The organism is Amphibacillus sediminis NBRC 103570 (genome assembly GCF_001552275.1).
GTDB classification, from domain to species: domain Bacteria; phylum Bacillota; class Bacilli; order Bacillales; family Amphibacillaceae; genus Amphibacillus_B; species Amphibacillus_B sediminis.
In genome coordinates this window covers 57,672-114,360 of record NZ_BCQW01000010.1, presented here as the reverse complement: position 1 = coordinate 114,360, position 56,689 = coordinate 57,672, and the positions used below count along the sequence as shown (strand labels likewise).

The 56,689-nt window shown below is 38.0% G+C and carries 49 protein-coding genes, 1 pseudogene and 1 riboswitch (1 of these 51 running past the window's edge); of the genes and pseudogenes, 33 read left to right on the top strand and 17 right to left on the bottom strand.

From position 1 onward, the window contains the following. Together ASE01S_RS08415 and ASE01S_RS08410 are read right to left on the bottom strand one after the other, a co-directional pair. Positions 1-639 (bottom strand): Gfo/Idh/MocA family protein (locus tag ASE01S_RS08415; protein ID WP_169793099.1); only part of this gene is annotated, 639 nt, incomplete at its 3' end. Further along, positions 636-1,739, bottom strand: a complete 1,104-nt coding sequence (locus ASE01S_RS08410) for a DegT/DnrJ/EryC1/StrS family aminotransferase (RefSeq protein ID WP_067840956.1) — start codon at positions 1,737-1,739, stop codon at positions 636-638. The genes ASE01S_RS08410 and ASE01S_RS08415, both read right to left, overlap by 4 nt. Positions 1,740-1,953: 214 nt before the next feature. Between ASE01S_RS08410 and ASE01S_RS08405 the strand changes: the two genes are divergently transcribed. From ASE01S_RS08405 to ASE01S_RS08385, 5 genes are all read left to right on the top strand, one after another. After that, entirely contained in the window at positions 1,954-3,258 is a 1,305-nt protein-coding gene (locus ASE01S_RS08405; RefSeq protein WP_067840954.1) for a nucleotide sugar dehydrogenase, read from the top strand. 545 nt (positions 3,259-3,803) lie between these two features. Then, positions 3,804-5,276 carry a glutamate--cysteine ligase gene (gene gshA / locus ASE01S_RS08400; protein ID WP_067840953.1) on the top strand — a complete coding sequence of 491 codons (1,473 nt, stop codon included), beginning with the start codon at positions 3,804-3,806 and terminating at the stop codon, positions 5,274-5,276. Positions 5,277-5,678: 402 nt separating this feature from the next. Then, a complete protein-coding gene (locus ASE01S_RS08395) occupies positions 5,679-6,089 on the top strand; it encodes a hypothetical protein (RefSeq protein ID WP_067840952.1) in 411 nt (136 codons plus the stop codon). A 52-nt stretch (positions 6,090-6,141) separates the two neighbouring features. Further along, positions 6,142-6,579, top strand: a complete 438-nt coding sequence (locus ASE01S_RS08390) for a hypothetical protein (RefSeq protein ID WP_067840951.1) — start codon at positions 6,142-6,144, stop codon at positions 6,577-6,579. 444 nt (positions 6,580-7,023) lie between these two features. Continuing rightward, entirely contained in the window at positions 7,024-7,596 is a 573-nt protein-coding gene (locus ASE01S_RS08385) for a TetR family transcriptional regulator (protein WP_067840950.1), read from the top strand. Positions 7,597-7,744: 148 nt separating this feature from the next. Here the strand turns inward: ASE01S_RS08385 and ASE01S_RS08380 are convergent, their stop codons facing one another. Both ASE01S_RS08380 and ASE01S_RS08375 read right to left on the bottom strand, forming a co-directional pair. Further along, entirely contained in the window at positions 7,745-8,641 is an 897-nt protein-coding gene (locus tag ASE01S_RS08380) for a manganese catalase family protein (protein ID WP_067840947.1), read from the bottom strand. Next, on the bottom strand, positions 8,634-8,870 hold the full coding sequence (locus ASE01S_RS08375; protein WP_067840945.1) for a YuzF family protein: 237 nt from the start codon (positions 8,868-8,870) through the stop codon (positions 8,634-8,636). Before ASE01S_RS08375 ends, ASE01S_RS08380 begins: the two co-directional genes overlap by 8 nt. A 588-nt stretch (positions 8,871-9,458) precedes the next feature. Here ASE01S_RS08375 and ASE01S_RS08370 point away from each other — a divergent pair. From ASE01S_RS08370 to ASE01S_RS08360, 3 genes and pseudogenes are all read left to right on the top strand, one after another. Continuing rightward, positions 9,459-10,358: a patatin-like phospholipase family protein gene (locus tag ASE01S_RS08370; RefSeq protein ID WP_067840941.1), complete on the top strand. Its 900-nt coding sequence runs from the start codon at positions 9,459-9,461 to the stop codon at positions 10,356-10,358. A gap of 291 nt (positions 10,359-10,649) precedes the next feature. Further along, positions 10,650-11,075 (top strand): annotated as a pseudogene (locus ASE01S_RS16490) (AraC family transcriptional regulator). 93 nt (positions 11,076-11,168) lie between these two features. Beyond that, on the top strand, positions 11,169-11,522 hold the full coding sequence (locus ASE01S_RS08360; protein ID WP_067840936.1) for a DUF4183 domain-containing protein: 354 nt from the start codon (positions 11,169-11,171) through the stop codon (positions 11,520-11,522). A gap of 392 nt (positions 11,523-11,914) precedes the next feature. On the opposite strand, the gene ASE01S_RS08355 is transcribed toward ASE01S_RS08360, so the two are convergent. Then, complete coding sequence (locus ASE01S_RS08355) at positions 11,915-12,298, bottom strand: DUF4183 domain-containing protein (RefSeq protein WP_067840934.1); 384 nt, start codon at positions 12,296-12,298, stop codon at positions 11,915-11,917. A gap of 576 nt (positions 12,299-12,874) precedes the next feature. On the opposite strand from ASE01S_RS08355, the gene ASE01S_RS08350 reads away from it, so the two are divergent. The 5 genes from ASE01S_RS08350 (at position 12,875) to ASE01S_RS08330 (ending at position 19,431) form a co-directional block, all read left to right on the top strand. Beyond that, on the top strand, positions 12,875-13,957 hold the full coding sequence (locus ASE01S_RS08350) for a M50 family metallopeptidase (protein ID WP_067840931.1): 1,083 nt from the start codon (positions 12,875-12,877) through the stop codon (positions 13,955-13,957). Between the two features lie 29 nt (positions 13,958-13,986). Then, on the top strand, positions 13,987-14,853 hold the full coding sequence (locus ASE01S_RS08345) for a S66 peptidase family protein (RefSeq protein WP_067840929.1): 867 nt from the start codon (positions 13,987-13,989) through the stop codon (positions 14,851-14,853). A 455-nt stretch (positions 14,854-15,308) separates the two neighbouring features. Then, the gene (locus ASE01S_RS08340; protein WP_067840927.1) at positions 15,309-15,755 is read left to right on the top strand and encodes a MarR family winged helix-turn-helix transcriptional regulator; all 447 of its coding nucleotides are present in this window, start codon (positions 15,309-15,311) and stop codon (positions 15,753-15,755) included. 21 nt (positions 15,756-15,776) lie between these two features. Continuing rightward, positions 15,777-17,516, top strand: a complete 1,740-nt coding sequence (locus ASE01S_RS08335) for an ABC transporter ATP-binding protein (RefSeq protein ID WP_067840925.1) — start codon at positions 15,777-15,779, stop codon at positions 17,514-17,516. After that, positions 17,509-19,431, top strand: coding sequence for an ABC transporter ATP-binding protein (locus ASE01S_RS08330; protein ID WP_083512063.1), 1,923 nt, complete (start codon positions 17,509-17,511; stop codon positions 19,429-19,431). The genes ASE01S_RS08335 and ASE01S_RS08330 overlap by 8 nt, the downstream gene beginning before the upstream one ends. Positions 19,432-19,909: 478 nt before the next feature. On the opposite strand, the gene ASE01S_RS08325 is transcribed toward ASE01S_RS08330, so the two are convergent. From ASE01S_RS08325 to ASE01S_RS08310, 4 genes are all read right to left on the bottom strand, one after another. Then, positions 19,910-21,160, bottom strand: a complete 1,251-nt coding sequence (locus tag ASE01S_RS08325; RefSeq protein ID WP_067840924.1) for an L-lactate MFS transporter — start codon at positions 21,158-21,160, stop codon at positions 19,910-19,912. Positions 21,161-21,385: 225 nt separating this feature from the next. Then, positions 21,386-21,901 carry a DUF3221 domain-containing protein gene (locus ASE01S_RS08320; RefSeq protein ID WP_067840921.1) on the bottom strand — a complete coding sequence of 172 codons (516 nt, stop codon included), beginning with the start codon at positions 21,899-21,901 and terminating at the stop codon, positions 21,386-21,388. Positions 21,902-22,240: 339 nt separating this feature from the next. Then, complete coding sequence (locus ASE01S_RS08315; RefSeq protein ID WP_067840919.1) at positions 22,241-23,602, bottom strand: PFL family protein; 1,362 nt, start codon at positions 23,600-23,602, stop codon at positions 22,241-22,243. A 14-nt stretch (positions 23,603-23,616) separates the two neighbouring features. Beyond that, positions 23,617-23,889 carry an ACT domain-containing protein gene (locus tag ASE01S_RS08310; RefSeq protein ID WP_067840917.1) on the bottom strand — a complete coding sequence of 91 codons (273 nt, stop codon included), beginning with the start codon at positions 23,887-23,889 and terminating at the stop codon, positions 23,617-23,619. 151 nt (positions 23,890-24,040) lie between these two features. After that, positions 24,041-24,116: riboswitch (glycine riboswitch) on the bottom strand. Between the two features lie 920 nt (positions 24,117-25,036). Between ASE01S_RS08310 and ASE01S_RS16485 the strand changes: the two genes are divergently transcribed. From ASE01S_RS16485 to gnd, 3 genes are all read left to right on the top strand, one after another. After that, positions 25,037-25,345, top strand: a complete 309-nt coding sequence (locus tag ASE01S_RS16485) for a zinc ribbon domain-containing protein (protein ID WP_373277942.1) — start codon at positions 25,037-25,039, stop codon at positions 25,343-25,345. Positions 25,346-25,561: 216 nt separating this feature from the next. Continuing rightward, positions 25,562-26,299: an HAD family hydrolase gene (locus tag ASE01S_RS08305; RefSeq protein ID WP_067840914.1), complete on the top strand. Its 738-nt coding sequence runs from the start codon at positions 25,562-25,564 to the stop codon at positions 26,297-26,299. A gap of 174 nt (positions 26,300-26,473) precedes the next feature. After that, positions 26,474-27,892 (top strand): NADP-dependent phosphogluconate dehydrogenase, encoded by a 1,419-nt coding sequence (gene gnd / locus ASE01S_RS08300; protein WP_067840911.1) that lies wholly within the window; start codon positions 26,474-26,476, stop codon positions 27,890-27,892. Positions 27,893-28,033: 141 nt separating this feature from the next. Here the strand turns inward: gnd and zwf are convergent, their stop codons facing one another. Next, positions 28,034-29,503 (bottom strand): glucose-6-phosphate dehydrogenase, encoded by a 1,470-nt coding sequence (gene zwf / locus ASE01S_RS08295; protein ID WP_067840908.1) that lies wholly within the window; start codon positions 29,501-29,503, stop codon positions 28,034-28,036. 314 nt (positions 29,504-29,817) lie between these two features. Between zwf and ASE01S_RS08290 the strand changes: the two genes are divergently transcribed. From ASE01S_RS08290 to tnpB, 5 genes are all read left to right on the top strand, one after another. Continuing rightward, positions 29,818-30,585: a TIGR01457 family HAD-type hydrolase gene (locus ASE01S_RS08290; protein WP_067840906.1), complete on the top strand. Its 768-nt coding sequence runs from the start codon at positions 29,818-29,820 to the stop codon at positions 30,583-30,585. Positions 30,586-30,598: 13 nt separating this feature from the next. Next, positions 30,599-30,826, top strand: a complete 228-nt coding sequence (locus ASE01S_RS08285; protein WP_067840904.1) for a YdbC family protein — start codon at positions 30,599-30,601, stop codon at positions 30,824-30,826. Between the two features lie 70 nt (positions 30,827-30,896). Then, complete coding sequence (locus tag ASE01S_RS08280) at positions 30,897-31,382, top strand: PTS sugar transporter subunit IIA (RefSeq protein WP_067840901.1); 486 nt, start codon at positions 30,897-30,899, stop codon at positions 31,380-31,382. Positions 31,383-31,678: 296 nt separating this feature from the next. Then, positions 31,679-32,431: a helix-turn-helix domain-containing protein gene (locus ASE01S_RS08275; protein WP_067840899.1), complete on the top strand. Its 753-nt coding sequence runs from the start codon at positions 31,679-31,681 to the stop codon at positions 32,429-32,431. Positions 32,432-32,533: 102 nt separating this feature from the next. Beyond that, on the top strand, positions 32,534-33,667 hold the full coding sequence (gene tnpB / locus ASE01S_RS08270) for an IS200/IS605 family element RNA-guided endonuclease TnpB (protein WP_067840896.1): 1,134 nt from the start codon (positions 32,534-32,536) through the stop codon (positions 33,665-33,667). 710 nt (positions 33,668-34,377) lie between these two features. Here tnpB and mreBH read toward each other — a convergent pair. After that, positions 34,378-35,382: a rod-share determining protein MreBH gene (gene mreBH, locus ASE01S_RS08265; protein ID WP_067840894.1), complete on the bottom strand. Its 1,005-nt coding sequence runs from the start codon at positions 35,380-35,382 to the stop codon at positions 34,378-34,380. 503 nt (positions 35,383-35,885) lie between these two features. Here mreBH and ASE01S_RS08260 point away from each other — a divergent pair. From ASE01S_RS08260 to ASE01S_RS08240, 5 genes are all read left to right on the top strand, one after another. Beyond that, positions 35,886-36,608: a lysophospholipid acyltransferase family protein gene (locus ASE01S_RS08260; protein WP_067840891.1), complete on the top strand. Its 723-nt coding sequence runs from the start codon at positions 35,886-35,888 to the stop codon at positions 36,606-36,608. 212 nt (positions 36,609-36,820) lie between these two features. After that, complete coding sequence (locus ASE01S_RS08255) at positions 36,821-38,965, top strand: sensor domain-containing protein (protein WP_245630344.1); 2,145 nt, start codon at positions 36,821-36,823, stop codon at positions 38,963-38,965. A gap of 263 nt (positions 38,966-39,228) precedes the next feature. Next, entirely contained in the window at positions 39,229-39,705 is a 477-nt protein-coding gene (locus ASE01S_RS08250; RefSeq protein ID WP_067840887.1) for a low molecular weight protein-tyrosine-phosphatase, read from the top strand. Between the two features lie 24 nt (positions 39,706-39,729). Continuing rightward, a complete protein-coding gene (locus ASE01S_RS08245) occupies positions 39,730-40,014 on the top strand; it encodes a hypothetical protein (protein ID WP_067840884.1) in 285 nt (94 codons plus the stop codon). Between the two features lie 14 nt (positions 40,015-40,028). Then, positions 40,029-40,955, top strand: coding sequence for a YihY/virulence factor BrkB family protein (locus ASE01S_RS08240; protein ID WP_083512061.1), 927 nt, complete (start codon positions 40,029-40,031; stop codon positions 40,953-40,955). Between the two features lie 411 nt (positions 40,956-41,366). Here the strand turns inward: ASE01S_RS08240 and ASE01S_RS08235 are convergent, their stop codons facing one another. Beyond that, on the bottom strand, positions 41,367-43,289 hold the full coding sequence (locus ASE01S_RS08235; protein ID WP_083512060.1) for a heavy metal translocating P-type ATPase: 1,923 nt from the start codon (positions 43,287-43,289) through the stop codon (positions 41,367-41,369). A 416-nt stretch (positions 43,290-43,705) separates the two neighbouring features. Between ASE01S_RS08235 and ASE01S_RS08230 the strand changes: the two genes are divergently transcribed. Further along, positions 43,706-44,572, top strand: a complete 867-nt coding sequence (locus tag ASE01S_RS08230) for a transporter substrate-binding domain-containing protein (RefSeq protein WP_067840968.1) — start codon at positions 43,706-43,708, stop codon at positions 44,570-44,572. Between the two features lie 31 nt (positions 44,573-44,603). Beyond that, a complete protein-coding gene (locus tag ASE01S_RS08225) occupies positions 44,604-45,266 on the top strand; it encodes an amino acid ABC transporter permease (protein WP_067840965.1) in 663 nt (220 codons plus the stop codon). Between the two features lie 152 nt (positions 45,267-45,418). On the opposite strand, the gene ASE01S_RS08220 is transcribed toward ASE01S_RS08225, so the two are convergent. Beyond that, the gene (locus ASE01S_RS08220) at positions 45,419-46,579 is read right to left on the bottom strand and encodes an MFS transporter (RefSeq protein WP_067840882.1); all 1,161 of its coding nucleotides are present in this window, start codon (positions 46,577-46,579) and stop codon (positions 45,419-45,421) included. 140 nt (positions 46,580-46,719) lie between these two features. Here ASE01S_RS08220 and ASE01S_RS08215 point away from each other — a divergent pair, with 140 nt between their 5' ends. Together ASE01S_RS08215 and ASE01S_RS08210 are read left to right on the top strand one after the other, a co-directional pair. Beyond that, the gene (locus tag ASE01S_RS08215; protein WP_067840880.1) at positions 46,720-47,106 is read left to right on the top strand and encodes an OsmC family protein; all 387 of its coding nucleotides are present in this window, start codon (positions 46,720-46,722) and stop codon (positions 47,104-47,106) included. 279 nt (positions 47,107-47,385) lie between these two features. After that, positions 47,386-48,144 (top strand): YfkD family protein, encoded by a 759-nt coding sequence (locus ASE01S_RS08210; RefSeq protein ID WP_067840963.1) that lies wholly within the window; start codon positions 47,386-47,388, stop codon positions 48,142-48,144. A gap of 65 nt (positions 48,145-48,209) precedes the next feature. Here ASE01S_RS08210 and ASE01S_RS08205 read toward each other — a convergent pair whose 3' ends face one another. Further along, a complete protein-coding gene (locus ASE01S_RS08205) occupies positions 48,210-49,073 on the bottom strand; it encodes a mechanosensitive ion channel family protein (protein ID WP_067840878.1) in 864 nt (287 codons plus the stop codon). Positions 49,074-49,182: 109 nt separating this feature from the next. On the opposite strand from ASE01S_RS08205, the gene ASE01S_RS15780 reads away from it, so the two are divergent. Together ASE01S_RS15780 and pdaA are read left to right on the top strand one after the other, a co-directional pair. Next, positions 49,183-49,332, top strand: coding sequence for an SE1561 family protein (locus tag ASE01S_RS15780; RefSeq protein WP_169793097.1), 150 nt, complete (start codon positions 49,183-49,185; stop codon positions 49,330-49,332). 170 nt (positions 49,333-49,502) lie between these two features. After that, positions 49,503-50,285: a delta-lactam-biosynthetic de-N-acetylase gene (gene pdaA / locus ASE01S_RS08200; protein WP_067840876.1), complete on the top strand. Its 783-nt coding sequence runs from the start codon at positions 49,503-49,505 to the stop codon at positions 50,283-50,285. Positions 50,286-50,397: 112 nt separating this feature from the next. On the opposite strand, the gene ppk1 is transcribed toward pdaA, so the two are convergent. From ppk1 to ASE01S_RS08185, 3 genes are all read right to left on the bottom strand, one after another. Continuing rightward, on the bottom strand, positions 50,398-52,539 hold the full coding sequence (gene ppk1, locus ASE01S_RS08195) for a polyphosphate kinase 1 (protein ID WP_083512058.1): 2,142 nt from the start codon (positions 52,537-52,539) through the stop codon (positions 50,398-50,400). Between the two features lie 120 nt (positions 52,540-52,659). Beyond that, positions 52,660-54,198, bottom strand: a complete 1,539-nt coding sequence (locus tag ASE01S_RS08190) for a Ppx/GppA family phosphatase (protein WP_067840874.1) — start codon at positions 54,196-54,198, stop codon at positions 52,660-52,662. Positions 54,199-54,273: 75 nt separating this feature from the next. Continuing rightward, positions 54,274-55,635: a tetratricopeptide repeat protein gene (locus ASE01S_RS08185; RefSeq protein ID WP_067840872.1), complete on the bottom strand. Its 1,362-nt coding sequence runs from the start codon at positions 55,633-55,635 to the stop codon at positions 54,274-54,276. A gap of 502 nt (positions 55,636-56,137) precedes the next feature. On the opposite strand from ASE01S_RS08185, the gene ASE01S_RS08180 reads away from it, so the two are divergent. Continuing rightward, on the top strand, positions 56,138-56,689 hold the beginning of the coding sequence (locus ASE01S_RS08180) for an ATP-dependent Clp protease ATP-binding subunit (RefSeq protein WP_067840870.1). Its footprint extends 1,566 nt past the window's final position; the window shows 552 of its 2,118 coding nt (coding positions 1-552); its start codon is at positions 56,138-56,140; its stop codon lies off the right edge, out of view.

The following is a 56,689-nucleotide window of genomic DNA, read 5'->3' as shown; positions in this document are numbered from 1 at the left end:
AGGTACATAATTGTGAGTTACTCCATATATCCAATCAACATCCCCTAAATACCATAACAACAAATCGGCAACGTGTAGACCTTGATTTAATACCATCCCTCCATCAAATGTCCAGGTACCTCGCCAATCTGCTTCTAAGTAGTAGTCTTTTGATCGATTAACCATAATTGAGGCAGAAGCTAAATAAGGCTGCCCAAACTGTTCCTTATCAACTAATGTTTTTATTTTTTGAAACATTGGGCGGTAACGCATTTGGTGACAGACAAGAACTTGCTTGTTTGCTGCTTCAGCCAATTCGATGATTTGATCAACTTCTTTCAATGAAAGAGATAAGGGTTTTTCTACAATGACGTGCTTACTGTGTTGGAGCGCTTCAAGTACAAATTTTCCATGTAACCATGAGGGAACTGTAATAATGACAACATCAATATCTTGTCTTTGTAATAGATCACTATAACTGTGATAAAGTGTTACATCATTTGATTCTGTATGGATAAGTGACTTAAGTTTAGTCATGTGATCAGGGTTAATATCAACTAATGCCCTAACGGTAAATAGATCAGATAAACGATTTAATGTTTTAATATGTTTTTCTGCAATAAAGCCACACCCAACTAAACCAACATTTAACTTACTCATGTTCGTGCCACTTCTTTAATACAGTCAATTACGGACTGTTGTTCTTCAGTGGTTAAAAAAGGGTGCATCGGAATTGAAAAAATAGTTTCCGATAATTGTTCAGCATTTGGAAAATCACCATGTTTATAGTTTAGTGAGTGATAAACTTTTTGTAAATGGAGACAGCACGGGTAATAGATAGCTGTACCTATATCCTTCATTTTCAATGCACGCATTATTTTTTCACGTTCTACGCTCTTTAAACAAAATAAATGATACACCGCTTCATTATCTCTAACTTCTTTTAGCGTCGTTACTTTAACTAGCGCCTCCAGTTCATCGTTGTATTTTTTGGCGATCTTCCTGCGCTTGGTATTCCAGTCATCAACATGTTCCAAACATATTAATAAAATGGCAGCCTGAATGGCATCAAGTCGACTATTGTAGCCGATTTGGTCATGGAAGTATTTCTGAGAGCTACCGTGCACACGTAGCTGCCTAATTTTTGCTGCAATTGTGTCATCATTGGTTGCAACAATCCCTCCATCACCAAGCCCACCTAAGTTCTTTGTTGGAAAAAAAGAAAAACATGCGGCATCACCTAAGCTACCAGCAGGTTTGCCCTTATATTTAGCTCCAAAGGCTTGACACGCATCCTCAATTACAACAAGCTGATGCTGCTGGGCAAGTGTATTAATCTTATCCATGTCGGCGGTTTGACCAAATATATGAACAGGAATAATAGCTCGAGTTCGTGTGGTTATTTTAGCCTCAATTTGATCTGGATCAATAAGTCCAGTTGCCAAATCAACATCGGCAAACACAGGTTTAGCGCCAACACGTGAAATGGCCTCTGCCGTGGCAATAAAGGTAAAAGGCGTAGTAATGACCTCATCACCTTCACCGATATTGTATGCCTTTAAGGTCAGAATCAAAGCATCAGTCCCATTGGCCACGCCAACCGCCTCTTTAACACCAAGTTGAGCAGCAAATTGATTTTCCAACTGGCTAACTGTAGGACCTAAAATGTACTGTCCACTTCTTAATACATGTTTTAAAGCATCAGTAATTTCTGATTCAATGGATAAATATTGTTTTTTTAAATCTAACAAGGGAATCATTCTTGTACTCCTTTCATTAAACCTATTTCTCTAGTTAAACTATGACAATTGAACGGATAGGGAACGGCATATACAACAAGGTTTAATTTTGTCTTGGCTTGGGAGAATGCCTTAACATAGTGGTTTTGGCCTTTTTTTTTCTTTTTAAGAACACGTTATCTAACAATCACATATAAAATAATAGATTTAATTATAGTGAAAGGGACGTTGTAGAATGAAAAAAAATAAGGAGAGGTCACCTATTAATCAAGATAAAGTAATAGGTGTAGTCGGCTTAGGATACGTAGGTCTACCCGTTGCGATTGCTTTTGCAGAAAAGTATCCTGTCATTGGCTATGACATAGATAAAGAAAAAATCCTAGCATTAAAAGAAGGGAAGGATGAAACAGGTGAAGTAGCTCAAGAACAACTTAGCCGAACGACCTGTGTTTTTACATTCCATGATCAAGCACTTTCGATTTGTGATTATATTATCATAGCTGTGCCTACTCCGTTGGATCATGAACTAAATCCAGATTTATCATTTGTAGAAGATGCCTCTAAACGTGTGGGTCAGCAGCTAAAAGAAGGTGCTATTGTTATTTATGAATCAACCGTGTATCCCGGAGCAACAGAAGAAGTATGTTTACCTATTCTAGAGAAGTATTCTGGTAAAAAGGTAGGCAAAGACTTTTCTATTGGGTACTCCCCAGAGCGAATTAATCCAGGTGACAAAGTTCACACGTTTAAAACAATCGGTAAAGTTATAGCAGGCTATGATAAACAAACGCTAGTCGCTATTGAACAATTGTATGCGAGTGTATTAACTGCTCCAGTTTATTGTGCATCATCGATCAAAGTAGCTGAGGCAGCCAAAATTGTAGAGAATACACAGCGTGATTTGAATATAGCCTATATGAATGAGTTAGCTAGACTGTTTCATCAAATGGATATTCCTATCTATGATGTATTAGAAGTAGCAAAAACAAAATGGAATTTCACCCCATTTGTTCCAGGGTTAGTCGGAGGGCATTGTATTGGCGTTGATCCGTATTATCTAATTAAGAAAGCAGAACAAATAGGTTATGTACCACATTTGTTAAAGGAAGCTAGAAAAGTAAATGAATCAATGGTTCAGTTTATTGTTAACCGTGTCGAGCAATTTGCCATCGAACATCATATGACGATAGATAAGTTACAGATTAATATTTTAGGTATTACGTTTAAAGAGGATGTACCAGATTTAAGGAATGCTAAAGCGATTGAAATTGTCAATCAATTAAGAAGGAAGGGGGCAACCATTAACATCTGTGATCCATGGGCAGATGCTAATGAGGTTGAAGTGTTATGTGGAGAGTCATTAACGCCTTTGGAAAAATTACCTCGAGCGAATGTATCGATGATTTTAGTCCCTCATCAAAATTTCTGCCAGCAACTAAATCCGTTAACGATTACTAAACGTGATGGATTGTTCATTGATTTAAAGGCTACTTTTGCAGATGATTTAGCTGATAAAAAGCTAGAATATTGGACGCTATAGCTGAATATTCAATATTATATCGCCTTGGCATATGCGCACTCGGATATACTAACTTCGTTCAATACATTTCCGCTGACGGTATCTGGGCGAGTCTTTACTTGATTCAGTCGGGATTTGAACTCTACTGAATGAAATACACATAGACATATAGCTTACCCCTTATGTGGGAGATGACTGATGAATGAATTTTTATAAATGTGTATTGCCTTATAAGAAAAATAATCTTATGAGTTTTTTTTTGCTCTAGATAGGGTAAACAATCAATTAAAGTAGGTGTAACGATTAATTGAACTGCATACATTAATATGTAGTCATTAGCATTGTATAAAAAATAAATTCATAATTCGAGTAAAAAAACGAGATGACGCTATTTCAATTAGGAGAAAAACGAAGGCGTGCCACCAATGGTCAGATCAACGTATTCCTAAATAAGGAGCAATAAATGAGCCCTTTCAATCCTGTTCTATGGATTGAAAAACATAATACGTTAAAGAAAATTTACGCAATGCTTATTATATGTCGTGTGAACAAAGGAGCGTGATAAGATGGTGAAATACAATACGCTATGGTCTCCTTTCTTCAATAACAAAGAAAAACGTAAAGCATTACTTGACATTAAATGTGGAATTGAGCGCGAAACACAACGCATAGATCAAAATGGACAGATTGCTTTAACTGATCATCCTAAGATATTTGGAGACAAGATAGAAAATAGTCAAATTACCGTTGACTTTGCAGAGAATCAATTAGAATTTGTAACGAAGGTCCATACAAAAACAGACTCACTTTTAGATGAACTCGATAGGATACATAATTTGGCTAATGAAGGAATTGGTTCTGAATTAATGTGGCCGTTAAGTATGCCCCCTCGATTGCCTGACGAAAAGATGATCCGAATCGCTCAATTTGATCAATCCGAAACAGGTAACGAAAAAGAGATTTATCGTAGGGGATTAGCCCTTCGATATGGGAAGCCGATTCAAATGATTTCGGGTATTCATTATAATTTCTCATTAGGAACGTCCCTTACTAAAATTTTGTCTGGAAATCTCAGTGAGGGCCTTAGTGGTCAGAATGCAATAAATGCCCTTTATATGCGCTTGGCTCGTAATTTTATGAAGCATCGCTGGCTCTTGATTTATTTGTTTGGTGCTTCGCCTATTGCTGATTCTAGCTATGACGAGGTGCTCAAAAAAGAGTTAAGCAAGATCGGGGCTAATATGGAGCAGTTTAATGAAGAGAAAAGCATGTTTCATGATTACGCTACTTCTTTAAGGGTGAGTCGCTTTGGCTATTCAACTGAAATTACTGAGCAATTTCCTATTTCTTATCATGATTTATCAAGCTATGTTAAGGGAATGGAACAATTATTAACAACAAAGCATGATCGCTATGTTAAATTAGGAACTCACATTAACGATCACCAAGTACAATTGAATACTAATGTCATACAGAATGAAAGCGAATTTTATGCACCAATTCGATTAAAACGAATGGGGTTGAATCATGAAACACAGACAGAAGCGTTGAAAAGGGCAGGTATTCAATATGTTGAGGTTCGTTTACTTGATATAAATCCGTTTGAGAAATTAGGGATCAATAAACAACAGCTTGATTTTATGCACCTGTTTATGCTGTATTGTTTATTAGAAGATGATCAGCCATTATCAAATCAGGCATTACAACTTGCCAAGATCAATCACCATCTTGTTGCTATATTAGGACGCTTATCTAGATTAAAACTGTATGATAGCCATGGTAAACGGATATTACTTCAGAATTTGGCTAACCAAATATTTAATAAACTAGCTGATCTCGCTAGATTAATTGATAATGATCGACATGGCTACTACTGCCAAGTTGTCATGAATGAAAAAGCCAAACTGTACGATCAATCGTTGCTTTATTCAGAGCTTAGTATCAAGGAAATGAATGCTAGACATGAATCATTCCTAGATTTTGGGTTGCGTTATGCGCATGAGTATAAATATGATGATCTGTGTTCTAAGGAAGCTTAAGCGTTTGTTTTTTTAGAGGAGCTGAACGTTAATCAGAATGAGCGTTCAGTTCTTTTTACTGTCTAAATTAAATGGATGTGTTTCTTCTTGCCTTTATAAAGTGAAACTTCGTTAAGTGGGGGTATTTTCCATCTCCCCCTGAACGTTAGTTGAGCCTATCGGGCCGTTACGCTGTTGGAACTCCCACTTAGACATGACGTGTTCCCTTATTTCTTGAAGTGGGAGCCTTACAAAAGCCCTTCGATGGGGCGAGTAATCGCAGCCCCAGCCAGTTACACTGCGATAAATTTTGTTCAATGGCTTACTTGAAGAGCTAATCAATTTTCATTCATAGCATGGAGACGCTATTTATGTTGCTTTTAAAGAATCATGCTATAATATGATTTTAAGGGAGGCGTTTGTGTGGAACGATTAAAGCAAAAATTGCAATATTTTATGCAAGGACGTTATGGCATTGACCAGCTATATATCGCTATCTTAGTGACCTATTTTATCCTGCTTTTTTTAAGTCGATACTTTGAATCTATAGCCCTGGTAATCTCGCTTTGGTTGCTCATTTTTTGGGCAATTTTTCGCGTTTTTTCCAAAAATATTGCTAAACGATATGCTGAAAATCAATTTTTACTGAAAGTAATCAAACAAGTAAAGTCATACTTTAGCTTGCAAATCAAGCGAATAAAAGATAGTCGAACCCATCGCTATCGTAAATGTTCGAATTGTGGCACAACCTTAAGATTGCCGCGTAAGCGAGGCAAGCATACAGCGAAATGCCCTCGTTGTCAGCATCGTTTTCAGGTAACCGTATGGTTATAATATTAACATTAACAGATTATGATCATCTGATCGTTGATCAAGAAGAAAGTAGGTGATTCCAATTCAAGAAAAGTTTAAGAAGAAGCTTCATAGGTTAACCAATCGAGTTGGGGCAACTATTATGGCAATTGAAGTATTTTTAGCTACGTTAATTATAATTGCGGTGTTGATTAGTGGCATAGCTCTAGTTATATCCGTGGTGCAACAAGACACACTAACGCATTTACTTGATTATGATAATTTCCAAAGTTTGCTTTCCTATTTACTTATGCTAATTATAGGCCTTGAGCTTGCTTTAATGCTGATTAAGCATAAGCCTAGTAATGTGATTGATGTTATGATTTATGCAATTGCTAGAAAAATGCTTATTTATTCAACGGCAACGATTGAAATGTTAATTGGCGTCATTGCCTTGGGTATTTTATTTATCATAAAGGTTTCATTAAGGAGAGTTAAGTTAGAAGAAGATCAGGAAATAACAAATAGTTAGTCAATCCCTAATTATTTTAAAGTTAAATCATTTTGGTCTTTTATTAAAGAGTATAGGGTTGATCAATCGTATCGTCTGATTGTAACCTTAATGTTCTGAATTTTATCTTTTCATAAATGGTTATTATGAATTGTCATTATCTATAAATAATAAAGCAATTTTTTGCTTCACTGTTTTATCCTTTTCCACGTTTTACGACTCTAATGCATGGCTCCGATGCTCAAAAGTTTGCCCCCCATAGCTAGCAACTTTTGAAAATGGACTAGAAACAAAGCATTTCCCTTCAGTAATTTGTCGAATTTTGAACAAATATTTTTCTAAAAGATGCAATTATTGTATAATTTACGTATATGAATATTTTTAATTCGAGATAATCGGAAAAAATAGTAAATGTTTGGAGTAAATGGATAGGGAAATGTTGAATGATGTAGGGGGGAGAAGCAAGTGAAGTCAGACTTAGATCCACGTGTAATTCGAACACGCAAGCTTATCATGAAAGCATTTAATAAATTATCCACACAAAAAGAAATTAATGCTATTACAGTAAAGGATATTACAAAGGAAGCGGCTGTGAATCGAGCTACCTTCTATTACCACTTTAAAGATAAAATGGACTTAATCGATACCATTTTGGCAGAGGACCTGAAGGTTCATGTTATAAATCGCTTAAATGCATATCAGATCATTACAAAAGAAGCTATTGAAGATGTCTTTGTTTCATTGCTGCACTTTCAAAGGGATATTGTTACACGTTACCAAAAAAATAATCCATTTTGTCTGTCTTCTATTGAGGAAACAGTTAAATTCGAATTAACTCAACAATTTTATCAGCGATTTGCCGAATCATACCCTTATTTTAGTGAACAAAGACTAAAACTCTCAGCAACTATGGTAAGCTGGGCTCTATATGGGGCTGTAGAAGACCTGAAAAATGATCCAGCTGTTAGCTCAAAGGAGCTTGTTGAAACAATAGCCTCGATTATCATAAAGGGAATGAATGCTAACCATCGAGAATAGTCTTTAGCTTTTTGCTTTTTACGTTTTCCAATGTTCTCGAAAATAGTCTTAAAAAAAGAAGTGCGCTTGGGCATGTGGAAAGACATGACTTAACTCGCTTGTTCCAATGCCCAAGAAGTAAACAGTCATGCTGGTGGGGAAATCAAGCCTATATATTCTCCATCAGTCGCTTGGCAATCCGTTCATAGTCATCTCGACTTATCCCTGGTGCAAACTCTTCAGGTAATTCTTCAAGATTAGGTATTTGAGCTCCTTCTGGTGCGCCTTCCTTAACGACTAGTTTATCACCGCTTTCTGGATTTTCACCTTTCCATATTTGCTTAATATCGAGATAGTGCCCGACATCATTCCAAGTGTAAAGGATGTTACTCAGACCTTGATCTTCAAACTTGCGCGCATGATCAAATTTACGGTTTGACAAGTCAGGAATGGGAACCATTTTCTTTACATCAACACCAGTTGCGATTTCGAGCGCCTTGGCATAGGCCAGAATATGTGTACCACCGCGTACAAGCAGATAACCGATCATTTCTCGCGCTGTTTCATGCTCAGTCATTTCGTAAACCCTCATCTTATGCGTTCGCGCCCCGATCTCAAGAAAAAAGTTATGCAACAGATCGAGTACAAGGTTACCACTATTAAACACATAATCTCCACGCCATGCATTGCCCATGGAATCTCCAGCTAGAGCCGTTTGCGCTGTTGCAATAAAATGATAAGTACTGCGACTATCCTTTCCTTCACGAAGTGGTGTTACATCAGGGTCTCCAGTATAAAAAGTATTCCCCTTAGATAATAAGTTGATCGTATTCGCCACAAGCTCAACATGACCAAATTCTTCTGCCGTTATACTTGCTACTAGATCATAGAATGGCTTTAATTTATCCTTACTTCTGAAATTGAATGATTGGTACATATAATTATTCAACGTAGACATTTCACCAAACTTACCACCTAATAACTCTTGCACTGCAGCTGCGGCATTTGGATCACCATGCTCAGGTATTGGCAATGGAATCAACAAACGATTTTCTCGTTTAAACATCTCTTTTACCCCCGTTTTTTGGAATTACCCAGACAATTTGCTGTATACGAATAAAAAATCGGGAGCCACCGGATTCAACAATTATATGATCAGGCATCACTGTAGTTAATAATCCTGTTACTGTTCCCATTGTTGTCTGGACAACAATGGTTGACTGTTCGATACCTTGTAAGCTTTGATAAACATAGGTATCAATAGAGCTCACAAAAGAGGGGATTTGCTTATTCATTGTCATCACGCTCCTTTACAGGTTAAGCTAACATTATATCTATGAACGGTAGAAGGAAAATATGTCCAACAATATGACGATCATATAGATTATAAGTTATCTATAAGGTGATTTGAGGACCAGCTTTGAACGTTTCAAAAGGTAAGATTCAGTTTATTAGCAACAACCATTAAACGGTGCCTTATTTTAATAGTATGATTTTCTATTTTTCTGACTGATTAGCTACTAAAAGGGAAAAAAAGATCTGAGCTGACAAGGCATTTATCGCAGTGTAACTGGCTGGGACTGTGATTACTCGCCCCATCGAAGGGCTTTTTGTAAGACTCCCACTACAAGAAATAAGTGAGGTCATGTCTAAGTGGGGATCAACAGCCAGTAACGGCCCGATTGGTTCAACTAACGTTCAGTGGGGGAGAGAGGAAGCTGACTAAGTTCGCGACGGCGTGTCGTAACGTCTGCACGAGCACATCCAATGCGTCGAAACCCCGCTGAACGAAGTATCACTTTATCTTTTACAAGAGCTTTAGATTCACAAAAAATAATGTATTTGCTATAATTGGTAATTAAGTCGCAAAGGAGGGAGTCAAAATGGAAGCAAATACAGGGTTAGTATTAGAAGGTGGCGGCATGCGAGGTGTTTATACCTCTGGTGTTTTGGATTATTTCATGGAGCATCAGCTCTATTTTCCTTATGTGATCGGTGTTTCAGCGGGAGCCTGTAACGCACTGTCTTATTTATCAAGACAAAAAGATCGAAGCAGGCACATTAATGTGACTTATGCCAAAGATCCGCGTTACATAAACTACCGGAATCTCCTTAAAGGACAAGGCGTTTTTAATATGGACTTTCTTTTTAATGATATTGCTAATGAGCTTGCCCCTTTTGACTATGATACTTTTGATAAAATTTCTGAGCGCTTCGTTATTCCAACAACGGATTGTATAACTGGACAACCTCACTACTTTGATAATAGCAATCCAGAGATTGTCATGTCTGCCGTGCGTGCCTCAAGCAGTTTGCCTCTTGTGGGGAAGCCAGTTGAGTTAGCTGGGCGTATTTTATTGGATGGGGGTATTGTTGATCCAATTCCGATTAGGAAGTCAATAGCAGACGGCAATCAGAAACACGTAATCATATTAACTAGACCAAAGGGCTATCGTAAAAAGCCTTTTCGAGCACGTATGACTGCCAGAGTCATTTATCCTAAGTATAAAAAGCTTGTCCAAGCTTTGGAAGAACGACATCATGTCTATAATGAGACCCTGGATTATGTTGAACAGTTAGAGCAGAATGGAGATGTATTCGTTATTCGACCAAACGAGGCAGAACAGGTCAAACGCACTGAAAAAGATCCAGACAAACTCAATCAACTACATCTAGCAGGCTATCGTGCTGCTGAAAGGGAATTTGCAGCATTGACTCAGTGGTTAGCAAGAAAAGCTGATAACAGTATAGAACAAAATTTAGCAACGGCATCAAAAAGTTAGACTATTACCTTACTAGGGTGTGAACTCGATATTTATCGGTTCATACTTATTTTTTTATAATTTTTAGGAGTATGTACCCGGTTATCGCAGTGTAACTGGCTGGGGCTGCGATTACTCGCCCATCGAAGGGCTTTTGTAGGGCTCTCACTTCAAGAAATAAGGGAGGACGTCATGTCTAAGCGGGAGATCCAACAACTAGTAACGGTCCGATTGGTTCATGGTATTCTTTTTAATATTGTCTTGATAAACCTTTTAAATAGCATTACTTTACTAAGTAAGGAGGAAGGAAAAATGAATATGACTATTGAAGAATTACCTGAAACAAGGATTGCCTTATTTTCGGAATGTCGGAGAATATGGAGAAAAGCAAAACAAAGCCTTAACGGAAGCCTTTAAAGAATGGATACAGTTAAAAGGTTTAGTATGTCATGAACATTCTACATATTGGCTGTACCACAAGATAACCCTGAGACAACGCCTAAAGAGGAGTGTCGTTATGATATTTGTGTACCCATAAATAGAGATTTTAAGATAACAGCTCCTGCAAAAAGTACTTTGCTTGATCATACCAACGAAGCAATCAGTAGTTTAGGGACAATATCTTTTCTGTCATAACAAAAAATGGTCTATCAGTAAGGGGAACAACCAATTGTAGAAAGGTATAATTTAGAAATGATTAATCATCATACCTGTGAAATACTAGTACCTATTCAGTAACGAAGTTAGGCGGACAATATGACACATCTGTTATAAGGGATACTGTCAACTCAATTTCTTCGATCATATACTATTAAAAAAGGCAGGTGTGTCATGAAAAGACAGATGATTACAGGACAGCATGTCTATGATTCAATAAAGAGCAACCAACAGATACAGGTAAGAATTCCAGTGCAAGCCTCGAAAAAAGCCAAGGTTGAGACGTATCAATATAATACTTTGTCTGATGGGAAAAAGTTGATTTATACAAATGCGGATGAGTTAACTGAGTATGGTAATAAAGGGATTTTAGATCCAAGTGATGTTTCCTTAGTCAATTTATTTATTAACGGGGTGCTCCAGCCTGACAATACGTACCAAGTTAGGAAAGGTCAGCTGATTCTAAATGTCAAGCAACCACCAGAAAAACGCGCACCAATCATTTTACAATTTATTACGATTTATTAAACTTCACACTCAGCAGAAGCCCCCATTTCTACAATTGGTAATACCTGTTTGTAAGGGGGGGCAACCCACAGGCCGAGTAAAGTTAAAGCCTTGCGGCGGATGCCGCAGATTTTTAACAGATTGAACGAAGCTCGATAATCTGGGCGTAAATACACCAAGACGCTTTTGATTTTAATAGACTTTGAGGTGATTTCGTATGAACAAAAGTAAATAATCACCGTCATGCTCGTGTATAATATTTTCTAGTCAGAGAAATAGGCACGTGCCTTTTGTGGTCACGCGCCTCTGTTAAATCTTAACATTGATTTCTGGTTAGCAGAGCATTAATTAAAGTAGGGGAATTTGCGCTATTTTGTTTTAGTTGTTTTCTAGATTTGGATGGTATGCTGATATTAACTATTAATCTCTGCTTCGGTATTCGGAGTGTACGTGATCACTTCCAAAACAATTGGTGTGTTGAGTAGTATCGATTCATTTCCCTCTGGTACACTGACTGTAAGTGAGCCAACCGCTGTTTCTCCAGGGGTATATGTGGTTATGCCTTGCATCTGGAGTACACCGTTAATATAGACACGATAATAGCTATTGTCAGTAGCGAGCTCAGGTAATTCACTAACAGATACACCAGCATCATCAAAGAAATCAGTGGGATCAATCGTTAATGTTTCTCCTGCAGGCGTAACCTCCGTCGTTACATAAAAGTATTTGGTTGTTGAGGGATTAAGAGTGGTGGTGACAGTTGCATCGAGTGCTAGCTTCATAAGCTGAAGTGCCATAAATTTCACCTCCCAAGCGCATTGATACTCTAGTATACGGTTTAAAATGTGACCAGTTAAATACAAATATCTTGAGTATTGCAATATTTTTTATTGCGGTGTAACTGGCTGGGGCTGCGATTACTCGCCCCATCGAAGGGCTTTTGTAAGCCTCCCACTTCAAGAAATAAGGGAACACGTCATGTCTAAGGTGGGAGATGCAACAGCCAGTAACGGCCCGATTGATTCAACTAACGTTCAGTGGGGGAGAGAGGAAGCTGACTAAGCTCGTGACGTCGTGTCGAAACGTCTGCACGAGCGCATCCTATGCGTCGATCCCCCCACTGAACGAAGTTTCACTTTATTAGTTATTATGACATTTGGTGGGGGATAGCAGGTAATCTACAGATTTCGTCGGAGAAAAGTGAATTTTTTATCTTCACTGACTCAATCTCCTTGGAGTGGAAGTCTTCTTACCTATTGAAATTAAAGAATATCACATCACTTATATAAAAAGGAAAAGGTGATAGTTCTAATTAAGCTATTAGAAGGCTGTGTGTAGGCAAATCATATATTCTAAAATTGGAGGAAGTTCGAGTGAATCATAAAGTTAAGCGATTATTGTTTGTTGTGATGTTTATTGTAATATTTTTTCTTATTGGTTTTTTTATGGCAATCTATTTTGATACAAATGACATGACCTTTAATATAAGTATATCTAATATTGTTGTTAGTTATTTGCTTTTTCTAGTTGTAGGTTTTGTCGTGATTAATCTTCATGAACTAGGTCATTTTTTATTTGGCCGCTTGCTAGGTTATCAATTAATTACATATCGAATTGGGATGCTATCTCTTACTAAGGAGAATGGGAAGCTAAAGCTTGAGTGGATCAAAAATAAAGGCTATGGAGGTTTATGTGCGATGATACCGCCTAAAGACAGTAATCCATATGATAAAAAACATCTGTATTTTTATGCTGGTGGGATCTTGCTGAACCTATTAACAGGACTGATAGCGATACCTGCTCTTCGTTTCGTATCCGGATATGGACAAACGTTCTTATTTATTTTCATCTTTTGGAGTATCATCATGGGATTACTCAATTTGATTCCACTTAAAACATCTGGGAATATACATTCAGATGGAAAGATTATTTGGGGTATCCTACTAAACGATCCGATTGTAGCCGGCTTATTAGCCGCTATGGCAGTCAATGTTCAAATGGCTGGTGGAGTTAGACCAAAAGCACTTCATTTACCAGATAATAGCATGACTAACCATGAGCCATCCTTGCTTTTATTTAACTATTATGCTGCTTTAGATGAAGGCGACCTTGAACGATTGCCTCAGCTGGTTGAACAAATTGAAAGGCGCTTAAATGATTTTTCAACGTTTCTGCTCCCTGCTATTTATTATGAACTGGTAATGGCAGGTTGTATCCTTGATGATCAGCGTTTAGTCAATCAATATTATCCTTTAGCCCATCAAACACTAAAGCGGGATCGCGATCTAAATGGGGAACGGATTAAAGCATACTATGCATTTGAATGCGGCGATTTAGCACAAGCGAAAACCCATATTGATAAAGGACGGATGGTAGCAAAGAAATTCCCTTTACCAGGGCAAATTGAAATGGAACTTACCTTACTTGATCGATTAGAGCAACGCATTAAAGCATAATACTGTTTTTTACCAAAAGGAGTGGCATGATGTTAAGCAAACAGGATCAAATTGGTTTGGTCGCCTTGTCAGATGGACGAACGGATCAACATGCGGGAACTATCGCCAATGTCAAACAGGTTTTCTTAAATTGGGGGCTAACACCAGTTGAAGCCAATACAATTTATCAAAAAGCTGGGCAGTTTTGGAGTGGGACACCAGAAGAGCGAGCACATGCATTAATGGATTTATTTACAGATTCTAGCATTAAAGCCATCTTTGATCTTTCTGGTGGAGATAGTGCTAATCAAATTTTGCCGTATCTTGATTATCAGACCATTAGCAAGCATTCAAAGCCCTTCTTTGGTTACAGTGATCTGACCGTTATATTAAACAGCTTATTTAGTCAAAGTGGTCTGACCAGCTATCACTATCAAGCGATGCATCTGGTAGGTAGAGATCATCTTAACCAACAAAATCGGTTACATAATCTTCTATTTCATCAAAATGATCATTTAACCTTTAATTACAATTGGATTAATCAGGGCACAATAGAGGGCATTACAATTGGTGGTAATATTCGTTGTCTACTCAAACTAGCAGGCACCCCTTACCTGCCAGTTCCCTTTGGGAAGGTACTTTTTCTAGAAAGCAGAAGTGGACGAGCCAATCGGATTGCTAGTTTTTTGGCACAATTAGATCAGATCAATTACTTTAGTCAATTAAATGGACTTATTCTAGGTCAGTTTACTGAACTAGAAGAGATCGAAGGTTCGCAAGCATTAATCGAATTAATTAAGCCGTTTGCTGATAAATACAACTTACCAACGATAAAGACCAGTCAGCTTGGTCATTCAGCTGACAGCCATATTCTGGCGATTGGTAAACGTGTTCTTATACCGAATAAGCACCCTTGATAGATCGTAACATCTGTTAAGGGTGCTTTTAGATACATGAAAAGCGTAAAAGCAAGCCAAGATGTGGGAACAACCTCTTTTAGTAATGCTCACATCCTTATCGCAGTGTAAGACTCCCACTTGAAGAAATAAGGGAACACGTCATTGTCTAAGTGGGAGATGCACCAGCCAGTAACGGCCCGATTGGTTCAACTAACGCTCAGTAGGAGGGAGAGGAAGCTGACTAAGTTTGCGACGTCGTATCGTAACGTCTGCACTTGCACATCCTCGAAATGCCCACAGAATGAAGTTTCACTTTATCGAAAGAACATTGCTGTTGGGTATTTAAGAGTTAAATGAAGAGCTACTAAACAGCAATAAAAAATTATTCGCTATCCGAAGTAAATGTGTTGACAAGGTTAATAATTATATAGATAATAGATAGCATGCTATGTAATTAATGGGGGGCATGCAATATGCCAGATGATATTATTTTCTACATACGCTTAGTCTATTTTGCATTAGAAAGAGAAAAAAATCTTTACTTTGAGAAGCAGAATTTAACTGCATCACAAGGAGATATCCTACTTTTCTTAGCTGGTGCAAAAAAACGTAACAAGGATGTAAATCAAAAGGATATTGAGATGCATTTTCGTTTAACGAATCCAACTGTTACTGGACTATTAAATCGCTTAGAGGAAAAACAATTCGTCAAACGAGTTAAAAGTGAAACAGACGCTCGGAATAAGCTGATTTTCTTAACCGAGCAGAGTGAACTTGTCCTCAAGCAGTTTAAGAATCATAGACAAGCTATTAAAGAAAAAATATTCAAAGGGATTAATAAGGAAGAGCAAGATTTAATGCTCGTTTATTTGAAGAAATGCTTTACTAATTTAAGTGAGGATTTTTCCACCCCGAAATAATTTAGAGGAGGTAAAACAAATATGATTAAAAAGCTGTTATCCTTTTTAGGTGAATATAAGCGCCAAACGCTCCTCGCTCCACTTATGGTGGTTGGAGAGGTTGTCTTAGAGCTTATGATACCATTTTTAATGGCTCGAATCGTTGACTATGGTATCCAAGGCGAGGGTGGTATATCCTATACCATCAAAGTTGGTCTGCTTATGATTGTGATGGCCTTTTTTGCGCTTGTGTTTGGAGCGCTTAGTGGTAAATATGCTGCCGAAGCTGGTATGGGCTTCGCCAAAAATATTCGCTCAGGCTTGTTTAAAAAGATTCAGTCCTATTCTTTTTCAAATGTAGATAAATTTTCTACAGCATCACTGGTTACTCGGTTAACGACAGATATTACCAACACACAAAACTCATTTATGATGGTCGTAAGAATGGCTGTTAGAGCGCCAATTATGTTGATTGGTGCTACGATTATGGCTGTCTCAATTAACTCAAGATTGTCATTGATATTTTTAATTTCAATACCGATTCTTTCCATTACATTATATCTAATTGGTAAGAATGCACACCCGAGATTTTTAGATATGTTGGAAAAATATGATGCCTTAAATGAAAAGGTACAAGATTTTATTGTTAATATTCGTGTTGTCAAAGCTTTTGTCCGTGAGAAGCATGAAAAAGAGAAATTTGTTGCTAATGCTGAACAAGTTCGCGATGCTCAACTCAAAGCAGAGAAGTTAGTTGTTCTAAATATGCCAATTATGCAGCTAACCATCTATACCAGTATCGTAGCCATTATATGGTTTGGCGGTAACATGGTTATTGACGGTACGTTTAATATTGGAGAGTTATCCAGCTTTATCATGTATATTATGCAGGTATTGATCTCACTCATGATGATTTCCATGATTTTCATTATGTTAATTATCTCCAGAGCTTCATTCTCTCGTATTATTGAAGCAATTGAAGAAGAACCTGCCTTAAATGATAATAACAGTGATCCCAATTTAGATTTAAACGATGGAAGTATTCACTTTAACCAAGTTGACTTTAGTTATAATGAAGATCCTAATAATTTGGTGTTGAAAAACATTAATCTGTCGATTCAATCAGGAGAAACGATTGGGATTATTGGAGGAACAGGCTCATCCAAAACAACATTAGTACAGCTTATCCCGAGATTATATGATGTACTTAATGGTGAAATTATCGTTGGAGGGCATAATGTGAAGGACTATCGTCTGAAAGTTTTACGTGATCAGGTTGCGATGGTTCTTCAGAAGAATGTCCTATTCACTGGAACGATTAAAGAAAATCTCAAGTGGGGGAATGAGCACGCAACAGATGAAGAGGTTATCGAGGCTGCAAAAGCAGCTCAAGCACATGACTTTATTTCATCATTCCCAAATGGATATGATACGGAGCTAGGCCAAGGCGGTGTAAATGTTTCTGGTGGACAGAAGCAACGCTTAACGATCGCACGAGCTTTACTGAAAAAGCCAAAGATCATTATCCTAGATGATTCAACGAGTGCAGTAGATACAGCAACGGATGCTGCCATTCGCCAAGTATTTAAAGAGAAGCTTGAGGATGTAACGACGTTAATCATTGCCCAACGAATCACCTCTGTTCAAGATGCTGACAAAATTATCGTGTTGGATAATGGCGAAATAAATGGTTTTGACACACATGAGCACTTACTGAAAACAAATGAAATTTATCAAGAAATATATCAATCTCAAAGCAAAGGGGTGAATGAGGATGAGTAAATCAATAGAAAAGGATCAATCTGCTAAAGGCCCAATGTCAGGACCCAAAGGACATCGGATGCCAAATAACCTTGGACTAACGATTAAACGGATTGCTAGCTACATGAAAGAAGATAAATGGATTCTTCTGATTGTTGCTATCTCTATTCTCCTTAGCTCTCTTGCTAATGTCATTGGTATTTCTTTTCTACAGGTTGTTATTGACGATTACCTAGCCCCCTTAATTGGCAATCAAGACAGCCAGTTAATGCGAGGATTTATATCTGTCATTGGGCTGATTTCGATCATTTATTTAGTGGGAGCAGCCACTACTTATTTGTTTAATCGATTAATGGTTGGCGTTTCAACTCGAACATTGTATAAAATCCGATTAGATCTTTTTACTAAGATGGAAGCTTTGCCGATTAAATATTATGATACCCATACTCATGGTGACTCAATGAGTTTGTATACGAATGATATTGATACGTTAAGACAAGTACTATCTAATAGTGTGACCAACTTTTTCTCATCCCTGATTACAGTCGTAGGGGTATTCACGATGATGTTGATCTTTAGCTGGCAGCTTACTATTATTGTGGTCTTGATGCTTGCTTTAATGCTTTTTTCAGTAAAAACAATTGGTGGTAAAAGTGCTACCTTCTTTATTCAGCAACAGCAAGAATTAGGTCGAGTCAATGGCTATATTGAAGAGATGATTGAAGGTCAAAAAGTTGTTAAAGTCTTTTCACGTCAAGAAAAGGTACTGGAAGAATTTGAAGTATTAAATGAAGAGCTAAGAGTAAATGCAACTAAAGCTAATATTTTTGCAAATATCTTGATGCCGATAATGGGGAACCTATCTTATATCCATTATGCCATTACGGCAATGATTGGTGGTTTATTTGCGATTATGGGTACCCTAAGTTTAGGTACAGTTATTGCCTTTCTACAGTTTACCAGAAACTTCTCTATGCCAATCACCCAAATATCACAGCAGCTTAATGCTGTACTTACAGCCCTTGCTGGTGCTGAACGGATATTTAAGGTGATCGATGAACAGCCAGAGTTTGACCAAGGTCATGTTACGATGGTGCCTGTAGAAGTCAGTCAGTCAGGCGATCTTACTGAAGTAGATTTTCGTACTGGAGAATTCGCATGGAAAGAAGTCATGCCTGATGGATCAATTTCTTACACACAAGTTAAAGGTAATGTGGTATTCGATAATGTGGTGTTTGGATATGAAGAAGATAAGACTGTCTTAAAGGGTATTTCATTATATGCTAAACCTGGTCAAAAAATTGCCTTTGTCGGTTCTACAGGGGCAGGTAAAACAACAATTACCAATTTAATTAATCGTTTCTATGATGTACCCTCTGGGAATATCAGTATCGATCATATTGAAATTAATAAAATTAGGAAATCTGATTTACGCCGAGCGTTATCGATGGTTTTACAAGATACCCATTTATTTACGGGTACCGTCATGGAGAACATTCGCTATGGCCGTCTAGATGCGACAGATGAGGAAGTTATTGCAGCTGCAAAACTGGCCAATGCAGATAGTTTTATTCGTCATTTAAAAGATGGCTATCAGACTGTATTAAAATCAGATGGTGGTACGTTATCTCAAGGACAACGTCAATTGCTAGCAATTGCTAGAGCAGCTGTTGCCGAAACCCCAGTCCTTATTCTTGATGAGGCAACATCATCGATTGATACGAGAACAGAAGCGTTGATTCAAAAAGGAATGGATCGTTTAATGGAAGGTAAGACATCCTTTATTATCGCTCACCGCTTATCTACTGTTCGATCAGCTAATGCGATCATGGTGCTAGAGCATGGGAAAATCATTGAACGTGGTGATCATGATCAGTTAATTGAACAAAGAGGTAAATATTATCAATTATCGGCTGGGATGTTTGAATTAACATAATTTTAGCTTGATTAGCAGAAGTCGCTCATTTTTATCGTAGTGCACTGGCTGGGGCTGCGATTACTCGCCCCCATCTAAGGGTCTTTGTAAGACTCCACACGTTAAGAAATAAGGAAACAGGTCATTTCTAAGTGGGAGTTCTAACAGCCAATAACGGCCCGATTGGTTCAACTAACGTTCGGTGGGGGATGGAAAAATCCCCACTGAACGAAGTTTCACTTTATAAGTGGTGAGATGAATGCCTATTTGTATTTCATTCATTGGGAGTTTAAATTTGAATCAAGTTAAAGCCACAGATTTTTTAGAGGGTATTTATCCAAAGTAGCTCGATAAAATCTGAGCGCAAATTATGGCGTGTTTGACGCTAAACAGCTATTTTAAATGACAAGACTTAGAACGGGCGATTGGCTAGCATAGCCAATCGCCCGTTTTACAAGTCTTTTTAGTGCTGTAGTTTAATAAAAAAATTTAACTCAATTTAACTTGCTTGTTTTTGAATAGATATACTCGAAGCTCGAATACTTAACTTCATTATAATCGACACGACAAATGCAACTGCTATTAAACACGCAAAAATATAAAAGGCAACATTGTAGTTACCTGTAGTGTCATTAATATAAGCAACGAGTAATGGACCGAACACCCCTGCACAAGACCAAGATGTCAGTAATAAACCATGAATAGCGCCTAACTGTAAAGTTCCAAATAAATCACTAATAAAGGCAGGAAGTAAGGCAAAGCTCCCTCCGTACATAGAGACGATGATGAAAATTAATAGTTGAAGCAACAACGCATTCGTCACATTTGGCAATGCCAGCATTAAAATAAACTGGACACCGAAAAACATCATGAATACGTTACTACGCCCTAATGTATCAGACAATGCTGACCAACTGATGCGACCGCCTCCATTAAAAAGTCCCATTATTCCTACCATTGCAGCGGCAGCTGTAGCTGAGATGCCAGCTTTTTCTTGGGCCAAAGGAGAAGCAACAGAAATAAGCATAATGCCTGTTGAAATATTAATAAACATCATAACCCATAATAGCCAAAAACGTTTATTTCGGAGGGCTTGCTGCGCTGTAAGCTGTTGAAGACTAGCTTGTACTTTATTTACCTTTTGCTTTGTGTTATTTGTCTTTTTCGTAAAAGGTACCCAATTTTCAGGTGGTTTAACAATATAACGTGCACCTGCGAGCATTAGAATAAAATAAACACCTGACATAATAAAAAAGGTATACGATAGCCCCATTGACTTAATAAGCTTCGTCATAATCGGTGCAGCAATAAGTGAACCGGCACCAAACCCCATTACAGCCATTCCTGTTGCTAAGCCCCGCCTATCTGGAAACCACTTTACTAAAGTAGAGACCGGTGAAATATAACCTAATCCTAATCCCATTCCACCAATAACTCCATATCCAAGATAAAATAGAGCTAGTGATTTAATGGCCATACCTAGTCCTGTGATCAACAGACCAGAACTAAATAAAATTGCTGCAATTGTAGCTGATTTTTTCGGTCCCCATTTCTCAACGAACTTACCAAACGATGCAGCAGATGTGCCAAGTAAAGCAATTGCGATAGTAAATGCAACTGTAACTGTTTTGTCGCTCCACCCCAGTTTATCAACAATTGGATTTTTAAGTACGCTGTAGGCATAGACAGATCCAATTGACAGGTGGATGGCAATAGCAGACAGTGCTATAAGCCAACGATTCTTTTTCATGATAACCTCCGTCATTTATTAAACTACAGCCATAGATCATACTATATCAAATTCTAATAAGTGAATCAGTGAACAATGTGTGAACAATTAATTGTAATTGTAGGATCAGTACTTTATCTTCTTATTCAATTGCTTGTTTGAGGGTACGATCTGGACTGAGAACAGTAACAGATTATGCTAAGAGTCTGACATTAGCAAAAAAAGGTTATCATACTATGATAACCTTTAAGATATGTATTCTTGTTCAATAAGTTCAATTTCGACCACCTCGGTACTCCATATTTCAAATAGCTTAATCTCCCATTTCCCCTGATTTTGATTGAATAATATCGATCTTACAGCATAGTTTTTACTTGGGTGGTTGTCTTGTTTAAGTAAGGCATAATTAAGCGCCTCAGCCTCTGTTAATAAGGCTCCCTCAGGTGGAGTAAGCTCATGAATTTGGTGATCGACTAGGACTGATTTTCCTGGGTAAGTATCTCCCTTATGATTGTACCAAGCATCGATTTTATCTCCTTGCTTTAGGTCTGCTGGCGGGTCATAGAACCATATCATATCATAAAACTCTGAAACACCACCGTTGTCACTAAGATCTTGCGCTTCAATACTGGCTACTAAAATCCGATCAGGGGCTTGTGCTACAACGTAACCTGTCAGTACATTAGGTTGTTCTGAGCTAAAACAGCCACTCAGGCTTATTGATATGAACATTAGTACAATAAAAAACAGGCACTTACGCACAATTATTACCCCTTTCCTGAAAAAGTACTCTAAAAAATCAGACGAATAAACAGATTAAAAAGTTACAGATTTTGACGGAAGGCTTAAAAATCTAGCCAATTTAGCTTGTTATGCAAAAACCTAATGGTCAACAAGGGATTAGATTGGTCCATTTAGTCAGTATCAAAAGAGACAAGAAGCTTTCATTTTTACTTATGTAACCCGAAAAGCTGGCAACCGGTAAATCGTTGCATTAACTCACTGGCGTCTATTTTATGCCAAAATAAAAAGCACGTAAGCTAATGGAGCGATCTATCACTTCCACTCAAACTTCGTGCTTTTTTTGTGTGCAAAAGTTGGTTAATTAATTAATGCCTGCAAAGGAGCTGGAATACGTCCACCTCGTTTAATCAGTTTAGCAGAACTAAAAGGTTTGACACCGATGATCGGGGCCCGACCAAGCAAACCACCAAATTCGACGATGTCTCCTTCTGACTTACCGATTACTGGAATAACGCGAACAGCTGTCGTTTTTTTATTAATCATGCCTATTGCTGCTTCATCGGCAATGATCGCAGCTAATGTTTCCGCGCTTGCTTCTCCTGATAATGCGATCATGTCAAGTCCGACAGAGCAAACGCAGGTCATCGCTTCAAGCTTGTCAAGTGAAAGTGATCCATTCTCAATGCCACGAATCATCCCATTGTCTTCACTAACTGGGATAAAGGCTCCGCTTAAACCTCCGACATATGAACTCGCCATTGCACCACCCTTTTTGACCGCATCATTCATTAGAGCTAGCGCTGCGATTGTACCATGTGTTCCAACGCTTTCTAAGCCAATCTCTTCAAGGATTTCTGCTACACTATCATTCATGGCATTTGTTGGAGCAAGAGATAAATCCATGATGCCAAAGGGAACATTCAAGCGTTTGGCTACAACCCGGCCAATTAATTCGCCAGCACGTGTGATTTTAAAGGCTGTTTTTTTAATTACCTCGGCGACCTCGCCTAAATCAGCATCAGGATAACGTTTTAAAGCATTAAGTACTACTCCTGGTCCACTGACACCAACACTTAATACAGCCTCGCCTTCTCCAGCGCCGTGAAATGCACCAGCCATAAACGGATTATCTTCAACCGGATTGCAGAAAGCGACTAATTTCGCACAACCAATACTATTATCCTCTTTAGTTAATTCAGCTGTTTGCTTTATAATCGCCCCAACCTGTGCAACGGCATCCATATTAATTCCTGTCCGTGTTGTTCCGATCGAGATAGAAGCACAGACACGATTTGTTGTGGCCAGCGCTTGTGGAAGAGCATTAAGTAAGGTTTGATCACCTTTGGTAATCCCTTTATGAACTAAGGCAGAATAGCCACCAATAAAATCAACACCTGTTTTCTCAGCAGCTGCATCCAACACCTGAGCAAGCTCGATTGCTTGTTCTTTCGTTGCATCACTTAATATTTCGGCAATCGGTGTAATCGCAATCCGCTTATTAACGATCGGAATGCCGTATTCTTTTTCAACCTGTTCAGCAACAGGCTTAAGCTCGCCTGCATAGCGGGTAATTTTTTGATAAACCTTTTCTTTAACCTTTTCAATGTCACTATCTACACAGTCACGTAAACTGATCCCCATTGTTACGGTCCGAATATCTAAGCTTTCCATTTGAACCATTCGGATCGTTTCTTGAATTTCATTATATGCAATGGCCATGTTTATCACTCCTCTTAAATACGGTGCATCGCTTGAAAGACGTCTTCGAGTTGGATACTAATCGTTAGGTTCATTTCCTTCTCAACGAGCTCAAATGTCTCAAGCAATTGATCAATTCTGTTTTGGTCCGCCATATCGACGATCATCATCATGGTAAAATAATCCTGTAGGATAGTTTGGCTAATATCATGAATATTCATATTGTGTTTAGCGAGTACACCAGTAACACGAGCGATAATACCAACCTTATCCTTTCCAACTACGGTAACAACAGCACGTTTATTCATTTTCTTCACCTCAGTATGTTTGTATATATGTGATGGCTTAAATAGCGCTGAATAGAGAAGTTGCTTTCTGAGCTGTTTATCATGTGGTCTGACATGAAAAAAGATTGGAGTTATGCTCCAATCCCGGTGACAACATATTTATAAATAATATGTGTTGTCTTCTGTCCGGGTACCTGAGATTGTGAATCCTTCGGTGTCGTCTAGACGAGCTCTCCAGAAGCTGCTCCTATTATAGTGTAACCCATAATATTCATAGCGCTCTATTAAGTTAACAAACAAATCGTACCAGTAATTTCGCTTAACGTCAATATCATCAGACTTGATTAGACAAAGACTTGCTAAAATTGTGATCAAGGAAGATTGGGAGGGATGGAAAAAAGTCGTGCTGTAAACAACATACCGATCCTAAGCCTGCTGATGAATAATGATGACTTTGCTGATAATTGAAAAGAGACACCTCAGTAAAAAGTGTCTCTTGTATTTGCAAGTGTAAAATATTAAATTTAGCTCAATGATTGACTGCAAATCAATCAATGACTATCAATTGCCGCGGTATAAATCCACCTGGAATGTTTTACAACCTAAACGATATAAGCCCTACCTCTCTTATATCCTTACGACTCCGAAGTCGATCCAGTGTGAATAAGTCTTTCTTTATAGTGCGAACTAACGCACTTTAATATCCATTATTGTGTTCCGTTTCAATAATATTAAAAAACATTTGGCAGATGCCAGAATTTTACTCTTGCCTAATTGGCGAAGTCCATCTTATATTATCGCTGATTGAAAGAGATTTGTCAAACGACAACCTCCTCGCTGTTCTTGTATTCATTAACCCTAGCTTACCCGAGTCGTGATTTGTAGGTCGTAAACTTTAAGGTTATTGACGTAAAAACGCTGTAGATGTGAACGATGCCGGCAAACAAAAACAGAGCCACAAGTAAGGGGGATTTCATAGAAAATGTGAGATGCTAATCGGTAGCTATCTAATCGGGAATGAGGGGATTTGTAAATCCAAAAAGTTATTTCAGTTAAGACGTGTTCACTTGGCTTGTTGATTAGCCGTTATGAAATTAGTTAATGCTAAAGTGTCGAATGGTCCGAGTTTCTTGATCTTTCATGAAAATCTATTTTAAGAGACAAATGAATGTTACATTACCGAACTTATTTCAAACAGATTTTGCTTTATCGCAGTGTAACTGGATGGGGCTGCGATTACTCGCCCCATCGAAGGGCTTTTGTAAGACTCCCTGTTCAAGAAGTAAGGGAACACATCATGTCTAAGTGGGAGGTTCAACAGCGAGTACGGAGCTCTGAGTGTGGACATCACGATGGCAAGAAATCTCTTGACATAAGGGATTGGACTTGTCCAACTTGCTATACGCATCACGATCGATATGTAAATGCTAGCAAAAATATTCTAACGGAAGGCTTACGAATCGTAGCTTTAGCATAAAGAAACTTCCACGATCAAACCGTAGGGACTAAAGGGATAGCTTGGTATAGAAGAGAAACCTCTGTTAGTAAGGAAATACGCTAACACGTACGCTCTGTTCCCAAGAATCTCCCACTTCAATCAGACCGCAAGGTTGATAAGTGGGAGTAGTTCAAAGTTCACCTCATTAACAGGGTATGCTATAGTTGAAGTAAAGACAAAAAGGGGGACAACAAAGTGAACAACAATATTAAGTTAATTGCTTTGGACTTGGATGGAACCTTAGTCAATCATGCCGACCAAAAAGCAAGTGAACGTCTAGTAGCAGCTGTAAAACAAGCTCAGGAGTTAGGGGTAGAGGTCATTATTGCTACAGGCAGACATCGTTCGACTAGTTTACCAATTGCCGAGCAGCTAGGCGTCGAATATCTCGTAACCCTTAATGGTGGGGAGATTTGGACAAAGGATGGTAACCTTTTGCACAGACAGGCGATCGACCCAATAACGGTTGATCAAATATTGGAGGTACATGAACAGTATAATACCTTCTACTGGCTTGTCTCACATGAACGTGTCTATCGTGAAAGCTTACCAGAAAATTACCAAGAGCATCAGTGGATCAAGTTTGGCTTTAACGTAGAGGATGATGCCACACGGAATGAAATGCTCGAGCACTTCTCAAAGCTAGATACGATTGAGCTTAGCAATTCAAGCTTAACCAATATGGAATTGAATGCTAAAGGCACCCATAAGGCAGCTGGTATTGCTTCATTGTTAACAGAATTAAATTTATCCTTTGATCAGGTTATGACAATTGGGGATAGTAAAAATGATTTAAAAATGATTGAAGCAGCAGGTATTGGTGTGGCAATGGGGAATGCGCAGGAGATTGTTAAGGAAAAAGCAAATTGGATCACACGCACGCAATTAGAGGATGGGGCTGCTTATGCGATTGAAGAACTTGTTTTAAAATAAACGATTGGAAATGATAGAATTTTTCAAAAATTCAATTGCATCTTAATCTATTCTGTTATAAGGTAATTAGTGGGGGATAGTGATGCTATATAGATTATGTGCAAAAGTTGCGAAATGGCATTATTCCACGTATGATAAAAATTAGAACTACATAGTTAAAGGAGCTAATGAAGCATGTCAAAACAACAATTTGGTGTCATCGGCTTGGCTGTTATGGGGAAGAACCTTGCTTTAAATGTTGAGAGTAGAGGTTACTCTGTATCAGTTTTCAACCGTACCTATAAAAAAACAGAAGACTTTCTTGCAAATGAAGCAAAAGGCAAACGTTTCTTTGGTGCAAAAACAATCGAAGAATTTGTTGACTCCTTAGAGAAACCACGCAAAATTATGTTAATGGTTCAGGCAGGACCAGCAACGGATGCAACCATTGAGACGTTAAAACCTTTATTGGATGATGGCGATATTCTTATTGATGGTGGTAATACATTTTTTCAAGATACGATTCGACGTAATAAAGAGTTAGATCAATCTGGCATTCACTTTATTGGTACAGGGGTATCAGGTGGAGAAGAAGGCGCGCTTAAAGGCCCTTCTATTATGCCTGGTGGCCAGAAAGAAGCCTACGATCTCGTTGCCCCTATTTTTGAAGCTATCTCAGCTAAAGTTAATGGGGATCCTTGTGTCACATACATTGGTCCCAACGGTGCTGGCCATTATGTCAAAATGGTGCATAACGGGATAGAATATGGCGATATGCAATTAATTTGTGAAGCTTATTTTATGCTTAAGCATATCCTTGGTTTATCAGCAGATGAATTGCATCAAGTATTTGCTGAATGGAATAAAGGTGAGCTTGATAGCTACCTTATTGAAATTACCGCTGATATTTTCACGAAAAAGGACGACGAAACAGGGAAGCCAATGATTGATGTCATCCTCGATACAGCAGGACAAAAAGGGACAGGTAAATGGACAAGCCAAAGTGCTTTGGATTTAGGTGTACCACTTCCTGTTGTTACTGAGTCTGTCTTTGCTCGTTTTATTTCAGCTATGAAGGATGAGCGCGTTAAAGCAAGTAAAATGCTTAACGGTCCGTCTGCTCATGATACGCCATACCAAGGCGATAAAGATGAGTTAATCGAAGCCATTCGTCAAGCTTTATACATGAGTAAAATTACCTCATATGCTCAAGGATTTGCTCAAATGCGTGCTGCATCAGAAGAAAATGATTGGGATTTAAATTATGGTGAGATTGCGATGATCTTCCGTGGAGGTTGTATTATTAGAGCACAATTCTTACAAAAAATTAAAGATGCTTATGACCGTGATCCAAAACTTGCCAATTTAATGCTTGATCAATACTTTAAAGAAATCATTGAGAAATATCAGGTTTCACTACGAAAAGTGTTAACGATAGCGATAGAACGAGGAATCCCAGTTCCAGGGTTTGCAAGTGCACTTGCTTACTATGATAGCTATCGGACCGAGACTTTACCAGCCAATCTATTACAAGCACAGCGTGATTACTTCGGAGCCCATACGTATCAACGTATCGATAAAGAAGGCATCTTCCATACAGAGTGGATGTCTTAAGCGGTTAAACGATAACCATTCAGTTAATTATTGCTGTAATAAATAAAGCAAAAACGTCAGATCATTGAGACGCCCCCGAAAGTTAGTGATGAATGCTAACTTTTCGGGGGCGCTCCATAATATAATCTGACGTTTTTTATTTTAGATATCCCACCAATGGAAGCCATCCTTAGCTAAGAGTTGATCAGCTTCAGCGGGACCATTCGTTCCGGATTGATAATTAGGAAACTCAGCTTTTTTATTTGACCAGGCATTCGTAATTGAATCAATGAACTTCCAAGATAAAGCTACCTCATCTGAATGGACAAAACTTGTTGAATCACCATTTAAACAATCGTTAATGAGAACCTCATAAGCCTCTGGACTTTCGATAGCCTCATCCTTTTTGTCATAATGCATTGAAATTTGGGTACTGGTCGTTTCGTAATCGGTTTTTTTAGCATTAAGGTGCATGGTAATACCCTCATCAGGTTGAACACGAATAATGAGTAAATTTGGATCAATCGTGTCACCCTTATCCTTATATAAATTAATGGGTAAGTCTTTGAACTGGATGACAATTTCAGTAGATTTCTTTGCCATTCTTTTACCGGTTCTCACATAAAACGGAACTCCAGCCCATCGGAAATTATCGATCATAAATTTTCCGGCTACAAATGTTTCAGTATCAGAGTCAGGCTCAACCCCGTTACTTTCACGATAGCTATTGACAGCTTCCCCATTAATTTCACCACGATCATATTGACCACGAACAAAATAGTCGTCTACACTCTTTTCGTCAATTTGACGTAAGCTGCGAAGTACCTTGACTTTTTCATAGCGAACTTCATCAGGATGAAGCTTGGCTGGTGGTTCCATAGCGAGCAGGGAAACCATCTGTAACATATGATTTTGAACCATGTCTCTTAATGCACCTGATTGATCGTAGTAGCGACCTCGTTCTTCCACACCAAGAACTTCGCTTGAGGTCACTTGTACATTTGCAATATATTGATTGTTCCATAAAGGCTCAAACATCGCATTAGCAAACCGGACAATTTCAATGTTTTGTACCATTTGTTTTCCTAAGTAATGATCAATTCGATAAATCTGATCTTCAGTAAAAGTTTGCCCAATTTGTTCATTTAGCTTTTGAGCCGACTCATAATTATGACCAAATGGTTTTTCGATAACTAATCGAGACCATCCTCTATTGTCTGTAAGTCCCTGTGACTTTAGATTAGCAGCAATTGGTCCGAAAAAATTAGGCGCCATAGCCATATAAAATAACCGATTACCGCCAGCATTGTGTTTTTGATCAAGTTCATTGATGAAATGATCAAGCTTTTTATATTCTGATAAATGCTGAGCATCGAAAGGGTTATAATGAAAGTGTGAGGCAAACTCATCATGGTTAATGGGGTCATCCTTAAAGTTTTCAATTGACTTTTTAATATTCTGACGAAACTCTTCGTTGGTTAAAGGACGACGTGCTACCCCGACCACGGCAAAATGATCTGATAATTTCTTATTCCGATATAAACGGTATAGGGAAGGGTATAATTTTCGGTTAGCTAGGTCTCCTGTCGCTCCGAAAATAACAATTATAGCTCTAGGTGTTTGACTTGTCATTGACTTTTAAAACCTCTCTTTTCAATATCTGATTTTACCAATAGTTTTGTTATCGTTTCTTCCATAGATAACATACCACGTTCACACTATTTGATAAACTATTTTACATTCAGTGCGATTAAAAGTTATAATGCATTTAATTATGTATGTACTATATTACCATGTATTCAGAAAATAACAAATAGTTTTACAATTAGCCACTTAAATTTTTTGGAGAAAGATATTTTGACTGAGAGCGGTCATTTTGTTACTTTAAAGATTCATTAGCATTAGCATTGGATAATGATCTAAGATAAATACATGGAGGGGACTTTATGAAACAGTATGCGGGTTATTTAATCGATCTAGACGGAACGGTCTACAATGGAACAGAGAAAATTGATGAAGCAGTAACATTCGTTAATCACTTAAAAACAAAGCAAATTCCTTACCTTTTTCTTACCAATAATTCAACTAAACACCCGTCTGATGTTGCCAAGAAGCTATCAGAAATGGGAATACCTGCAACTGAACAAGATGTATTTACTTCAAGTATGGCTACCGCAACGTATATTGCAGAGGAAAAAACTAATGCGCGGGTATATGCGATTGGTGAGGAAGGGTTAATGCTTGCGCTTGAGCAAGCTGGCTTAACAGTAACGGATCATGATGTTGATTATGTTGTGATGGGATTAGCACGTAATATTACATATGAAAAGTTAGCTATCGGTGCCTTAGCTATTAGAGCGGGGGCAAAGTTTGTGGCAACGAATGGCGACGTTGCACTTCCAACTGAGCGAGGGTTGCTGCCAGGAGCAGGTTCTTTAATTTCTGTTCTATCCGTTACAACAGGTGTGACACCTAAATTTATTGGCAAGCCTGAGGCGATAATTGTCGACCAAGCTCTAGAAGTATTAGGCACAGATAAGCAATCAACACTAATGGTTGGTGATAATTATCATACTGACATAATGGCAGGTATTAATGCCGGACTTGATTCTTTACTCGTTCTTTCAGGTGTAACTACTAAAGCAGATTTAGCTACGATTACGAATAAACCGTCATATGTCATAAATCATTTGGCTGAGTGGAAAGTGGAATAAGGAGGGAGTTAAGGTGGCAGACTTGAATTATCAGATTATCAAGACGATTGGCATTCTGTCTGAAGCAAAATCAGGTTGGACCAGGGAGCTCAATCTCATTTCTTGGAATAACCGTCAACCTAAGTATGATCTGCGTGATTGGGCTCCAAATCATGAGAAAATGGGAAAAGGCATCACCTTGTCTGAAGCTGAATTGTCGAAATTAGTAGAATTAATTAATAAAATGGATACCAATATATAAAAAATTGCTTTATAATAATTAGAACTGGGTATAAGTAAATTATAGTAGAAAATTTGGGAGGTAACTCGTGATGTTTAAAAAATTATTTAAAAAAGAAGAAAAGATTGACAAAGAAGTATTAGTTTCCCCCGTTACAGGTGATGTAGTGGAAATTACTGAAGTTCCAGATCCAACTTTTTCTGAAAAGATGATGGGTGATGGTGTTGCGTTTAATCCAACTGATGGTCATTTTGTTGCCCCTGTGAGTGGGGAAATTGTTAACCTGTTTCCAACTCTACATGCGATTGGGATTAAATCTAACGCAGGTGTTGAATATTTAATTCATATCGGCTTAGATACGGTTGTTCTTGATGGGGAAGGCTTTACTGCTCATGTTAAGCAAGGAGACAAGGTTAAAGCTGGTGACCCGCTGGTCACTGTAGATTTAGATTTCGTGTCACAAAAAGCGAAAACTATTACACCTCTTGTTATTACAAGTCAAGTGGCATCAGTTGATAAAGATATTAATAAAACAGTGGTAAAAGGTGAAACAGAAATTATGACCGTTCACCTTTAATAGGAACGGATCACATAGTTCTTTTGGTTAACTATCTAAACATAGATCGAACATAATCTTCAAAAAGAGTAGAGATAGTAAAGTAAGAAAAGGAACAGCTAAACTTATGAATCAAGGAGAGAAAGCAAGCCGCTTTTTCCTCCTTAGTTCTTTTTTTATCGCAGTATAACTGGCTGGGGTTGCGATTACTCGCCCCATCGAAGGGCTTTTGTAAGCCTCCCACTACAAGATATACTCAAAGCCTAGTATCTTAATACAATGTTTGAGAATTAATATTAAAAGGTTAGGGGATTGTCATGACAGATATTCAAAAAGAGATTATAAATACGTTAATTCATGATAATGGAAGCGTTTTATCACAGGAGTCAGCTACAAAACTAAATGTGTCAAAGCGTACTATTAAAGGTAATATTAGCGATATAAACGAGATATATCCTCACCTTATCTCTTCTTCTGTCAGAGGGTACTGTATAGATAAAGCAGAGGCGCAAAGAATTTTAATAGAAACCAGTAATGTTCCCCAGACTCCAAAGGAGCGGATATTTTACATTGTAAAAAAATTGTTGCTTGTTAATACTAATTTATCAATGAATGTTGATATCTATGATATGAGTGAGGAATTAATGGTTAGTGAGGCAACCATCTATAAGGATTTAATTAGAGTCAGAAAGTATCTGAAAAAATACGAATTGGATATTGCCTCATCAAAAGGAAAGGTTAAATTAGTTGGTATTGAAAGTAAAAGAAGAAAAGCAATTAATGATCTCTACTTTAAAGAAATAGAGAAAAGTGAAATCACCTTCAAGTCAATCCAAAATACTTTTCCAGAATACGATGCGCATTTGATTTCAGATATTATTTTACGTACTTGCAAAAAATATCACTACTTTATCTTACTAGGTGAGAAGACTCCCACCTCAAGGAATGAGAAGATGAGTAGGTGGGAGATGAATCGCCTTCGGACAGGGGATGGCTTCAGCCATCTCGATTGTCCGACTGTTCGAGTGCACGTGCTATCACCGGAAGATAGCTTGTATAAGAGTGCTTAAATTCGTTTGTTTCTTGAATGTGTCTCCCCTCTAAAATGATGTATCCGCCATGCAAAATAGGGTATAATGGATGTATCATTTTAACAGAAGGGAGTGAAAGCCTTGCTCGTCAACAAAGCCTATCAATTCCGTCTCTATCCAACGCAAGAACAGGAAAGACAGATTGCGAAAACAATCGGCTGTTCTCGTTTTGTCTTTAATCATTTTTTAGCTAAATGGAACGATACGTACAAAGAAACGGGGAAAGGACTGACTTATCGTGCTTGTTCCGCTCAACTACCGCAGCTGAAGCAAGAATTAAGCTGGTTAAAAGAAGTAGACAGCATTGCGATCCAATCCTCTCTGAAACATCTCGCAGATTCCTTCTCCAGATTCTTTAAAAAGCAGAATGGCAAACCTCGTTTTAAATCGAAGAAAAACCCTATTCAATCCTATACAACGAAGCAGACAAACGGAAATATCTCGATTGTAGGTAACCAAATCAAACTCCCTAAATTGGGGCTCGTTCGCTTTGCCAAAAGTCGTGAGGTGGTAGGTCGGATTCTACGTGCCACCATCAGACGCAACCCAAGTGGGAAATACTTCATATCTATTCTTGCTAAAACAGACATACAACCCTTAGAGAAAACAGAATCAGCTATTGGCATCGACTTAGGGATCACGGACTTTGCGATTCTTTCTGATGGTCAAAAGGTGGATAATCATCGGTTCACCGCTAAAATGGAAAAGAAATTAAAACGAGAACAACGAAAACTTTCCAGACGTGCCCTGCATGCGAAAAACAACGGGATAGACCTACTCGATGCCAAAAACTATCAAAAACAAAAATGTAAAGTTGCGAGATTACATGAACAAGTCATGAATCAACGTGCCGACTTCCTTAACAAGTTAAGTACAGATATCATCAAAAACCACGATCTGATCTGTATTGAAGACTTGCACACAAAAGGAATGTTGCGTAACCGTAAACTAGCAAAATCTATCTCTGACGTATCATGGTCTAGCTTTGTCAAGAAATTACAGTACAAAGCCGATTGGTACGGTAAAACCGTCATCAAAGTAGATAAATGGTTTCCATCTAGTCAGCTATGCTCTGAGTGTGGGCATCGAGATGGCAAGAAATCTCTTGACATAAGGGATTGGACGTGTCCAACTTGCTATACGTATCACGATCGAGATGTCAATGCCAGTAAAAATATCTTAGCAGAAGGTCTGAGCGTACATGCTTCTGCTTAGGATAGACACCATCAAACCGTAGGGACTACGGGGATAGCTTGGTATAGAAGAGAAACCTCTGTTAGTAAAGAAATACGCTAACACGTACGCTCTGTTCCCAAGAATCTCCCACTTCAATCAGACCGCAAGGTTGATAAATGGGAGTAGTTCAATAATCAGTACTCGCTATTAAATGTTGTAATGTATATTATTATTGGAATTGATAGAATAAAAAATAATTTTTCCTATACTTTATTAGAAGAGCGTAATCCTGTTTTGGAGGTTACCAGTTCTAAGGAGCGAGAGTTCGAAATGTGTTTGATAGACTAATCGTTTTGTTAACAGAACATGATAACCTCAATCAAGTGATTAAAAGTGAAAGCTATGATCACTTCATCAACAACTTGTTGAGTTTATAATGAAAGTTATCATGCATTTTTTTCCAGGTATTGATTATATTGGTGCTTATATGAGAAACAATGGTTTATGTTTCGGTGTTTTTATGAAAGACAGCAACAACCACTAATGGTTAGTTGCTGTCTTTTTACCTTCATTCAGCAGAAGTCACCTATTCTATATTTGATCAAATTTGTCTATTCGTCTCCAATTTTTTAGGTTTAAGCCTCGGTTGAATCAAGGTAAAGCCTCCAGCGGATACAACAGATTTTCGGCTGGAAATGTATTGAGCTTTGCTTGATAAATACACCTAGGCGTATTTGATAATAGGGTTTTTAGCCAAGTTTCTTAAATTTGCTCATTTGTTTGATCGACTCTGCCGTACCGATGGCGATTGCATTAAGTGGATCATCTGCAATTCGGACGGGCACAAATAATGTTTCGCGTAACCATGTTTCCATCCCACGCAATAGGGCTCCACCGCCTGCAAGAGTGATACCGTGTTCGACAATATCACCACTTAACTCAGGTGGGCAGTCTTCAAGAGTTGCATGGATAGTACTTACAATGGCTTCCAAAGACTCTTTAATTGCTTTTTGGACTTCTAAAGAAGTGACGGTAATTTCTTTTGGTAAGCCTGTGACAAGGTCGCGTCCGCTGACTTGCATAGAAAGCGGATCATGTTCAATTAATGCATAACCAATCTCTTTTTTTATCCGTTCCGCTGTTTGATAACCAATTAAGACATTGTATTTTTGGCGAATATAGTGAACAATTTCTTCATCCATTTTGTCACCAGCAACGCGGATCGATCTAGCGGTTACAATGCCTCCATAAGAAATAATGGCAACCTCACTTGTTCCACCACCAATATCCACAATTACACTACTAATCGGTTCATTAATCGGTAAGCCTGCACCAATGGCAGCTGCAACTGGTTCTTCAATTAAATGCACTTCTTTAACACCAAAGCTTTTGACGGCATTTTCAATTGCACGTTTTTCAACATCGGTACTACCTGATGGTGTGCAAACAATGACAACAGGCTTCCGAATGGTTCGTCCGATTTTTTTGGCGACTTTTTTTAATATAGCCTTTAACATTTGGGCTGCAACATCATAGTCAGCAATTACCCCTTCTCTTAATGGTCGAATTGAGACAATATTTTTAGGTGTTTTACCAATCATTTCTTTAGCTTCCTGTCCAATCGCCACTAGTTCATTTGTACGAGTATCAAGTGCTACAACAGAAGGTTCATTAAATACAATTCCTTTTTGTTTGGTGTAAACCAAAATATTGGCTGTACCAAGATCGATTCCAATTGCTGTATGGTTAAACATATATGTTCCTCCAGTATTCATCTATGTTGTTTAGAGAAGTGTGAACAGTATAATCCACAATGTTGAATAGTATAGCATGTCAAACGGGTGTTGAGCAAAAGTAAAAAGTACCATCCAGATTGACTTAGCTCTATTTGCATTTTTGCAGACGTTATTTCATGAACAAACGTTACATCTATCGTTTGCTGTTAGTATAGGCTGTGGGTTCTTTTTCTATGTATATTCTTCCTTTTAACTCATCGTAAAATCCGCTATACTAAGTAAGTATGGTTTATCGCAGTGTAACTGGATGGGGCTGCGATTACTCGCCCCATCGAAGGGCTTTTGTAAGACTCCACTAAATGGGAGATCCAATAGCCAGTAACGGCCCGATTGGTTCAACTAACGCTCAGTGGGGGAGAGAAGAAGCTGACTAAGTTCAAAACGTCTGCACGAGCAGATCCTATGCGTCGAACCCCCCACTGAACGAAGTTTCACTTTATTGGAATAAGGGGAGATAAATGATGAAAACATTTTTAATTTATGCCTATGCAACATGCTTAGTACTTGGAAGCTTACCAAAACTGGTCAAAGCCAAGGCTATTCCTGACTATCCTTATTCAAAAAAGGCAAGTCAAATTTTCAAAACCCCCGCATTGGTTTCTAGACGGGTGATTGAAAAGACACACACTACCGTTGAAGTTACTGGAAAGGAACATTTGATTGATGAACCTGTTTTATTTGTCGCTAACCATCAAGGGTTATTTGATATTTTAGTCTTGCTGGGTTATTTAGAAAAGCCAGTTGGCTTTATCGCCAAGCAAGAGATCAAAAGAATTCCAATCATTCGTAAATGGATGGAACAGCTCAAATGTGTCTTTATAGATCGTTCTAATCGAAGAACTGCACTTAAAGTCATCGATGATGGTGTAGACAGCTTAAAGTCCGGGCAATCGATGGTTATTTTTCCTGAAGGAACAAGAAGTAAGGGCCTGGAAGTGGGCACGTTTAAGTCTGGTAGCTTACGTTTAGCCACACGAGCGCAAGTACCGATTATTCCAGTTGCCATTAATGGAACTTATAAAATGTTAGAAGAGAATGGGGGGAAGGTTAAACCAGCACATGTCCGATTAACAATTGGCAAACCCATCTATCCAGATCAGTATAAAGCTCTCAAACATAATCAATTAGCCATTAAACTACAAACAGTTATTAAAGAAGAAATAGAGAAGCATTCGACCTTATAAAAGCAAGTAGTCACCTTTTCTCAGCACTTTAATGAGAAAGGGCGAATCTTATTAGAATGAATGCATTCTACTTTAATCCCTATTTAGGTGACTTAGAAACCTGTCACCGATAATTCGCCATTACTGAGATGCTTTTTTTTAACGGAAATATTAGGTATAATAAGAAAATAGAAGTTATTATGTACATATGAGACAAAGGTGAAACTATGACAATGAATCCAATTGAACATGTCCTGGAATATATGAATGTCGATATTTTCCTCGATAAAATCTATAATAACCGTATAACCTTAACAAAAGAGGAACTAAAGAATGAGCTGCAGCAATGTTTAGTAGATCATGAACATGTGACCAAGCAGATTAGTGAGACATTTCTACCGCTTATGATCGATACAGAGGGCTCTATTCTTTATATTGATGAACGGTTTTGTAACCAGCTTGGCTATCAAAAGAAAGAACTGATTAATCATCATTTTCGTATACTGCACGCTGATGTACATGGTGAGGATTTTTATACCAGATTATGGTCAACGGTTCAAGCTAATCGGAGTTGGAGTGGAGATATCTGCATCGTAGCTAAAACAGGGGAAATGTTTTGGTTTCGAACAAATATTATTCCGATTAAACTCGGTGATGCTGCATTTGTGAGTATGCTAGTTTGTCATACCGATATCAGTGATTTAAAACATGATGACAAAAGACTTATTGAAACAATAGATGACGATTATCGAAAAGTGTTTAGTCAATTACGAAACTTAACCTTTCGTGTGCAACGCAATCAAGGTGCGAGAGATTACCATTTTAGGTTATTTAAAGGGAATCTCGCTGATAAAATCGCCAATACATTAGATGATAAGCTAAACATAGAGATGATGTTGGATGAACTGATGAAACAAGAATATCACCAATATTTTCTCCAAGCATTTAATGGCGAAGAGGTTATGTTTAAACATCGTTATCAAGGCTTTTATCTCTACACAACGTTATCACCAATCTATGAAAACCATGAAGTTATTGAATTGATTGGATCATCAATTGACATTACCCTATTGGAAAAAGCAGAAGCAAAGGTCAATCAGCTTGCCTATTATGATTCGTTGACCAATTTACCTAATCGCAGTAAGTTTCGAAAGGATTTACAACAGGCTGTTAGGCATGGTGATCACTACCCTTTTGCTGTATTGTATTGCGATATCGATCGGCTGAAATATATTAATGATACGTTAGGAGAGTTAATTGGGGATGAGGTCATAACCATTATTGCCAAACGATTAGACCACCTCATTCAAGGATTAGGTACACTGTACCGCTACGGTGGTGATGAGTTTAGTTTAATCGTTCATGGTTCTTGGCAGGAAATTAAGCGTATTAGTGATCAAATGTTATCAGAGATAAAGCGCTCGATAACTATTCAAGGGCATGAATTTTTTGTTACATCTTCAATTGGCATTAGTTACTATGGAGAGGATGCCATGACAGTGGAGGAGCTCATTAACCATGCAAGTATTGCCGTCCATTATTGTAAAGTAAATGGTCGGAATAGTAGGCTCTTCTTTGCCCCAAAAATGAATGAAATGTACAATGATATTTTATTGCTAGAAGGTGACATTCGTAAAGCTCTTCAACGCAATGAATTTGAACTGTTCTATCAACCTAAAATTACAGTTGACACCGGAAAGGTGATTGGTTTAGAGGCACTGATTCGTTGGACTCATCCATTAAAAGGACCCATTCCACCATCTACTTTTATCCCTCTTGCTGAAGAAAGTGGATTGATCACGCAGATAGGGGAATGGGTAATTAGACAAGCTTGTTACCAACATATGGATTGGGTTAATCAAGGTTACCTTCCGATCCGGGTTGCAGTAAATGTCTCAGCGATAGAGCTACAACGGTTTGATTTTGCTAATCAAGTCGCCCAGATTATAGATGAAACAAAGATGGATCCAACCTTTTTAGAGATTGAAATTACAGAAAACAGTGTGATGCAAAATACTGAAGACTGTATAAATACGATGAAGACCCTTCGAGAAATGGGCATTTCCTTATCTATTGATGATTTTGGAACAGGCTATTCCTCATTTGGGTATTTGAAAAAATTTCCGATCCATTATCTCAAAATAGATCAATCCTTTATTCGAAGCGCCTTGATTGAACCTAGTAGTGCTGAAATTGTTAAAGCCATGATTCAGCTTGGTCACACGTTTGGCTTAGAGGTGGTAGCAGAAGGTGTCGAGGAAGAGGATATTTTAGCTTTATTACAAGAGCAGGATTGCGATTACTATCAAGGATATTACTTTAGTCGGCCATTACCAGCGAAAGAGCTAACACCCATTTTATGTGAGAAAATGGGATGAATATGAAAAGATCCGCTAATAAGATCACCAGATTAAGTCAACGAAAAAACGAAGTAGCGAGTTTAAGGTTTTGCTCGCTCTTGTCATGAGTGTATTTTTAGTCAGAAAAATGGGCGCGTAGACACATCAAGCTGCGTGCCTATTTCTCTAGCTGAAAACCTCTAGCGTTGATAGCAGAGCACCGATGATCGAAGCTTCACATTTGGAAACCTTTTGAACACAACGTATAATGAGTTTAAATGGTAAGAAGAGGGGTATAAACAATGGTAAAGGTTTTATTTTTATGTCTTGGCAACATTTGTCGTTCTCCAATGGCAGAGGCTTATTTTAGACATCTTGTTAAACAGGAAGGTTTGGAGGGGGTTTTTTCCATTGATTCTGCAGGTATAGGATCTTGGCATCAAGGCAAACCTCCTCATGAGGGAACACGAAATAAACTTGCAGAAATGAATATTTCAGATCAAGGATTGATAGCTCGGCAAATAACAGCCAATGATCTTGAAGCCTTTGATTATATTATCGCTATGGATGATCAGAATATAGCTGAGCTGACTAAAATATCACAAGAGGCTCCTCGATCTCAAATAGCTAAATTATTGGACTTTGTTGAGCAATCTCCGTTTAAAAATGTTCCTGATCCTTATTTTACTGGTGATTTTGACCAAACCTATCACCTGGTAGAGCAAGGTTGCCAAGCATTATTAGATCATATCGTAAAGGAAAATCAGCTCAAAATCTAGCCGAAATAAAGGATGTGAATCTTAATGAAACAAGGTCTGCTTAAAAAAGCCATGGTAATTGGTGCATGTATAGGTGGGGGAGTAGCGTTGTTCAATCCACAAGTGAGAACAGAGATGTACACTTATATGGTCAATGCAAAGCGAAAAACTAACTACTGGGTCAAACACCCTGCTGAAACAGCTATGACTTGTCAGGCTAAGTTGGACACACTGACTCAATCAACTATTCAAGCACTAGAACTGACGATAAATACAGTAGCTCAATTTGAAGTCTTGATACATGAAATAGAACGTAAGCTAGCAGGATAATAGGGGGCTACATGATGGCTAAGTTCACTCATAATCTGGCGAGATTAAAAAATGCTGTAATGGATTTAATCAAACGTCTTTCCGAGGATGAAGTCACAAGTCTAGCCGCACAACAATCCTATTTCTTTTTATTATCTATTTTTCCTTTGCTCATATTTTTGGTGACATTGGTCAAATACCTTCCTTTTGACCATCAAGAATTACTGAATTTTATCCGTGACTATGTTCCAAATGAATCAATGATGCTGATTGAATCTAACTTGGAGCAGGTTGTGGATGGCAGTAGCGGGAGTTTACTTTCTATTAGTATTATTGGTACACTTTGGTCTGCTTCTAATGGTATTAACGCCATTATGCGTTCTTTAAATAAAGCCTATAAAGTGGAAGAAAATCGTTCATTTTTGTTTGGTAGACTAATTGCAATAACGTTATTAATATCTGTTCTGTTATTAATTTTTGTCGCCCTTTTACTTCCTGTTTTCGGCAGAATGCTTGGGGTACATGTCTTTTCATTATTTGGGGTAACTAAGGAATTTATTGAAATATGGAATACATTAAGATGGGTTATTTCTTCATCAGTTTTTTTTATTGTCTTTCTTTACTTATATCGTTTAGCACCAAATACGCGTGTCTATTTAAAAGATGCTGTAGTTGGTGCACTTTTTGCCACAGTAGGATGGCAAATTTCTTCACTAGGTTTTTCATTCTATGTGAACACAATGGGAAATTATGCTGCAACCTATGGAAGTCTTGGTGGAGTAATCGTGCTAATGGTTTGGTTTTATTTATCAAGCATTATCATTATTACTGGTGGTGAAATTAATGCTATGGTAGCAGAATATCGAGGTCGAGGAAATAAGCAACAATTTTTAACTGAGAAGAAAAAGGCTTTAACCAAAAAGTTAAATGGGATTAGGTATCGGCGTAATAAAAAGAAGTAGTTCAATTTAGTAGCATCTTTTTTCTTAGTTACTGATGTTATCAAAAGGGCGTATCCCGTGACCGGATATCCACCTTGGTTGTATTTGCGTCCGAATTTTATCTCAGTGTAACTGGCTGGGGCTGCGGTTACTCGCCCACCGGAGGGCTTTTGTAAGACTCCCAGTTCAAGAAATAAGGGAAGTCGTCATGCTAAGTGGGAGATCCAACAGCCAGTAACAGCCCGATTGGTTCAACTAACGTTCAGTGGGGAAGAGAGGAAGCTGACTAAGTTCGCGAAATCGTGTCGCAACGCTTGCACGAGCACATCCTTTGCGTTGAAACCCCCACTGGTTAAAAACATCAACGTCCTACCCTGACTGACTTTTAGCACGCTTCTATATGTTAGTCAAACATTCCTTACTCGTTAGCTGCTACTTTAATAATCTCAGTCCATTTAATATGACAAGGATAGTACTGCCTTCATGTCCGATTACACCAAGAGGAAGATTAATAACCTGAAGAAAGTTTGTCAAAATTAATAAGCTAATCACGGCAATTGAGAAATAGATATTTTGTTTAGTTATCCGATTCATTTTACATGAAAGATGATAGGCGGTTGTGAGCTTTTCTAAGTTATTTTTCATTAATACGATGTCAGCTGTTTCAAGTGCAACATCTGTACCTGCCCCCATTGCTACACCAATATCTGCACAAGCAAGAGCTGGAGCATCGTTTATTCCGTCACCAATCATCATGATGGTCTGATCACTTGCTTTTAGCTGGTTTAAGGCTGTAACTTTATCTTCAGGTAAACAGCTTGCAATAAAGTGATCGACACCAACCTCTTCAGCAATAGATTGTGCTGTATGCTCATTGTCACCTGTGAGCATCACCGTATAGATGCCCATCTCTTTAAACGCTTGGATCGCACGAACGGCTTCAACTCGAATCTGATCTTTTAAGCCTAATACGGCTACCACTTCATCCTCGCAGATCAGATAAACAACAGTTTTTGCTTGCTTCATTAGTCGAGTCACATGTTCTTGATACCAACCTTGTTCTTGGTTCACCATTTTTTCACTGCCAATCGACCAACGTTCTCCATTAATGACGGCTGAAACCCCCTTGCCCATTTCCTCAGTCATCTCATCTATGATGAAGGTTTGATTACATTGATGCTGATCGGCATATGCAACAATGGCTTCAGCAAGTGGGTGAGATGATACTTTCTCAATCGCAGAAGCGTAATTCAAAATAGAGGTTTTATCCTTGCCCTCCTGAATAAAACAATCTGTCACTATAGGTCTTCCTTGCGTTAAAGTTCCAGTTTTATCAAAGGCAACAGCGTTTATGTGTTCGAGATTTTCTAGATGCACGCCGCTTTTAAATAAAATACCTTTCCGAGCCCCATTTGAGATAGCAGACAACATAGCAGGTGTAATCGAGGCGACTAAGGCACATGGGGAAGCAACAACAAGCAATATCATCGCACGGTATATCGTGTCAATCCAGCTCCAGCCAAATAGATAATGGGGGAGGACCATCATGATTAAAACCAAGATAAGAACAGATTTGACATAAATATTTTCAAAACGCTCGATAAAAAGCTGTCCAGGTGATTTTGCCTTTTGAGCTGCTTTTACAAGTGTCATAATTTTTTGGACCATTGAATCCTCAAGCTTTTTGGTAACCTTAATCGTTAAGCTACCATTATGGTTAATTGTACCAGTATATACTTCATCACTGATTGATTTAACAATTGGAATGGCTTCTCCTGTTAAGGCACTTTCATCAAGTACTGATTTTCCTTTAACAATAACCCCATCTGCTGCAACTCGATCACCAGGTTTAACGATAATTAAGTCATTTATGATAAGCTGATCAATAGAAACAAGCTCTTCAGCACCGCTTGACACCCTTAAAGCTTTATCGGGTTGTAATTGGATTAGCGCGGATAGATCACGTTCACTCTTTTGCATGGTGTATGTTTCCAATGCACCAGATAAGGAAAAGATAAAAATCAAAATCGCACCTTCTGTCCAATAACCAATGATGGCAGATCCAATAGCAGCTAGAATCATTAATAACTCTACGTTTAATGTTTTATCTTTAATCGTATCTTCAATCCCTTCCTTTGCTTTGGCATAACCGCCAATGGCAAAGGCGAAACAATTCAACGTCATCCATGCTGGGGATGAAACATAATCTCTAATAAGCCAAGTTGTTAAAATGATAACACCACTTAATAACGAAGCAATAAGCTCTCGATGCTGACTTAATACAGAAAAAAACAGTTTAACTAATTGAGAATGGTTACCCCTTTTATTTATAATTATTTTATTTAAAGATGACAAGGTGAACACTCCTTTATCATTAATTGAGAATAATAATCATTGATGATGGATTAGGTTGTTGTTTTTAAAGAGTTTTTGCTAAATGATTAGATTATAATAATTATAAAATGATTATAACATGGATTGAACTCGAGCCATAGCCATTTGATTAATTTAAAATCATTTAAATATATTTAGAGCTATTTAGTCAAAAAGTGTCAGCATCTGTTAGATAACAGATACATCATTTTTTTATGGTACAGAAGTGTTTTTTAGTTGAATTCACATTAGAAAGCTGTTATCTTTATAAACAAGCATTAGCATTGCATAAAAATAAAATAGAAAAAGACGTCCAGCAGATTTGGACAAAAAACACGCGATATTTTATGCAATGTGGATGATAAGCAAGTAAAAAAATATTCAGGGGGATTAGAATGATGAAGTTACGAAAAGGGGTATGGTTGTTATTTTTATTTACTTTAATTACGCTAATAGCTTGCGGTAATACAGCTGAGCAGGATCCAAATCCTACAAAAAATGAAGAATCAAACTTATGGCAAGACATCCAAGAATCGGGAGAAATCACAGTAGCCACATCTGGAACGTTAATCGCCGCTTCTTATTACGATGATAATGATGAGCTTACTGGCTATGATGTTGAGGTTATCAAAGAAATTGCTAAACGACTTGACCTAGACATTGACTTTGAGATTATGTCTATTGATAGTATGCTTCCTGCCATTGATAGTGGTCGAGTTGATCTTGCTATCAATGATATTGAATCAACAGATAAACGCAAAGGACAATTTAATTTTTCAGAACCATATAAATATTCTTACTCAACAATGGTTGTACGAGCAAGTGATTACTCAGGTATCCATAGTCTGGAGGACTTAGCTGGTAAAAAAGCAGGTGGGGGTGCAACGACCATTTATAGCCAGATAGCTGAACATTACGGTGCTGAGGTTATAACATACGGGAATGCTAATAACGAAGCCTACCTACGTGATGTGTCAAATGGACGCACCGATGTTATTGTCAATGATTTTTATTTATCAACCTTCGGTGTGGCTGCATTTCCAGATTTTGATATTATGATTCACCCTGATTTGAAGTTTCATCCTACCGAGCAAGCAATCGCGATACGTAAAGGTGAGGATGAATTAACGGAAGTAATAAATGAAGTACTTAACGAAATGAGAGAAGATGGCACCTTAAGTGAGCTAGCTATTCAATTTTATCAACAAGATGCATCCGTAAAACCTGAAGGTGATATTCCAGAGATCGAGGGTCTTGAGTTATAAGGAGTGAGGGCTGGTGTTAGCTTTTTTTGATATGAAATTAGCAGTAGAAAATTTGCCCTTCATACTAAGTGGTTTACCTATGACCATTTACGTTTCATTTATTAGTATGGCAATTGGACTAGTGTTAGGATTGTTTCTAGCATTAGCAAGAAATGCTGATTCACCATTTTTGCGTTGGCCAGCTCGAGCTTATATCTCATTTATGAGAGGGACGCCAATGCTCGTACTATTATTTATTATTTATTTTGGTTTGCCCTCTATCGATATACAATTCACTGCCTTTCAAGCAGCGATTATTGGTTTTTCTTTAAATAGTGCAGCTTATATAGCTGAGGTTAATCGATCAGCGTTAAATAGTGTCGATAGAGGACAGTGGGAAGCAGCAACTTCGCTAGGTTTAACTTACTGGCGATCATTGCTTGGCATTGTCCTTCCTCAAGCAGCAAGAATTGCTATCCCACCATTAACTAATATTTTCCTAGATTTAGTTAAGGCAACCTCATTAGCTGCTGTTATTACGGTTCCGGAATTATTTCAGAAAACCCAAATTGCTGGTGGCCGTACGTTCGATACTTTAACGATGTATATTGTTGTTGCGTGTATTTATTGGCCATTATGTGTGGTCATCTCCATTTTCCAGGAGCGCTTGGAGCATCATTTTAGTCGTTTTATCAGCCAAGAGCAAAGTAGCTAAATCTTAAGCTATAGAATAACCACTTACAACAATACAATAAATCATTTTTCACTTTATCTAGGGGAAAGCCATTTCTGCTAAGGTTTTCCCCGAAGATTAAGTAGCAGTGAAAAAGATTCACTTCTCTTATCAAACCCGCTAAAAAAAATCAGTTAGCAAGCATGATTCTTTTTTGTTAAAAACAAAACAGTTATAATAAATAAAACAGCACTAATGAGATAAAAAAATGATAAATGGGGTAGAAGATCGATCATTAGTCCGCCTAAATAGGGGCCTAGCATACTCCCAATACTAAATGATATCCCACACATAATATTTCCTGCTGGCAGAAGCTGGCGTGGGAGAAGATCAGCCATATAAGAAACCCCCATTGAAAAAAGCGAGCCAAGTAACATTCCCGCAATAGCAAAGGTGAGCATTAAAGCAAGATAGGATTGCTCAAATTGAGCACTAACGACAAAGATAACGGTTCCTAGTCCAGTGACATATGTCAAAACTTTACGTCTGCCAATCCGGTCGCTTAAAGCCCCTAATGGTACTTGTGTAAACAAGGTGGCTACAGAGAACAAAGGGATAATGGCAGAAATCCTCTCAATGTCGTGACCAATTCTTAAGCCATAGATCGGGAAGATCCCGTGTAATAAGGCTTCCAAAATTCCATAGGCTAGTGGACCTAGTAAGGCTATCCAAGCTAATTTGGTTGTCTGAATAAAACGAGAAAGAACAGATGAAATCTGAATGGTTTCGATTGTTTCACTCTCATCAACCTTTTCATTACGGATAAACCACATGCTCCCCCACACAATAGCACATAATAAAGCGGAGATTAAAAAAGGCAAGCTCTCGTGGATATAAAGTAATCGAGTCATTAATGGTCCTAGTGCAAAGCCAAGACTAAAAAATAAGCCATACAACGCAACTGTTCGACCCCGTTTTGACTGAGGTGTTGATGACGTAATCCATGTTTGAGTTGCAAAGCTCAACATTTGATCACCGATTCCAATGATAAGCCTTAGGACAAACCAGAACCAAAGCGATTGCCAAAACGAAAACAAGGCTAAAGAACTAAAAACGAGTAAACCTCCGATTAGAATAATGGGTTTATAGCCTAACTTCTGCAATGGTGCTTCCATAAAAGGAGAAGAGATTAATACACCAATGTAAAGGCCAGTGGCATGAAGCCCGTTTACTGATGAGGAGATGCCATTCTGTTCAAGGATGATCGCAAGTAATGGTAATAGCATACCTTGGGCAAAGCCAGATATAGTGACGAAGCTAATCAGTACCCAAAATCTTACCTGATTCAACATCATATTTATCTTACCTCTCAAAGTTTCTGAGCATAACAATCTAACTTTATATCTTTTTTAGCAAAATTACAATTATTTTTTAAATAAAGCTTGAGCTGGATTAATCGGGCAAAATGAATAAACGTAAAAAAGGAGTCGATCTTATGTTATTTAAATTTAAAGAAGAGGGTATTAGGGTAGAACTAGCTTATGGTATTCTTGATGTCTCAGAAGATCTTTACCACGGATTCAAGCCAGAACATTTACTTGTCTCAGCTATTGCTGGTTCCAGTGCACAGGAGTTTACTGACTTGTTAGAATTACATCATACCCATGTTGATGATTTCTTTATTCGAAGTGAAGTCACAAAAGATAAGAAAGACGGCAAAATTACCCGTATTAAGTTACATTTTGTTGTAAAAGGTCGCAATCTTAATATTGATAAGCTTTATCGTATTTTAGAGAAAGCACGTGCACAGTGTGCCATTATTCGTTCGGTAGAGAACAGCATTGATATCGTTGAAACACTTGAACTTGTGTCTCTTAACTAAAAAAACTAAACTCTCAGCAATCAAGGAAAGGTGAACGCTTTACTTAAAGATTAAGCAAACTAAGATTAGTGGGCAAAGTCATCCGTAGGTGGCCTTACCCACTAATCTTAGTATTAGGAGAACATTAAACTAAAAGTAAAATCGACAGGCCTCCTTGTTAAAAACAAATTTTTTTACATAGAAATCCTATAAATGCTAATGATAAGGTAAATGGTTCTATCACTTTGACTAAGCGAACATAGTTAAGAACTAAAAAAGCTGAGAAGGGGCAAGGCTATGATGAAAAAAATGCTTCCTATTGTGTTATTCTTTTTTTTCGTATCTTTAGATCAAGGCTTGGCAGAGGAAAATGAATTATGGTTATTGTCTGACCCTTTACCGTCACATGTGCAGTCTATTGAGCAAGAGAATACATTGGCTCTAGAAGTACAGCCATTAAAAGAGACTGAGGCCAATTCATTTACCAGCAAGTTACTCAAATCGAGTGATGTTCAGATCACGAATCCTTATTTAATTGAACAATTAAACGCAACGAATATTAAACATTCTCGGTTTGCTTTTGGTTATTCGAGTGATATTTACTTAGGCAGGTGGCCGCTTCATTATCAAGACGAAGAAACATCGATTAATTGGGCCTATCAAAAAGTCAATACCAATCACCTGCCTGACCAATCTCCAGAATATTATCAATTAGAGGATAGCTATGTTAATGGTGGTTTGCAAACAAAGGTGGAACGTGCTGATCAGGTTCAAATGATGGTATTAGAAAGCGTTCGTGCTCGTTTTGATCTACCTGTTGATTATCAAGCTGGCTATGGTGCAAGCACTGAGAAAACAATTCCAATGGCAAATCAAGGTGTTGCCGATACATTAGAAGCATATGCAGGAGCTATTAAAGAAAAGGGCAAAGTGACATATGGCGAGGTTTATCTTAGTTTAACCGGACGTAAAGCGAAAATGACGATAAAAAATGTTGTCGAAAGTGAGATCACAGCATGGCTGCCGATTAAAGATTATTTAGCATTTAACTTAAAATAGTTCATAGGGTTAACAAAAAAGGTGTCACCAAGCAATGCTCGCTCTGGTAACACCTTTTTACGTGTTTACATATCTGATTGTTGCCGCATGAAAACATGCTGTTCAGGCATTTTAATTTGATGGTTATAAAGGTGCTGTGCAATAATTTCACGGGCAGATCGTGCTGTTTGGAAGAAGGTGAGATCCTCGCATAATCCTGTAATTATGTAGCTATAGCCTCGAAATTGCTCGTTTAAAGATCCCATTCCTACATAGCTAAAAGGTTCAACTGGATTTCCAAATGGATCTTTCTTTAGATAGGTGCCTAGCCGATCATTTAATTCAACACATGCTTCCTCCAATACCTTTATGACCTGTTTAGGATCTTCACTAAAACTAGTGGTAATTGTTTCAATTACCCGCATTTTATCCATATTAAAATTTTCAATGGTTTGGACTTGACCATTGTTTATATTAATAATCGTTCCAGACCAATCACGAAGCTTTAGAACTCGAAAGCCTACCTCTTCGACGGTACCAGAATGCGTCCCGTTAATGGTAATCCAATCCCCTTTTTGGAGTTGTTTTTCATAAACAATAAACAGACCCGCAAGTAGATCCTGAACAAGACTTTGGGCTCCGAATCCAATAATAATCCCTAGTACACCAGCACCTGCTAACATACTAGCAATATTTAATCCGAACACGGCTAATATATAAAAGATAAAACCAATCGAACCTAGGTATTTAATGATCGAGTTAATTAAAGAGATGGCTGTATCAGATTTTTTACCGTCAATGATACTGGTGCGTGACAGAATGGTTTTGACGACGCGTTGCAAAAAAAGTACCAGCGTCATTATCAATAATCCACCAACAATAATTTTGGTGAAATTATTTTCGAAAACGATTGCCACAATATCCCAAAAACGTTGCCAAGAAAAATTCATACTTGTCCCCCTATTAGAAAATTATACATTATTATAACACGATCATGATTGGACAGGCACATCCATTTTCAGTAACATAGAGAAGATGCTAGATAAAGGAGAATAAATGATGATTCAACAAGATAAACTCGATCAATTAAAAAATCAGCTACAGGCATTTTTAGACCAATTAGATTCCCTTAATCCAGAGACAACATCATTAGAAGATGTTGATCAACTTATTGAAATCATTGAACAGATGGAAAAAAAGTTGGGTTAAGGATCAGACAGTCGCTACCGTGTAATTATACATGATCATTGTAACGAAGAAAGAGAACAGGCTTGTCGTTGTGCAAGAGGGGAGTCATGCATTTCTTAATCTAAACTGAGATTAAAATCGGTATAAAAACACCTATTTTTCGCATGCTAAGAAAAAAAGTAGGTGAAATCATGCGAAAATGGGTTAAACTAACTCTTTTCATCATGCTAATCAATTTAGCGGTTCCGCAAATAAGTCATGCTTATGGGTGGGGCTACAAGAAGGGCCAAGCGAACCAACCGCCTGAAGTAGGGAAATATGGACAAATATTAGAGGAATACGGTGGATATTATTTAGATCATTCTGGCGCAAAAAATATCTATTTAACCTTTGATAATGGATATGAAGCTGGTTATACTGAGGGGATACTGGATTTATTAGAAGCTGAAAAAGTACCCGCAACATTTTTCGTCACAGGTCACTATGTGCGAAGTGAGCCAGAATTAATCAAGCGAATGGCGAAGGATGGGCATATAATTGGCAACCATTCCAATCATCATCCTGACTTTACTCAAATATCGAAAGCTGAATTTGCTCAGGAACTAGCCGACTTAGACCGTGCAGTAGAGCAATTAACCGGAATTAATAAATTGCATTACCTAAGACCACCTAAAGGCACATTTAATGAAGAAACGATAAAATGGGCTAATGAGCTCGGCTATATTCATGTTTTTTGGTCATTAGCGTTTGTTGATTGGCATAGTAATCAGAAAAAAGGTTGGGAATCGGCATACCAGCAAGTTATGAATCAACTTCATCCTGGTGCCATTATTCTATTGCATACCGTTTCAGAGGATAATGCAGAGGCCTTATCCCATTTGATTAAAGGTGTTCGTGAACAAGGTTATACCTTTAAATCATTGGATGATCTTGTGCTTAAAGAGATGACACCAGTACCGCTTTATGGTTTTTAAATCAAAATAACTGCTCCCTAGCGTTAGTTAGGAGCAGTTATTAATTGTTGATCTATGTCTTTTTTCACAACGTCAAGAGGGCTACCGAATAAACTCGGTAGCCTTGACCTTTTTAGTGAATGATTTGCTGGCCAGCGGATGGAATAGGTGCGGGTTTTTCATGAACCGACTCGCCTTGATAAGCTAGATGAAAAAGCTCAAGCTGGCTATTAATGGTGGTCGGATTAGAACCCTGCCGCACGTAATGATAGTTCCCCTCAGCGTCAAGCTCCCGTGCTTTAGTATTATCCAGTAACAGTAAATCTAAAATGGTTTGAATCCTTTTTTGGTGCTGTTGCTCAAGCACAGGAAATAATAACTCAATTCGTTTAGTCATATTTCTTGTCATCATGTCAGCTGAGGATAAATAGTAAAGCGGGACACCACCGTGGTGGAAATAATAAATCCGACTATGCTCTAAAAACCGACCAACAATACTTCGGACCCTGATATTCTTGCTAAGACCTGGTACTTTAGGCTTTAAACAGCAAATACCTCTTACGATTAAATCTATTTTAACACCAGCCTGTGAAGCTTGATAGAGTTTTTCAATTAATGGCTTATCAGTTAAACCGTTTATTTTGGCTATAATGTGCCCGTTACCTTGTTCTTGATGAAATTTTATTTCTTGCTCAATTAATGTGATAAGTCGTAATCGGATTGAATGGGGTGACATTGTCAAATGATGATAGGTAGGGTGCTCTACATGACCAGTTAAGAAATCAAAGAAAAGAGAAACATCTTCAACTAGCTTCTTTTGGGCTGATAGCAAAGAGATATCTGTATAAAGCTTTGCTGTATGATCATTATAATTACCAGTACTGAGATGGACATAACGTTGAATGTTTTGGTTTTCCTTTCTTATAAAAAGCATGACTTTGCTATGTGTTTTCATATCGTTATGTCCGTAAATAACCCGACAGCCTGCCTTGCTCAACACCTTAGCCCAATGTAGGTTATTTCCTTCATCAAACCGTGCTTTTAATTCTACTAAGACTGTAACGTCTTTGCCATTTTGAGCGGCTATCCTCAGGTGATCTATAATAGGAGACTGATCGCTAACTCGATAAAGGGTTTGCTTGATTGCAAGTACCTTTGGATCATGTGCAGCTATCCGCAGCCAATCCGTGACTACGCTAAATGATTCATATGGATGGTGCAATAGAATATCACGCTGCCTAATTTGATCAAATAAATTTTGATTAAAGTTTATTTCAGGGCTAGGTTGAGGTAATAGGGCTTGATAACTTAATGAGTCAAAATCAGCTTCCAATAATTGATAAAGACTGTTCAGGCATGAAAGGTCAAGCGGTCCTTTTTCAAAAAAAAGATCAGCATCATCAAGTTCAAGCATATCTTTAAGCCTATCTAGAGCATTCTGCTCCTCAACATCACTGTGATCAACCACCTCTAAACGAACAGCCTTACCCCACTGCCTTCTTTTTAGCTCTTTTTCTAGCTTGATCAACAGTTCAGAGTCTGTACTTTGATCAAGATTTATGCTGGCATCTCGAGTGATTCTAAACAGAATCGTTGATTTAATCGAATAACCAATAAATAAGCAATCCATAAAATAAGTGATGACCTCTTCTAAGAGAATAAAACAATGCGCATGACTAATTTGGATAAAGCGATTAAGGAAAGCAGGGATTTGCACGATAGCTGTTTCGGTATATTTTGACTGTTTTTTAGACATTAATGTCACCAATATATTCAGTGAGCCGTTCTTGAATAATGGGAAAGTCTGATAGCCTTCTAACTCCACGGGTGTCAAGACAGGAAGGATAAACCTATTGAAATAGTCAGCAAGCCAGCTTTTTTGCTTTACCGTTAGCTGTTCTATTGTTTGAATTTTGATATGATGGGAGCGTAACTCTTTATCAATCGTCCGATACACATTTTGTTTGATCTTAATGAGGCGACGTACTTCCTCATTGATAACACTAAGCTGTTCACTTGGTGTTAAACCAGTAAGATCTTTCGTTTGGTTTACACCAGCTTGAATCAGCTGTTTTAATCTAGCCACACGAACCATAAAGAATTCATCTAAATTCGAACAGAAAATTGAAATAAATCGTAACCGTTCTAAAAGAGGGTTGCTTGAATCTAATGCTTCCTCGAGCACTCTCTGATTAAACCGAAGCCAGCTTACTTCCCGATTATAAAAATAGGATGGTAATTCTAGTTTTTGATTAGGATCAGAACCGTGCTTCACACTATCTCCCCTTTGTGTAAAAATTGTATTTCTGACTAATCATGCTGTATAGGTAGTTCAAAAACGTATCAAATGATAAGCGTCGCATCTCTTTGTTGGCTAGTTTTTGCGCTACTCACGCTATATAGGCTGGAAATTTAAGATCAGCTCTTTATTGAGTTCTCGTTCTATATGCTTCTTCTGTTTTTCGCAATTATACACTTCAGCATTAAAATTCTTTCGACAATAGAGAGTCATTTGAATGACTGACCCTTGATCAGCTAGCTTAAAATCAGTGATGACTTGACGTTTTGTTGCATCTAAGCAGTACGTAAAATGGAGTAGCGCTCCAAGGAATCTGAGTTTTTTTCGTTCGTGTGCTGTTAACCAATTTTGATAAGGCCTGCTAAACTGTCTAAATAATGTTTTATTTTTAAATGAAGCAATTAAAGCAATCTTTAAGCGTTCTAGATGCGTTAACCCATCTATCGTGCGGTTTGTTATTAGATAAAAGCTATGCTGGGCGCTCGATTCCCTATCAATATATTTGCCAAGATTAAAGATATAGGCAGCGCGCTTGAGTAGTAACCAATCTGCCTGCTCTAATGGGGTTAACTCCTTCTTTACAAGCCAATCAAACCATTTTTTCGTTAAAACATGAATATGTTCAATTTGGTTAATGGACAGATCAAAATCATGAACAAGCTCTTCGATACTTTTTTCAACGACACTAGGGAGAAGGTGATTGGGCTGATCCTTTAAAAGCCATTGATAAGTGATGCCTTCCCTTAACCCCTTCTGGCTTAAAATAAAACGATTTGCCGCACAGGTTTGAAATAATATTAAAAACGTTTTGATCGCAGGAATAATAATATCGGATCGGTCACTTGATAATCCTTCAAGCTTTGTAAGCTTTGATGCGGGAAGCGTCATTAAATAAGTAAGAATATGTTCAATATCAGATTTATCCATTTGGTATTGATGTAAACCAGCCATAGGATAGGCTTTAATGCTTTGATCTAATTGAGCTAAGTTGCGAGCACTACCACCAATAGCAATTAGAGGAATATGCCGACCACGAAGCCAAGGCAATGACTCGAAATGGGGTTTGATAAATTCTTGAATAAGCTGTAAGTTCTTAGTTTGATCAGGTGATTGATCTAATAATGAAGCTAAAGTTAATGTACCAAAAGAGAAGCTGTGGGCAGCTATGAGTTGCCGATTTTTAAAATAGGTGACCTCTGTACTTCCACCCCCCATATCAACAGTGATGCCTTCATCAATTGAGGTAGAATTGGCGATAGCAAGATAACCATAGTAAGCCTCTTCTTCCTCGGTAAGAATGCGCATATCCCAGTTTAACTCTTTTTTTATTAAGCTTATTAATTCATGTTGATTCTTTGCTTGACGGATGGTAGCTGTTGCCACACATGCAAAGTGCTTCAGTGAATATGGAATAAGCACCTCCGCAAATTCTTGTAACGTAGTCATGAGCATATCAATTCCTGGTTCAGTTAGGAAGCTCTGCTTATCTAAGTGATTACGTAGCCTTGCCGCTGTTTTGATGTTTTCTACCTCATAAAAACGTCTGCTTTTTCCTATTTGATAAATAACAAGGCGTATTGTATTAGAACCAATATCGATAATAGCAACATGCTCACCTTGATTAGTCTTTGACATCCTTATCACCTGCTTAATCTTGAATCGTAGTTAGAGTATACCACCGTTGAATGTTCTCAATCGCGATTCTGTTAACTAGTGATATTTTGTTAATTGAATTAACTGTTCTTGATAAGCATCTGCCTCGTGGTTTTTGTTGTCTTGCTTTAATAATGTAATGAGCTGTTTTAGAGCTTTTTCATTAGCAGGATTAAGCTCCAGCTCCCATTTAAGACAGTTTATCGCTGGTTCTAGCTGATTAAACGATAGGTACAGGTCTGCCAGCTCTAATTGATGATCAGGATCGTCTTTAAGTTGTTTTATTTTTGCTAAGATATGGTGAAGCTTTAACAGGGACTGCTGATCAAATGGCTCAAGCCAATCCATTAATGAATCCATTGATTCTGATTCCAGAGCCGAGGCAAGGATTGGCTTAATTATTTGTTCAATATCGTGAGCTGATAGGGATTTAGTTATCGCTATCAGGCGTTCCTGTTTTGCTAATAAGGCGCGTTTGGTAGTTGGGGAGGCTTGGGCAATCGCCTCAACAAATGCTTCATTATCAATAGGATGAGGATACTGTCTTCTCGTCACAATTTTGACATATTGATCGGCAGATGACCTTGCTAAGATCGCCTTAGCAAAAATATCATGTTGTAATAAGCTAGGATTTAATTTTAACAATTGAGCAAGTGCAATTAGCTGTTGGTTGGAAGGACATAAGTTAAGAAAGGATTGGTAAATTTCCCAACTATCTGATGAAAATGTTGTTGTAAGTCTATAGGTTGCTAAGATAGCTAAATCAATTTGTCGGTTTTGTTCTTTTAGAAAATGACTAAGTTGATCGATGTTGAGAGGATGGTAACATTGTTGTTCATAAAAGTAAGGGTCAATGAATTTTAATTGGTTTGGATCTGTATAATCGTGGTGGTAGCGTTGAAAGTCAACTGAAGTAAGCATGTCCTTGGCAAAGGAGTTATCTGGTTGATAAACCTTTAAGGCAAGTAGTACTTGATATGCTTTTTGCATATTGCCGTTACGTCGATAGGCTAAAAAACATTGTTTAAAAGCATGAACAATATCATTGGTCGGAAGGACTTGGTCAAAATAAGACTGGATAATCACTTGATCAATATTGGGGTTGCCTTGATGCAGCTTGAATTTATGTTTTAGCTGATTAATTGATAAATGATTAAAGGTTTTTTGGTTAAGTAAAGCACGAATAACTGGTTGATTGCCGGGGATAGACAGACCAGCTCGACGAGCACGATCAAGAAAATGATGTGGTTTAAGCTTGTCTAACTTGAGTGCATGAATAAATTGATCCTTATGAAAAACAAGAAAGTATTTGGAGCCTTCATAATCTTGAGCTAACACAAGCTTGCATTGGTGGTAGAGGAAAAGCCGACTAACTGTTAGAGATATCACTTCATTGTGACTTTTTAGCTTACATTGCATGTGTGTTTGCCTCCTTATTTATACTATTAGAATGTATAACGCGAACCTTCGTTCAGTGGGGGTTTCGCCGCATAGGATGTGCTCGTGCAGGCGTTGCGACACGACGTCCGAACTTAGTCAGCTTCCTTTCTTACCACTGAACGTTAGTTGAACCAATCGGGCCATTACTGGCTGTTGAATCTCCCACTTAGACATGCCGTGTTCTCTTATTTCCTGAAGTTGGAGTCTTACAAAAGCCCTTCGATGTGGCGAGTAATCGCAGCCCCAGACAGTTACACTGCGATAAAAAATGATCGATTGTAGTAGAAGCAAAACGATGGCTTTGCCATCAAGACGACAAGCGAAGTTTTCTAATATTAATCATATCATAATTTAGGCACACGGGGTTAACGTTTGAATTTTTTTAAAAAATAAAAGCAAAATACTTGAAAGTCAAAAAAGGTCAAAGTATACTTAAAGTCAAAGATAGTCAAACTAATCAATCAGAAGGAGGAAAGCTTTTATGAATTGTCAAAAATGTCAAACCCGTCCTGCAACAATAGATGTAACACTTCAAATAAATCAATATACCGAACACTTACATGTGTGTGATACCTGCTTTGCTGAAATTAGACAACAATCCATGAATCCCTCAGGCTTTTTTGGCAACCAAGGTGAAGGGATGTTTGGGGCTCAGCAACAAGCTAACCAAACTAAAGTTAACCAAGCCAAACGCCAAAAAGGCAGAGGCGGTCTAATCGATCATCTTGGCCGTAATTTAACGGATGCTGCAAAAGCTGGATTAATCGATCCTGTTATCGGACGAGAGCAGGAAGTAAAACGTGTGATCGAAACTTTAAATAGACGAAATAAAAACAACCCAGTTTTAATCGGGGAGCCCGGTGTAGGGAAGACAGCTATTGCAGAAGGACTAGCTCTGAAAATTGTTGAAGGTAAGGTGCCACAGAAATTAGCGAAGAAAGAAGTCTATTTGCTAGATGTTGCTTCATTAGTTGCCAACACTGGTATTCGTGGCCAATTTGAGGAGCGCATGAAACAGCTTGTCCAAGAACTC

What these genes read in the sequence shown, in the direction of transcription:
- ASE01S_RS08315 (WP_067840919.1), bottom strand. Translation starts at nt 23,602, where the DNA reads ATGGCCATTGCATATAATGAAATTCAAGAAACGATCCGAATGGTTCAA.
- gshA (WP_067840953.1), top strand. Translation starts at nt 3,804, where the DNA reads ATGGTGAAATACAATACGCTATGGTCTCCTTTCTTCAATAACAAAGAA.
- ASE01S_RS08330 (WP_083512063.1), top strand. Translation starts at nt 17,509, where the DNA reads ATGAGTAAATCAATAGAAAAGGATCAATCTGCTAAAGGCCCAATGTCA.
- ASE01S_RS08335 (WP_067840925.1), top strand. Translation starts at nt 15,777, where the DNA reads ATGATTAAAAAGCTGTTATCCTTTTTAGGTGAATATAAGCGCCAAACG.
- ASE01S_RS08210 (WP_067840963.1), top strand. Translation starts at nt 47,386, where the DNA reads ATGAAAAAAATGCTTCCTATTGTGTTATTCTTTTTTTTCGTATCTTTA.
- ASE01S_RS08250 (WP_067840887.1), top strand. Translation starts at nt 39,229, where the DNA reads ATGGTAAAGGTTTTATTTTTATGTCTTGGCAACATTTGTCGTTCTCCA.
- gnd (WP_067840911.1), top strand. Translation starts at nt 26,474, where the DNA reads ATGTCAAAACAACAATTTGGTGTCATCGGCTTGGCTGTTATGGGGAAG.
- ASE01S_RS15780 (WP_169793097.1), top strand. Translation starts at nt 49,183, where the DNA reads ATGATTCAACAAGATAAACTCGATCAATTAAAAAATCAGCTACAGGCA.
- zwf (WP_067840908.1), bottom strand. Translation starts at nt 29,503, where the DNA reads ATGACAAGTCAAACACCTAGAGCTATAATTGTTATTTTCGGAGCGACA.
- ASE01S_RS08205 (WP_067840878.1), bottom strand. Translation starts at nt 49,073, where the DNA reads ATGAATTTTTCTTGGCAACGTTTTTGGGATATTGTGGCAATCGTTTTC.
- ASE01S_RS08290 (WP_067840906.1), top strand. Translation starts at nt 29,818, where the DNA reads ATGAAACAGTATGCGGGTTATTTAATCGATCTAGACGGAACGGTCTAC.
- ASE01S_RS08370 (WP_067840941.1), top strand. Translation starts at nt 9,459, where the DNA reads ATGGAAGCAAATACAGGGTTAGTATTAGAAGGTGGCGGCATGCGAGGT.
- ASE01S_RS16485 (WP_373277942.1), top strand. Translation starts at nt 25,037, where the DNA reads ATGTTACATTACCGAACTTATTTCAAACAGATTTTGCTTTATCGCAGT.
- ASE01S_RS08255 (WP_245630344.1), top strand. Translation starts at nt 36,821, where the DNA reads ATGAATCCAATTGAACATGTCCTGGAATATATGAATGTCGATATTTTC.
- ASE01S_RS08375 (WP_067840945.1), bottom strand. Translation starts at nt 8,870, where the DNA reads ATGAATAAGCAAATCCCCTCTTTTGTGAGCTCTATTGATACCTATGTT.
- ASE01S_RS08185 (WP_067840872.1), bottom strand. Translation starts at nt 55,635, where the DNA reads ATGCAATGTAAGCTAAAAAGTCACAATGAAGTGATATCTCTAACAGTT.
- ASE01S_RS08325 (WP_067840924.1), bottom strand. Translation starts at nt 21,160, where the DNA reads ATGAAAAAGAATCGTTGGCTTATAGCACTGTCTGCTATTGCCATCCAC.
- ASE01S_RS08220 (WP_067840882.1), bottom strand. Translation starts at nt 46,579, where the DNA reads ATGATGTTGAATCAGGTAAGATTTTGGGTACTGATTAGCTTCGTCACT.
- ASE01S_RS08405 (WP_067840954.1), top strand. Translation starts at nt 1,954, where the DNA reads ATGAAAAAAAATAAGGAGAGGTCACCTATTAATCAAGATAAAGTAATA.
- ASE01S_RS08190 (WP_067840874.1), bottom strand. Translation starts at nt 54,198, where the DNA reads ATGTCAAAGACTAATCAAGGTGAGCATGTTGCTATTATCGATATTGGT.
- ASE01S_RS08230 (WP_067840968.1), top strand. Translation starts at nt 43,706, where the DNA reads ATGAAGTTACGAAAAGGGGTATGGTTGTTATTTTTATTTACTTTAATT.
- ASE01S_RS08410 (WP_067840956.1), bottom strand. Translation starts at nt 1,739, where the DNA reads ATGATTCCCTTGTTAGATTTAAAAAAACAATATTTATCCATTGAATCA.
- pdaA (WP_067840876.1), top strand. Translation starts at nt 49,503, where the DNA reads ATGCGAAAATGGGTTAAACTAACTCTTTTCATCATGCTAATCAATTTA.
- ASE01S_RS08260 (WP_067840891.1), top strand. Translation starts at nt 35,886, where the DNA reads ATGAAAACATTTTTAATTTATGCCTATGCAACATGCTTAGTACTTGGA.
- ASE01S_RS08275 (WP_067840899.1), top strand. Translation starts at nt 31,679, where the DNA reads ATGACAGATATTCAAAAAGAGATTATAAATACGTTAATTCATGATAAT.
- ASE01S_RS08355 (WP_067840934.1), bottom strand. Translation starts at nt 12,298, where the DNA reads ATGGCACTTCAGCTTATGAAGCTAGCACTCGATGCAACTGTCACCACC.
- ASE01S_RS08340 (WP_067840927.1), top strand. Translation starts at nt 15,309, where the DNA reads ATGCCAGATGATATTATTTTCTACATACGCTTAGTCTATTTTGCATTA.
- ASE01S_RS08215 (WP_067840880.1), top strand. Translation starts at nt 46,720, where the DNA reads ATGTTATTTAAATTTAAAGAAGAGGGTATTAGGGTAGAACTAGCTTAT.
- ASE01S_RS08380 (WP_067840947.1), bottom strand. Translation starts at nt 8,641, where the DNA reads ATGTTTAAACGAGAAAATCGTTTGTTGATTCCATTGCCAATACCTGAG.
- ASE01S_RS08280 (WP_067840901.1), top strand. Translation starts at nt 30,897, where the DNA reads ATGTTTAAAAAATTATTTAAAAAAGAAGAAAAGATTGACAAAGAAGTA.
- ASE01S_RS08360 (WP_067840936.1), top strand. Translation starts at nt 11,169, where the DNA reads ATGAAAAGACAGATGATTACAGGACAGCATGTCTATGATTCAATAAAG.
- ASE01S_RS08225 (WP_067840965.1), top strand. Translation starts at nt 44,604, where the DNA reads ATGAAATTAGCAGTAGAAAATTTGCCCTTCATACTAAGTGGTTTACCT.
- ASE01S_RS08240 (WP_083512061.1), top strand. Translation starts at nt 40,029, where the DNA reads ATGGCTAAGTTCACTCATAATCTGGCGAGATTAAAAAATGCTGTAATG.
- ASE01S_RS08345 (WP_067840929.1), top strand. Translation starts at nt 13,987, where the DNA reads ATGTTAAGCAAACAGGATCAAATTGGTTTGGTCGCCTTGTCAGATGGA.
- mreBH (WP_067840894.1), bottom strand. Translation starts at nt 35,382, where the DNA reads ATGTTTAACCATACAGCAATTGGAATCGATCTTGGTACAGCCAATATT.
- ASE01S_RS08245 (WP_067840884.1), top strand. Translation starts at nt 39,730, where the DNA reads ATGAAACAAGGTCTGCTTAAAAAAGCCATGGTAATTGGTGCATGTATA.
- ASE01S_RS08310 (WP_067840917.1), bottom strand. Translation starts at nt 23,889, where the DNA reads ATGAATAAACGTGCTGTTGTTACCGTAGTTGGAAAGGATAAGGTTGGT.